This window comes from Fenollaria sp. (assembly GCF_057222035.1).
The window spans coordinates 1-57,671 of the sequence record NZ_JBXXYC010000004.1 but is presented as its reverse complement, the minus strand read 5'-3'; the positions used below and the strand labels follow the sequence as shown (position 1 = coordinate 57,671).

Here is a 57,671-nt window from a genome sequence, read left to right as displayed (position 1 = left end):
TATGAGATATAAAAGAAGCAGATGCATTAATGATGTGCATCTGCTTTTGTATTAAATCTAATTTATTTAATTCTAATCAATTTTTTGTTCTTTATCTCATATACTTTATCAGCAATTTTTTCTATGCTCTCATTATGAGAAACTAAAATTGCTGTTTTATCTTTTGTAAAATCTTTAATGCAGTCTATGACTAGTTCTGAATTATTTTTATCTACATAATTAAGCGGCTCATCAAAGATAAATACTTCTCCTATGCTTTGAAATGCTCTTTCAAGCTCTATAAGCTTCTTCTCTCCACCAGATAGATTGTTCATGCTTGAAGCAAGAACTGTATCTAAGCTAAGATTGTTTTTCCCTAAGGCTTTAATTATCTTAGTATCTTTATTTACACTTTTATTTGAAAACATATTGATATTTTCTTCTATATTTCCATAGAATATATCTGCTTTATCTGGAACTAGCCTTATAATTTTATTTAATATGTTTGATTCTTTATTCACTTCAAAGCCATTTAAAAATATTTCTCCACTATAGTCAGTCTCAAGACCTGATATAGCTCTAAGTAGGCTTGTCTTGCCTGAACCATTGCTTCCCTTTATCAGTATCTTCTCGCCTTTTTTTATCTCTAAATTAATCTTATCTAAAATAAGTTCATTGTATTCTATGGATAAATCTTTTAGCTCTAGGCTTTCAAAATCTTTTGCATCTTCATCTATAAATTTGCTTTCAAAATTAATTACACTATCCAATCTTTCTTTGTGCATTTCATACAAGGACTTCTCTCTTGGATATGACATGTAAAACTCTATTGGGTTCCAAAGCTTTGATACGTATTGACTGAATAAAATCAAAGTACCTATGCTGACTGAGCCTTTAAAAACTAAAAAGCCACCGAAGATATATATGATTAGGTCGAGTATATTTAAAAGGCCATTTGACATAAAATAATCATAAACTATATCAATCTTGAGTCTTTCAAAAACTTTTTCAAGATACTTATCCAAACCCGCTTCATTTTTTATAATTGTATCTTCACTCGAATTAAATGCTTTTATCGTATAATTATAATTATAAAACTCTTCGATATTGCCATTGAGCTTTTCGTTTGCTTCTTCTATATCCTTGTTAACTACAGCTTCTTTCTCGCTCATCTTATTTTGTATAAAATAAAATACTGGTAGTATTATGAGTATAGATGCGCTCAGATAAATATTTTCTCTAAGCATAAGTATTATAATTAAAACCAAATAAATGCCTTTAACAATTCTTTTGTATGGTATTTCAATTATAAAGCTTCTGATGCCTTCAAGATCTGAATTAAAAAGCTGTATGATAGATCCTAAAGATTTGCTCTTTAAATTGTTTAAACTTTCAAAACCAAGATAATTGTAAAACTTGCTTCTAAGCCTTCTTAATTCCTTCTCTTCATAATAAATCATGAAGTAATATGAAAGAGCTAATGTGCTTATAAAAGCTAATATCAAAATTGTAAATATTATAGCGTTAAACTTGAATAAAGCATAATTTTTATCGCTTACTGCATCGACTATCTTTTTAATAAAGATAGGTACTGCAAGTGATGTGAGCATATTTATGCTTTGAAATATGTAATATAAATACTTAATAAGTTTATTATTTTTCTTCATATAAATCACCTCTTACTGTGAATTAATTTAATTATATACCTTAGATGTAATTTTATCAAGATTTGCACAAAAAAGATAAGCTCTATTGAACTTATCTTATAATTTATCTTCCGCCATAGAATTTCATCTTTATTAATCTAGCTAGGCTTGTTGGGACGACTTTTTCGTCTGTACCAAGTATCATGCAAAGTGCGTGCTGATTTGCTATGCCATTTTTTGTAAACTGTATCGAGCAGCTCGCGCAATATGTTGTGACCATGCTATCATAATTTTTTAGTCTATCTAAAAATGCTTTCGCTATCTCAGGTTCGTCGCGGCTCGCAAGACCGCCTAGGCCACAGCAAAGAACGTCTTTGTAGTCGCTCTTGGCGTTTGGCATAAAATATTTTAAATCTTTAAACATCTCTTTATGAACTTTATCTGGGCATGGGTGGTATATGTGAAACTCATCTTCCAAAACCTTGCCTACGCCTAGCTCGTGAAGCTTTTCATATATCGTTATTACGTTTATGTCTGTGTAATCTTTAAAAAAATGATAGCAGTTTGGGCAGCATGTAACGACTCTCTTGACTTTTTTCTTAAGTAGAAGCATTTTGACGTGGTCTATGTTATTTTGCGCACGTTCCTTGTCACCGCTTTCAAAGACTGGCTTACCGCAGCAGTCGATTGAGTAATCGCATCCATCTTCTCTAAATATCTCTATCATCTTTTTAGTAGTTTCTGGAAAGGCTCTTGGAAAAGCGCAGCCAAGCCACAAGAGATCCTTAGTCTCTTTATTTGAATTATTTCTAAATTTATATAGGGACTTCTCAAACTTCATCATGCCGAAGCCCTCATTTTTCCTATGTATTAGTGAGATCTCTCTGCCATCTAAATCAACGGGACAGACCTCGTAGCATCTACCGCATAAAAAGCATGAGTAGGCTAAGTCGTTTCTATCTGCAAAATCTGCTAAATCAAGGCCATACTTCGTTAGAAAATCGCAGTTTTGTGTGCATAGCGAGCAGTCGAGGCAAGTCTCTTTGACATATTCTAAATAATTTTTATTATCATCTTTCATCTCTGTATCTCCTTGTGATCTCTTCAATCGGGTAGCCAAGCAAAAACATAAATTTTAGCTTCTTATGCAGAATTATTGTCTTAAGTATACCCATCTGTTCAAAGCGTCTTGCGTCTGTCGTAACGTATGAGTCTATAGCCTTTATCTTTGTTCCTTCTTTTTTGAGTCTTCTTGACATTTCGTAGTCTTCCATAAGTGGCAGCTCTTTAAACATGCCCATGTCTATGAATTTCTCGCGTCTAAAAGACATGGCTTGGTCGCCATAGGCAATATTATATAGCTTTAGTCTTAGATTTGATCTAAAGGCAACGACTTTCATTAAAAATCTTTTGCTAGTAAATTTTATCTTAATGGCTGCAGCGCTGTATTTATCAAGTGCCTTGTCCATCTTGACTATGGCGTCCTTATCTAAATAAGAGTCCGCGTGCAAAAACATTATCTTTTCTTCTGTAGTTTCTTTAAAGCCTGTATTCATCTGAATTGAGCGTGATTTTTCGCTGTGGACTATCTTAAATGGAAATTCCTTATTTAATTTTTCTAAAACTTCAAGAGTTTTGTCTCCGCCATCGGCATAAGCTATATAGACCTTAAACTCGCCATCTAAGCTATACAAATGCCTAATGAAGCGCTCTATGCTTTTTTCTTCCTTATATACTGGAACTACTATTGCTATCATTTTTCTTATTAACGTACTTTGTTAGTAAAATGGAAATAATTACAAGAGCAAGCATTATTAAAACTGCAATCAAAAACTCTTTTGATTTGTAATCTTTAATCTTGTCGCCTAGGTTTAAGTAAACAAGCGTTCCTGGCGCAATGCCTACGAATGAAACTATCAAATATTTCCAAAATCCTATATCTGTTAATGGATAGGCATAATTAAGTATATTGTATGGAATTATTGGTGTAAGTCTCACTAAGAATAGTCCTGATGCGATGTTCGCGTCTTTTGAAAAATATCTATCGTAAGTTTTTTTGCTCACATGTTTATGCACTAAGGCGCTAACAAAGTCTCTGCCAATGTATCTTGCGATGACAAACATAATGGACATATTTAAAATCGCTCCGACCATGGTCAAAAGGCTTCCCTTCACAAATCCAAATAGAGCAGCTGCTATAAGTGCAAGGACTGGCACTGGGAAGAAAAATACTGGAAGTATTGCAAAAGCTGCCACGTATAAAACTTCTGAAAGCTCTCTTCGCTCTTCGATAAAGGCCTTGAGCTTCTCCATGGGCACGTACTTTATAACTAGAACGGAGCCTATTATTATAATTAATAGGCTCAGTATCTTAATTGGATTTATTTGCTTTTTTCTTGTCATTATAAATTTTACCTATCATGTAAACTAAGGCACTTAGAGCAACTACACACACTATAGAAATAAATATAGTTTTTGTAGATCCAGCTAAGTTACCTAAGTATGAGTAAACGATAGTCGCTGGTAATTGTCCAAGACCTGTTGCGATGAAAAAGTCCCAGAACTTTATAGGTGTTAGGCCTGCTGCGTAACTAACTATGTCAAAGGAAACGAAAGGTAGTAGTCTACAGATAAGTATTGAGTTTTTGCCGTATCTTTCGAAAAATTCGTCAACTTTAGCAAGTCCTGTCTTAGTCGTAATCTTTTCAACAACGTCTCTACCAAGTGTTCTAGCGATATAGAAGCATAGTGCAGCTCCTACCATTGATGACCAGAATGATAGAAGTGCGCCCTTCCACCAGCCAAATACTGCTGCGTTTGAAAGCGTGATTAAAAGTGCTGGTATTGGTGATAAAATTGATTGAAGTATCATTAAAAAGAAGGATATGACTGCTGCGTAAGCACCGTAACCCCTGATTAACTCTATAACTGATTCAAGGTTCAAGCTGCCTAACTTTGATACGAAATTGTTCATAGTCGCATTAAAGCTTGGTATTGCAAAGTATAAGACTACTGTTAAAACAATGATTGCAATAAGCACTATCTTAGATATTGTTTTTTTCTTCATTATTATTCCTCCAATTGTTAATATTTATTAAGTCATGAAATATTTTCTCGTCTAGCCTAATTTTTTTGCCATCTAAAATAATCTCATCCTCACTTAAAAATTCTACATTTTTGCCAAAGTAATTATATAATAGATCCTCTTTAGTGTCAATATCATCGATGATTCTAAGGCACTTTATACGTGAACTATTAGAATTTTTTATAGTTTCATCAAGTATCATTGATTTATTTTTAAAATCTATATTAAGTTTGCCGTCAATATTTATCTTTGATGCGACTAGCGAATAGCCTCCATCTGATGATGGATTAAAAATTATATCGTTATCATCAAGTGCATCAAAGGCATTTTTTATATCTTTTGCGCTGATGTCATATATGTCTGAACCGATGATAGCGACCTTATCATAAGTCTTAAGAGCCGTATCGATGGCAATCTCCATCTTTTCAAATAGATTAGCATCAGCTTGTGCCTTGTATCTTTCATTTGGCAAAAATTCTTTAAGTATATTAACTTTTTCAAAAGGCGTCACATGCACTTCTAAGTCCCACTCATCTGAAATAACTTCAGAAAGAAGTCTTTTTATCAAGTTCTTGTGAAATAAAACTATATCCTTTTTAGATAAAAAGTCCTCTAGACGCGTCTTTGTGTGCCCTTCAATAGGCACTCTTGTGAATATAATAAGTAAATTTTTCAATTGATATCTCCTAAACAATAAAAAAGTGTAAAGATTTATTCTCTACACTTTTCTTATACCCAAATAGTATTTTTTACTTATCTTAATTCACTTATTAAATCAAGTGGCGTATTCAAAACAATATCCGCATCCTTCATGAGCATCTCTTTTGTGCCTACGCCGCATGTGACTCCAACAGCAAGCCCAGCTACTTTACCTAGTTCTAAATCTATTAGTGAGTCGCCTACAACGGCTACTTCTTTTCTACTTAGTCCAAAGTTTTTACAAAAAGCATCTAATGATGATGGATCTGGTTTATTTGGATAAAAATCAGCTGCTGCTAAAAAATCTATTTCATCATATACGCCAAGCATCTCAAAACTTAGTTTTGCTTGCTTAAAGCTATCAGCTGTTATGACAGCTACTTTGATATCAAGTTTCTTTAGCGCGTCAAAACATTTTTTAACATCACACGTCCCCACAATCAATTCTTGATGCTTAGCTAAGTAAGCTAAAAAGAAATCACTTATCTCTTTATCAAGAGCTTCTTTACTTTTGTTAACATATTTACTAAATACTTCTGCTAAATCAGCTATAGTGCCTGAGGCAAGTATAGAATTTTCTCTAATACTGCGGTCTTCATTCACTCCTACTACCTGTCTTATCTCTATCTTATCAGCTTCACTAAGCTCATAATAATCAAAGAGATCTTCTAAACTAAGTCTCCAAATGTCAGTAAATTTTAAAAGCGTTCCGTCTTTATCAAATATTACGCCTTTTATATTATTTTTCATTTGACATCTTCTCCATCAAATCGCCCCAGACTTTCATCTCGTGCTCCTTAGTCTTTCTATTGAAGAAAATGGGATTAGTGTATCCATAAAGATTGCCATCTTCGTCCCAAACATCTACTCTTATCCAGTGGTAAGCGCTGTCTATTTCAATACTGAACATCGACTCTTTAGCCTTTTCATCTTTAACGCACTCGCCATCGATTAGCCAAGATATATGGAGAGCTGATGAATGAAAATTGTTTTCGAGTAACTCCGCTCTTAGGCTTGCTCTTCCAGTGAAGTTTTCATTTTCTCTTGCTAAGCCATTAGCACTAAGCTTTATCTCTTTTGATCTAGTCACAGACACTTCTCCATCCAGCATCGCGTCTTTAAGCGCTTCGGCTGTGTTTTCTTTTGCGTAAACTATGGTTTTTGGATCTCCTAAAAGCGATGGATATGCTGAACCCTCATATTTTTCTTCTGGAAGTAAGTGTGAGTCGCTTCCGCCTATGGATATGACTCTGTAGCCGTCGTTCAATAAGTAGTTCCAGGCTTTTATGGCGTCTTTGATTGCCTTTTTAGATGTCATATACGTCGGGTCGTTGATCACTTCCATAAATGTGATTAAGTCAAGCGGAAATAATTTTGCATGAAAGTCCCACGGCGGCATACATGGATGGTTCACTGAAATCAGTGAGTAATCCTTTGCCTCTTTGATTATCTTTACAAGTGCTTCTTCGTCTTCAATCTCATATATTGCATGCTCTGCAAATGGCGTTTTTTCTGTAAATAATAAGTTGATGTGACCAAGGCTAGACGTTATCTCTATACCTGGGTAAACTTTTAAGCCCTCATGCTTTGGCCATGTGTAGTGATAGACATTGTGATCCGTAGGCACAAAGAAGTCTAGTCCTTGCTTTATCGCCACATCGTTATTGGCTTCTCTAGACATTTTACCGTCTGAATATATGGTGTGAGTGTGGAAGTCCGCCGCATAAGAAGTTTTCTTAGGTCCATCGTCCTTCATCTTTATGCTATCAAATAAATTTACTTCATTAAATCTTTTTTCTTTACTATCTAAATCTCCTTCATAAATTTCAAGACTGATATCATCTGCGTCACACATATTTAGAACGCCATATTCAAGACTCCAAACGCCCTTAGCTATATTAGGCTTAAAGCTTTGGCAGCAAGGCGAACAGCTAGATTGGATAGTAGCTATGTGCCTTTCGCCGCTATCTTTCGCAGCTATTACCTGTGCATAAAGCTTCTTATCTGGGCCGAAAACGTAGGCGCTAAAAAACTGTTTGTTATTGCTCCACTTAATTGTTAGTGCCTTGATATCTTTATCAATAGTGAAATTTACTACGTCATAAGCCTTATTTAACTTTATATTTAAAAATTTCTCTCTTTGCATATATACCTCTCATTAAAAAATAAGCGCCTCATATAGAGACGCCCAAATTATAATCTTACTTATTTAGTACTTCATCAAGTGCTTTTTGAGCTACTTTTTGTGCTTCGTCAAGTGCTTCCTTAGCTGGAACGTTTTGTAATTCAACTTTATCTGCAGCTATCTTTAAAGCGTCTATGATTTGTCCCTTAGTAGGGTCTACAAACACTGGTGTAGCTGTAAGTGCTTGTTCATATGGTACCTTTGCATATGGACTTTCTTCTATAAACTTCTTGTACTCTTCGATATCCATAGTACTCTTTCTAACAGGTATATAACCAATCTTCATTGACCACTTAGCAGATATTTCAGGACTTGTGAAATATGCTATCCATTCATAAGCAGCTTTCTTTTGTTCTTCTGATACAGCTTCTGGAACTAATAAGCTGTGTGCGCCTGCTTGAGCTTTACCATTTTTATCGTGTAATGATGGTTGAGGAATTGAGTCAATCTTTGTAAAATCAAGGTCGCCCTTATCTCCTGATGAGCCAGTATAGCTCATTGCAGTACCATTCATAACGTTATCGATAGTTCTGTACCAATATTCCCAGCCTTGTCCGCCTGATTCAATCTTAGTAGTTTTATCGTCAAAAATTTGCTTTCTAACAAAGTCCCAAGCCTCAACCCATTCAGGCGAGTTGATAGTTACTGTCTTACCATCTTCTGACAATACAGTACCGCCATTGCTATAAGCAATGTCTGATAGGTTATCTGGGCCCCACATAACTAGGTGACCCCAGTCAGCTATGCCTTTTTCTTGCATTGTCTTTGATGCTTCAAAAACTTTGTCCCAAGATGAATATACATCTTGAGGATCTAATCCAGCTTTTTCAAGTAAATCTTTTCTATAGTAAATAACTTGAGTTGTGCCATAAGCTGGGAAGGCATATACTTTGCCATCGATTTGATCTGGCTTCATGAATACATCTAGATAATCATCAAGAGGTGTTCTTTCGTCGATATATGGTGTTAAGTCAGCCAATAGACCCGCTTCACTCATTTCTTTAATCTTGCTACCTATGAAAACTGCTGGTGCTTGATTAGCTGCAATAGCTGCTTGAACCTTTTGATAAGTTTCGTCGTAGTCGGCTTGTTGGACGCCTGTTACCTTTACCTTGTCTTGTGAATTGTTAAAATCATTAATAATTTCTTCCATAGTTTCTCCAGCTACAGAACCTAATCCATACCAGAATTGAATTTCAACTGGCTTATCGCTAGCTGTTTCATCTTTCTTTTCTTCGCTCTTCGACTCATTTGCTTCAGCGCTTGTAGTCTTATCTCCTTCGTTCATAGCTTCCTTAGCAGCTGGTGAACATGCTGTAAATACTAGTGATAATACTAAAAGTATTACAGCTAAACTTCTTAATTTTTTCATTTTTTTCCTCCTATAATGATAATTTTAGCCTTTTATGCCGTTGTCACTGATGCCTTTGATAAACCACTTTTGTAATACTAAAAATAATATTAACAGCGGAAGTACCGCAATCGCATTAGCTGCCATGAGCATAGGTAGGTTTTGAGTGAAATTTCCTCTTGAATTAAAGAATATATTTAAGCCAACGCTTATTAGATAATTCTTTTTGCTGTTAGTTATAAGTGATGGCCACATGTAGTTATTATACATCGCCACGAACTGAATTAAAGCAGTTGTAAGTATTGTAGACTTTGCTACTGGTACCAAAACTCTCCAAAGAATCTGCCAGTTATTTGCTCCGTCCATCTCAGCCGCTTCGATAAGCTCCTTTGGTATGGATGAAAATGTTTGATAAATCATATATATGGCAAAGACGCTCGCCGCGTTTGATATTACAATGCCAGTTAGTGTATCTATTAAATTCATCTTAGCAAGTATTACATAGCTCGGTACATAAGTCGCCGCAGCTGGCAGCATATACGTTAATAGTATTGCCCCAAATAAAACTTTCTTTCCCTTGAACTTAAAGCGTGACAAGCCATATCCCATGAGTATAGAAGTTAGCATTTGAAGTACAACTATCGCGATGGATGTGATTATACTGTTAAAAATATATAGGTCAAATGGTGCTTGCTCTAAAACTCCTCTAAAATTTCTTAAGTCAAAGAATTCTGGAGCTAATTTCATCGGCTCTCTGATTATGCTTTCCGCACTCTTAAATGAGTTTGAGAACATCCATAAAAGTGGGAAGAAGGTAATGATACTTACTATTGTAACTATTATTATATTTACTGATTTAATTTGTTTTTTCATCTTTATCACCTATTTGCGAACTTCTTTTGCAAGATAAACATAAGTCCAGCGAGTATACCAGTAATGACGACCATAATCATGGTTACCGTTGTCGCCTTTCCCATGTTGAATTGCTCGAATGCCATTTGATAGAATAAATAAAGCAGTGTTCTTGTTGATCCTGCTGGACCGCCACGTGTTAGTACACTGATTTGGTCGTAGGCTTGTATTGAGTTAATTAGGCTTATAACCGCTAAGAACAGTGTTGTCTTTGCTGTCATCGGCATATAGATGTACTTTATCTTTTGCCAAACACTTGAGCCTTCAAGTTCATATGCTTCGAATAAATCCTTTGGTATCTTGCTGATAGCGTCCGCGTAATAAAGCATGCACCAGCCCGATGTCTTCCATACGGTTACTATCATTACAGCGATGAGCGCTGTGTTTGAGTCTGTTAACCAGTTTGGTCCACTTATTCCAAAAATAGCTAGCCCTCTATTAATAAGGCCGATATCTGGTCTAAACATCCAGCTCCATACTATAGACATAGCAACCATCGGTGTAATCCATGGTGCGAATAAAAAGCCTTGTATAAGCTCTTTGCCGCGTCTAAACTTATCTATGAGTATTGCCATCAAAAAACCAAAGATAAGTGTCGGAACTACTGTTCCTAGACCGAATAACAAAGTATTTTTAAGTGCTTGCCAAAAGGCATCGCTACTAAGTATGTCCTTGTAGTTTTGTGCGCCAACAACATTAAATGTCGGGCTGATATAGTCCCAATCTGTAAAACTTAGTAAGAATGACGCTATCATTGGGATGAACCAAAACACCAAAATCGGTATTAGTGGCAAAACTATATAGACAAGAAAGCCTGAAAAGCTTATACTTTTTATTCCACGAACTCTTTTTGCTTTGTTTTTATCTTTTGCTTTGCTTACTTCTCTACTTAGCTCCATCTATTGCCTCCCAGAAAATTCTGTTTTCTGTCTTAGCATCAAATAGCAAGATATTTTCTGTCACAAAAGCAATATGTATCTCGCTTTTTGACTCGATATCAAGCTTTGCATCTACTCTAAGAGTTATCTCATCTCCATCTAGCTCGCCATGTATATGGTAATCTGCTCCTAATAGCTCTACCATCTTAATCTTTAATGCTAAGTCATCTTCATTATCAGTAATTCTAATGTGCTCAGGCCTAATGCCCATGATTACATCTTTATTGTCAACTTTAGAATAATTTGCAAGAGCCCTTCCTTTGCTATTATAAAGTTTTCCGTATCTAATTTTTCCTTTGATAAAATTCATTGGCGGTGCTCCTAAAAAGCCCGCAACAAAGACATTGCTAGGGTCTTCATAAAGCTCCTTTGGAGTGCCAACTTGTTGAATCACGCCATCTTTTAAACAAACTATCCTTGTAGCCATAGTCATAGCCTCTGTTTGATCGTGAGTTACGTATATAACAGTTGAGCCCAGCTCCCTTTGTAGCTCAACAAGCTCTTCTCTCATGTGTATTCTAAGCTTAGCATCAAGGTTCGATAGCGGCTCATCCATTAAAAAGATTTCAGCGTCTCTAACTATGGCCCTGCCTAAAGCTACCCTTTGCTTTTGTCCGCCTGATAGCTCAAACGGCTTTCTCTTTAGATACTCAGTTAAACCAAGCTTTTCCGCAGTTTCTCTAATACTTTTATCTCTAGTATCTTTGTCAATGCCGCGAATCTTTAGCCCAAAACCAATATTGTCATAAACATTTAAGTGTGGGTATAGAGCATAATTTTGAAAGACCATTGCGGTGCCTCTGTCTTTTGGCGCTACCTCGTTCATTCTCTTGCCATCGATTAGTAGCTCACCCTCACTAATATCTTCAAGTCCAGCTATCATCCTAAGTGTTGTGGACTTGCCGCAGCCTGATGGTCCAACAAAGACTATGAACTCTTTGTCTTCTACTTCAAGATTAAAGTCTTTAACAGCGTTATCGATTCCATTCTCATACTTTTTATATACATGTCTTAAAGAAATCTTACTCATACATCCTCCTAAATAATTTTCATATCTCAATTACTTGTTTATAATACATGAGCTTTGTTAATGTTGTATGTGCAATATGTTAAGTGTGAGTAAAGTATTTGGTTTTTATTTAATATAGTTTTACAAAGAAATACCCTCCTTACTCATTCATCAAGTAAAGAGGGTAGATATCAATTATTCTTAGCTATATCTTTATTAAAAACTAATTGTTTAGTGCAAACTCAACTATCTTATCAATTGCGTATGCAAAATCAGCACGACTAACTTCTTTATCGTATCCAAGTTTGCCATCTTGATCTAATTCTAACAAGCCTTTTCTAACTACGTCTATAACTGCATCGCGGCTCCATGCTGGTAGATAGCTATATGCGCTATATTCAACGTCAACAGTATTAGGCATATTTATATTATATAGTTTAAGTAGTCCTTCAAGCATAACGGCTAATTCTTGTCTACTTACTTTTTTCATAGGCTTGAATGATCCGTCTGGGTATCCGGCTACAATACCATGTGTCATTGCCCACTTAACTGAATTGAAGTACCAGTCTTTCATCATTATATCTTTTGCGCTCATACTTGTGTTTATAAACTTATCTTTTGATATTCTCATGAAGACTGCAGCTACCATGGCTCTAGTAACTGTTGTGTTTGGCATGAACTTATCTTTTTTAATGCCTGCTAAAACGCCTCTTGAAGCAAGATTGATGATGGCATCTCTTCTTCTTTCATTGACTATGTCTGTAAAATTAACTGGCAAGACTTTATCAGCTACTTCTATTGGACTAAGTTTTGTTTTTTCTATAGGTTTTGTATTTGTTTCAATAGTCTTTGTTTCTTCTTTCTTTTCTTCTGTTTTGTCTGTTCTTGGTCTTCTTGGTATATAGCTATGCTCATCTCTATTATCAGGTTCATATGGCGGTATAATTATAGTATTATCGTTATCAGGATTTGGTTCTGGTTGTGGGTTTGGATTTGGATTTGGTTGTGGGTTTGGTTGAGGATCTGGATTTGGGTTTTGAGTTTTTTCTTTCTTAAGTGTTACTTCGTCAACTACTGTTCCATCACTTGTCCTATATGTTACTACTTTAAAAGTATTATCTGTAACAGTTATTTCTGAATAGTTAGGAACTCTTTCTTGGTTTTGTACTGCTGCATAGTCAAATTTTTCTTTTTGTATTCTATAGAATTTTGATCCTGAACCAGAGTTTGCTGTAATGTATAGCGCTCCCTTAGGGTTAATATACTCACTTGGTACCTGTCCTTCAACACCATCTTTCCACTCAACTAATGGATTCGTTCCGTCCATCAAATGTGATCTTACATATACGTGATCGTGACCCATAAGAACTGCATCTATACCATTATCTTTAACTAGCTTTGGAATATATTGTCTTCTATCCAATATATCATCATCCTTAGCATGTGATGCAACTGAGTATATTGCGTGGTGGAATGTCAATACTTTCCAATCTACTTTTCCTTCATATTTTTCTACTGTCTTTTTTACAAAATCGTTGTGTCTTGCAGCATTCCATCCATAAGTAGAGTCTAGCGAAATAAATAAGGTATTATTATATACATAAGCATAGTCTGCTCTGTCTTTTTCATTTAAATCTGGTAAAGCAAAGTGCTCGAAGTAACCGCTTCTCGCATTACCTTCTCCATCGTGGTTACCAATAACTGGTGCCAAGGTCATTCCTTTTAGTCCAGCTCTATGAATATATTGTTTGTATTGATCTTCATTATCGTCATAATCATTGATTTGGTCACCTGCACTTAGCAAGAAGGCAACGTTTTTATTAGGGTCTTGCATTTTTTCCGCCATGATGTTTAGTGTATCATCCCAACCTTGTGCATCGCTTGCTGTGTTGCCACTTGCACCTATTTGAGGGTCACCTACTAAGAAGAATGAGAAGTCTCCTTCTTTAGCTGTCTTGAAATTTACTGCTTCTGACTTAGTGCCATTCTCTCCATTCCAATATACTAGTTCATACTCTGTATCTGCTTTTAAACCTTTAATGTTTGCTTTGTAGTTTGCGTAGCCTTTTTTTCTATTGTCTTCGTGTGCATCGCACTCTATGCTTTGTACGCTTTCTGGATTTTTAACTTCTTTTACTTCTACATGTCCTTTATCATGTGATTCGCTATACCATGTGAAGTTTCTTTCGCTTTGATCCTTTCCAATAGTTAGAACTGGAGCATAAGCTTTTTCTTTTTTAAGTGTTACTTCATCAACTACTGATCCATCACTTGTTCTGTAGGTAACAACTTTAAATGTAGTATCTGTAACTGATATTTCTGAGTAGTTAGGAACTTTTTCTTGGTTTTTTACTGCTGCATAATCAAATTTTTCGTTTTGTATTCTATAGAATTTTGATCCCGAGCCAGAGTTTGCTGTAATGTATAGTGCTCCCTTAGGATTTATATACTCACTTGGTGCCTTACCTTCTACGCTATCTTTCCACTCTATTATTGGCTCTGTACCATCCATTAAGTGTGTTCTTACATATACGTGATCGTGTCCCATAAGAACTGCATCTATACCATTATCTTTAACTAGCTTTGGAATATATTGTCTTCTATCTAGTATGTCTTTATCAACTGCATGTGTTGCGACTGAATAGATTGCATGGTGGAATGTTAATACTTTCCAGTCTACTTTGTTTTTGTATTTTTCAACTGTCTTCTTTACAAAATCACTATGTTCAGCTTGATGCACTCCATAAGTAGAATCTAGCGAAATAAATAAGGTGTTATTATATACATAAGCATAATCTGCTCTACCTTCATTACCGAATTCTGGAAGTGTATAGTGTTCAAAAAATCCATTTCTAGTAGCATTTTCTCCATCGTGGTTACCAATAACTGGTGCCAACGTCATTCCCTTTAGTCCGTCTCTTTCGGTAAAGCCCACGTATTCATCCTCATTACTTGAGTAGCTATTAATTTGATCACCAGCACTTAGTAGGAAGGCAAAATTTGTTCCTTCATCAGTCATTCTTTTCTTCATGATGTTTAATGTTTTGTCCCAACCTTGTGCATCGCTTTCTTTGTTGCCGCCCGCACCAATTTGTGGGTCACCTACTAAGAAGAACGAGAAGTCTCCTTCTTTAGCTGTCTTGAAATTTACTGCTTCTGACTTAGTGCCATTCTCTCCATTCCAATATACTAGTTCATACTCTTTATCTGCTTTTAAACCTTTAATGTTTGCTTTGTAGTTAACAAAGCCTTTTTTACGATTGTTTTCGTTAGCTTCTGCTGTAAATATTTTGCCTTTGCTGTCTCCAAACTCTTTTACTTCTACATATCCAGTAGCATTAACTTTGTTGTACCATGTGAAATTTCTCTCACTTGGATTGCTTCCTATAGTCAATACTGGTGTAGCAAATTCATTCTCAGATGTGGCTTTTTGTGCTTCATCTTCAAATCTGATGTTTTGCATGTCAAAGTAGATGTCTGAACTCTTATCAGAGTATTGGTGCAATTCTACAGCTAGATAGTTTTCTCCACTTGTTAGCTTTTCTTGCCAGTCTGAAAACGCAATACTTACTTCTACTTTTTTGGGCTTACCTACCTTTTCTTTACATCCATATTCAACACTTTGTGTATATCCAGCATCAGGAACATTGGCTTTATATATAACATCTCTGTTTAAGTAAACGATGACTGCGTCATCATAAGCTAAGTCAAACTTTAAAGATTTATTCGATAATGACATTGTATCATCTACATTAAATTTCTTAACAAAAAAATATGTAGGAACTGTTTTTTTATCATCAAGATAGTGTCTTAATAAAGTCTTTGTTATAAATCCATCTTTAACGTACTCTTTTCCTTCTTTTGCTCCAAAAGGTGCTTGTCCAGTTTTGGCAGCAGCAGCATCTTTATTGTATTGACCAAATGCCCACGTATTATGTTCTGGATCTGATGATGGATCTACTCCATCTTCAAAATATGTCCAATTATCATTGAAAGAAACAGTATCATCCCTAGTCTCTTCACTTGATTCGTCCTCTTTTTCTTCTGATAGACTTTCATCTACTGGTGAATTTGCTTCTTCTTCATTTGTTTCATTTGAAAGCTTTTCTTCATTATCTTCTCTTATGACTTCTTCATTTGTGACAGCATCACTTGCTTTCAAATCGAATGAAAAAGTACTTAATAAGATTAGAAAAACTAATACTAAGCTTACAATTCTTTTTGTTTTCATTTTTTTCCTCCTTAAAACTTGATATGAATTTGAATAGAATTAATTTATTTTGTTAAAAATTTCCTTATCATGCTCTTATCTTCAATGTTGTATACTAGACTCGAAATGTATGCCGATATAGGTACCATCATAACTACAACACTTGTAGCAATCAAACCATTGGCAAGTTCCATGCTAAAGAAGTTACTGCTAATAAGCTGGTTGAATTGCACGCCGTATGACATCAGTGAAAGTACTGTTGTAAGAGAGCTACCTATAAAAGCAAATATAAGTGTATCCACCATGGTAGCGATTATGTCTTTACCTATATTCATTCCTGATTTAAACAAGTCTTTAGAGCCCATATTTTTGTTCAAAGTTTTTATTTCTAGCAAAGCTGAACTTATTGACACGGACACGTCTTTTGCTGCTCCATATGTCGATATTGTAATGCCTGCAAAGAAAAGATACTGTAATTGCATTCCAGTTTTTTCTACTATATAAAATAAGCCTTCAGCATTTGGGTCAACAAAGCCTGTTAGATGTGCCGTTATCGATACCAAATATGATAAAACTGCGACTATTATAAAAGATATAAATATCGAAATTATGTTAACCAAACCTATTAGCGAATAACCAAATATTATTACTGCTGAGTATATGCTTGCTAATAAGATAGTCACTAAGGTAACTAGTATTATTGGTCTTCCTATATATATAGAAGGAAGCATATAAAGTGCTATGATATATATACTAATAATCAGGGCTAATGCACTCTTTAGTCCATTTTTCTTGCCTACAGCATAAAGTAGGAGTATAAAAAGTCCTATGTATATGGCTATAGCAATGCTTCTGTCATAGTTATACACTGTATAATATGGTTCAACGCCTTCTGGTGAATCTATAAGTAATATAATTCTTGTTCCTTTTTTAGCAAGTATAGAGCTAGTGTTGAACAATGTGTTATCAATAATCTTCTCTTCTCCAGCTTCTTTTCCTTCTAGTATCTTAACTTTTAGTTTTTGACTTCCAACATTTAAGTAGTTATACTTTTTACTTAAATCTTCTTCTAAAACTTCTAGAACTTTAGCTTTAACGTAATGGACGTTTTTGTTATCCCACCTTACTTCTCCAAAATCGACTTTTCTGTAAAAAATATATATTGCTATTAATATAATTACAAGTACTGTGTTAATTAGTTTTTTCAATTTATCCTCCCTATTATTAGCAATATCAAAATATTTAACATTTTTATTTTGAAATTGCTACTTTTTCTACGCAATTCCTGTTCATGATACTATGAAAATATAATGGATACATCAGCTATTTGTAAATTACTTGTAAATAAATGCCTCATTACTATGTGTTCAATAAAGAAGGGCAGTATAACTTAATATATTTTAATTAATTATTTTCGCTATTTGCCTCACCGCTATCAAGTACGATAGCTTCATTATTACTTTCTGCTATGACTCCATTGAGTGGAGAGATAAACATAAGTATCGCCATAAGTAGCAATAATGTTCTTTTAAATAAATTCTTCATTTTTACCTCCAGTTAATAAATATTTTCTACGAGACCTATTCTATGAGATAAATATTATAGTAAGAATATATAGATGTAAAAATAATATAAATTTTCAGAAGATAAATGTGTTTTTACCATATTTATAAGTACAATTGAATTTTCATTTACTATTTACAAAGAGATACCCTCCTTACGCATTCATCAAGTAAAGAGGGCACATATAATAAAATCTTATTAATATTAATAAATTTTTGCATTAAAAAAGAGCGATCACTCGCTCTTTCTCATTTGATTTTAAATACTATTCAGTTACTAAATCGTATTCATAAGTCTTAACGCCGTCAGCGTTAACTACGTCTGTGTAACCTGCTGCTAGTAAAGCATCTTGAGCTTCTCCAGATTTTTTACCAGAGTTGCAATATAAAACGATCTTTTTGTCTTTGTCAGCGTCTAGAACTGATGGATCGTTTTTGATGTCATCTAGTGGAACGTTCTTTGCATCTTTGATGTGACCTGCAGCGTATTCGTCAGCGCTTCTTACGTCAACGATAACGTATTTGCCTTCTTGTTCAGCATCTGCTTGTAGTGCTACTACTTCATCACCTGTCATAGTTGCTTTTTCTCCTGTTTGAACGCTATCAGCTTGGTCTGCTGGAACGCTTTCAGTTGCATCAGCATTTTCTGCTGGTTTGTCTTCTGCTTTCTTACAAGCTACTAGTGAAAATGCTAGTACAAGTACTAAAGCTAATGATAATAATTTTTTCATGTGTATTACCCCCTTAAATTTTTACCATAGATATTATACCACTTTTAAGTATAATTGTAAAATTATTTAACATTATCTTAATTTTTTCTTAATAAATACTACTTTAGTAGTATAGTGCTTGCCATACAACTAACGCCTTCTTCTCTTCCTTCGAAGCCAAGTTTTTCTGTAGTTGTAGCCTTTACGCTCACTCTGTCAATGCTCAGTTCAAGGTCTTTTGCAATATTCGCTCTCATCTCATCTATGTGTGGTCTTAATTTTGGCCTTTGCATCATTATAGTCGCGTCTATATTTGAAATAGTGTATCCTTCTTTCTTGACCATGGCATAAACCCTTCTAAGAAGCACTCTTGAGTCGATATCAAGGTACTCATCGCTTGTGTCTGGAAAGTGATAGCCTATATCTTCCTTAGCCATAGCTCCTAAGATGGCGTCCATAATCGCGTGTATCAAGACATCTGCGTCGCTGTGACCAAGTAGACCTTTTTCGTGCTCTATCTTTACGCCGCCAAGTATTAAATCTCTGCCTTCGACAAGTTTATGAACGTCAAAGCCATTACCAATTCTTATATCCATTAGAACGCTCCTGTGCTCTTCAGCTTTTTCTTCCAATTAGTATTGAAGATCTCAGCTATAACTAAATCTTCTGGTGTAGTTATCTTGATGTTATCGTAGTGACCTTCAAGCATCTTTACCTCAACTCCAGCAAATTCAACGAGTGCTGAGTCATCTGTAGCTAAGATATTTTCTTTTATCGCGTGCTCGTAGCCTCTAAGCAAAATGTCTTTTTTAAAGCATTGCGGGCTTTGCGCTTGCCACAAAAGTGATCTCTTTGGTGTATGATGAACTGTATCGTCTTCGTTAACTGATTTTATCGTGTCCTTAACTCTAACTCCAACAACGCAGGCGTCACAATTTAGAACGGTTTCAACAGCCTTATCAATGGTCTCCGTCCTTATAAAAGGTCTTGCTCCATCGTGTGTCAAAACTATATCGGCATTAACGCTAATGGCTTTGATGCCGTTATAAACTGAATCCTGTCTTTCCTTACCGCCTTTAACAATGTTAACGACTTTAGTAAATTTATATCTATTAACAATTTCTTTTCTTGTGTAATCTATCTCGTCTTTTTTACAGACAATAATTATCTCGTCGATGTACTTTGATCTTTCAAACTTTTCTATGGTATGAGCAAGTATTGGCTTGTCATTTATGAACAGAAAAGCCTTGTTAATCTTAGAGCCCATCCTGTTACTCATGCCAGCAGCGGCAATTATAACCGAGACGAACTTATTCTCTATCATGAAATTTCCTCCAACTATTCTTTAATTTTCGCAAACATCATCTTACCAGCAGCTGTTTGAAGCACTGTTGTTATCTCAACTTTAAGCTTTTCGCCTATCCTCTTCTTAGCTTCTTCAACAACTATCATGGTTCCATCAGATAGATAAGCAAGGCCTTGGTTCTTTTCCTTACCTGCTCTAACTATCTCAACTTCAAGCTCTTCGCTTGGAAGTATCACTGGTTTAACTGCATTAGCAAGCTCGTTGATATTAAGCACCTCTATGCCTCTTACTTGAGCTACTTTATTTAAATTGTAGTCATTAGTAAGTACTTTTGCGTTCATCATAGATGCTAGTTCAAGTATCTTGTCATCAATCTCTTCTACATTATCTATCTTTTCACTAGAAACTTCTATATCAACTTTTGCTTCATTTTGCATTTGCTTAAGTATATCTAGACCACGTCTACCTCTTTTTCTTCTTTGATCATCCGCCGAATCAGCTATGTGCTGAAGCTCTTGCAAGACAAACTTTGGTATAACTAGTGTACCCTCGATGAAACCTGAGCTAGCAATGTCTTTAATCCTACCATCTATTATAACAGATGTATCAAGAATTTTATATAGTTCTGTGTCTTTTTTCTTTGATTTTTTTACAGTACTCTTTTGAGTAAATTTCTCACCAATATTTGAGATATCCTTTCTTCTAGTTGTAACTATAATCCCTATATATGGGAAAAGTATATAGAATATAACGGATAAAACCGGTCCAAGTACTGGTATGCCTATGTTCATAGCGAGCTGCGATAGCAAAAATGCTATAACAAGTCCAACTAATAAACCTACTAAACCTAAGATAAGGTCCAAGCTGGTGAACCTTCTTAGTTCAATCTCAACCCTGTCACCAACATTTATAATTTTGTCGAATACAGTATCTGACAATAAATAAAAAATAATTGCAAATAAAACAGATAAAAATACCGATACATAGATACTGTAATCATGAAATGCTGGGACAAGGCTTGTGGCTAATAAACTTACGCCATAACCTGCTGCTGCTCCTATGAGGAACATGACAGCTTTCATAATTTTTTTAAACATTTTTCCTCCTACTCTACTGCCTCGTAGATAATTTTGTCAATTTCTTCGTATGATTTGCCGGAAGAAAGTATCATTTCACTAATCAAAATGTTTTTTGTGTCATGAAGTATCTTTTTTTCTCCGGTGGAAAGATTCCTCTTATCATCTAAACTTTTTAAGTTACGGTAAACTTTAGCGACTTCGAAGATGTCTCCGCCCTTCAAAATCTCAGTATTATCCCTAACTCTCTTGTTCCAGTTAGTGCTCATCTTTGTCGGTTCTTCTTTTAATACTTCAATGACATCTTTTAACTTGTCTTTATCAATGATTGATCTTATCCCTCTTTTTTCTGCATTTTTTACAGGTATCATAACCTTCATAGCGCCAATAGGTAATTTCACAACAAAATAATCTTCTTTTTTGCCTAAGATTTCCTTTTTTTCTATGTCTACTATGATGCCTGCTCCATGCATTGGATAACAAACCATATCTCCTACTTCATACATACTTTTCGCCTCCCCTTCCTTTAGATGATAATTTCATACCTATAGTATATTATATCACAAGAGAGACAAAAAGTAAAGTTTTATAATATCATATTATATTATATTTGTCAAGCCTTAAATAGATATTTTTTTCAAATTTTTAGTGCATCTATTAAGGAAGAGCATTTAATTAAATCTAATTTTGTAAATTTTGTCGATAGTTTTGCTTCGCTGCTAATCACTGCTTTTTTATAGCCCATGCGTTCAGCTTCTTTAAGTCTTCTCTCAAGCTGAGGCACTTTCTTAAGCTCGCCTGTTAATGATATATCAGCTATATACACAGTATCCGAGCTTAATACTTTATTCACTAGCTGTGAATAAATTGCCGCGATTAACGCAAGGTTTGATGCGTCTTCTTTAAGCTTAAGTCCGCCCATTGACTTTATTACGACGTTTTTATCAAACATATCAACATTTAATCTCTTCTCCATGATTGAAAGAAGTGTATTTAGTTTTTCTCTAGACATATTCTCGCTTATACGCGATGGATATGGTGTATATGACTTAGTTACAAGTGCTTCTACCTCAAGTATGACTGGTCTAGTGCCTTCCATATTTACGGTGATGGCGCTGCCAGGGAAATTATTTTCTTTTCTCGCAGAAACAAAATACTCGCTTGGATTATCAATAGATACAAGGCCTTTTTCTTGCATATTCATAAAGCCCATCTCGCCTGTAGCTCCATAACGGTTTTTGCTCGCAACAATGGTCCTTAGTGAATCATTTTGATAAGTATCCATAATTAAAACGGTATCTACAAGGTGTTCTAGGGTTCTCACACCTCTTAGCTCATCATCTTTTGTCATTTGACCAACAATAAAGACTATACGAGGCCTTTGTATATTTTTTGCAAGATTAACTAATTCATAGGCGCACTCAACTGTTTGTGTTGGTGAAGCTGGTCTAGATGGCTTGTACTCATCAAGCTCGACAGTTTGTATCGAGTCAACAACTACCATGTCAGCGTCGACTCTAAGGACTTCTTCCTTAATATTGTCAAGGCTCATATCACTAATTATATATAAGTCATCCTCGATAGTATCAAGTATCCTGTCTGCCCTTTGCTTTATCTGGCTCTCAGACTCTTCGCCTGATGCGTATAAAACTTTAAGTCCTTTTTTACAAGCATCGTTCGCTATTTGCAAAAGAAGTGTACTTTTGCCGGCGCCCGGTTTTGCTGTAAGTATGGTAACTGAGTCTTTAACTATGCCTTCGCCCATAACTCTATTGAACTCTTCGAAACTTGTCTTGAGCCTATCTGAGTTTGACGAAGTTACAGTTTTTAGCTGCATTGCCTTGCTTTTTATGCTTTTTTCTTTTTTTACCGCTTTTTTCGTATCCTCCATGACTTCTTTTAGGCTGCCCCAAGAACCACACTCAGGACATTTACCTAAGTAGCCGCTAGATTCGTAGCCGCACTCGCTACACTTGTACAAGCTCTTCTTCTTTGCCATTTTTAAATTCCAATTCCTTGCCATTGTAGTAAATAGTGATGCTCTTGTCCTTAGAAACATTATTTTTCAAAATTTCTTCAGATAATCTATCTTCTATCATCTTCTTAAATGTTCTCTCTAAAGGTCTTGCTCCATATTCAAGGTCAAAGCCCTTCTTAGCGATCTCGTCTTCAACAGACTTGTCGATCTCGATAACTATGCCCATCTCCTTAAGTTTTGCCTTTAGGTCTTCCGCCATCAAATGAACAATTTTTTCTATATCATTTTCTTTTAATTGATTAAATACAACGATATCATCAACCCTATTTAAAAATTCTGGTCTAAATGTCTTTTTAAGCTCTTCGTTTGCAATTTCAGAAATTTTCTTCTTTTCGCTTTTTTCTTCACTAGATGCATCGCCAAAACCATAAGTATTTTGCTTTTTGAATCTATTTGCACCAACATTACTTGTCATGATTATGACTGCGTTTTTAAAATCTACAGTTCTTCCCTTTGAGTCAGTTAATCTACCATCGTCAAGTAATTGTAATAGAGCGTTAAAAACATCTGGATGTGCTTTTTCAATCTCATCAAATAATACTACTGAGAATGGTTTTTTTCTAATCGCTTCAGTTAACTGTCCGCCTTCATCGTAGCCAACATAGCCTGGTGGCGAGCCTATAAGCTTAGATACGCTGTACTTTTCCATGTACTCACTCATGTCTATACGTATCATGGCGTTTTCATCGTTAAATAAGCTCTCTGCAAGTGCTTTTGCAAGATAAGTTTTACCCACACCGGTTGGTCCAACGAAGATAAAGCTGCCTATAGGCTTGTTTTTGTCCTTAAGCCCAACTCTCGCTCTCTTAATTGAGTGACTAAGTACATCTATAGCCTCGTCTTGACCTATGACCCTTGCTTTTAAATTCTTATCAAGATTTAAAAGTTTTTCTTTTTCTTCTTCACTAAGTTTTTCAACAGGAATGCCAGTCCATTTTGAGACAACTCTTGCTATATCGTCAAAACCTATCTTCATGCTGTTTAGCTCTGATTTTTGCTTCCACTCAGTCCTGTCTAGGTCCATCTTGTCCTTAAGCTCGCGCTCCTTGTCCCTTAATTGAGCTGCTCTCTCGAAGTCTTGGGCTTGAATCGCTTGAATTTTTTCGGATGAAATTTCTTTAAGCTCGTCCTCTATCTCCTTAAGTGATAGTGGTCTAACATAATTTTTCATTCTAACAAGTGATTGAGCCTCGTCGATTAGGTCTATGGCCTTGTCTGGCAAATATCTATCTGAAATATATCTCTTTGATAATGTCACAGCCGCTTCGATGGCTTCGTTTGAGATTAAAACTCTGTGATGCGCTTCGTACTTGTCTTTAAGACCTTCTATGATCTTTATCGCGTCTTCTTCACTTGGCTCTTCAACTAAAATAGTTTGTAGTCTTCTTTCAAGAGCCGCATCTTTTTCGACATATTTTCTGTACTCATCAACAGTAGTTGCGCCAATTATTTGTATCTCGCCTCTTGTAAGATATGGTTTTAGTATGTTTGACGCGTCAAGCGAGCCTTCAGACGAGCCTGCTCCAACTATAGTATGAATTTCGTCAATAAATAAAATTACATCGTTTCTTTGTCTAAGCTCTTCAAGTAAATTCTTGATTCTGCTCTCAAACTCTCCCCTGTACTTAGATCCAGCAATTAGACTAGTTAAGTCAAGGGAGAATATCTTTTTATCTCTAATAATTTCAGGAACATTTCCCGAAACAATTCTTTGCGCAAGACCTTCAGCGATAGCTGTCTTGCCGACACCGGGCTCACCGATTAGAACTGGATTGTTCTTTGTCCTTCTCATAAGTATTTGAATAAGTCTTTCAATCTCAGATGCTCTGCCGATTACAGGATCTATCTTATCCTTAATCGCAAGCTCATTTAAGTCCAATGTATACTTTTGAAGCGCTTCGCCATCACCCTCTGTCTCCTCATCAAAGCCATCATCTTCTTGATAGCCGCCTTGATTAAAGCTTCTAAGGCTATTTAGATAACTTGATAATGATGATAAAACCTTATCTTTATCTACACCAAATCTATCTAGTATGATAGATACAGGCGCTTCGTTCATTTTTACAATTGAATATAAAATGTGCTCAGTCGTTACAATTGGCGCACCAGATTGATTTGCCATCTTGATGGACTCTTCTATCACATATTTTAAACTTGCTGAATAATATATGTCCTCTTGCTTTTTCACGTCAAGCACTGATAATTTTTCAACCATTTCTTTAAGAGCTTCCATCTCAAGACCATTTTGTCTTAAAATTTCGGAGGCCTTAGTAGTGTTTGCGCTTAAAATGCCGATTAACACATGAGAAGGATCAACTTCACTTTTAAACATCCTTCTAGCTTCTTCCTCGGCTATTTGAAATGAGAATCTTGCATTTCTAGTAAATCTTCCAAAAACTGCCATATTTATCTCCTTTCTTTATATAATTCTATAAATCTTTATTTTCTTCTTCATTAATATCCTTGTCAATAAATTTTGTCTTGCCAAGCTTTTTTCTAAGTATAGTCGCTCTTTTTTGGTCAATTTCAGACTTATCGCTAATAGAGTAAGTATACTCAATAGCTTCAGGCGTTATCATTAGATAAAGACTCGCATCAATGCTTGCTTCAGCTGGATTGAGAAGGTCCATGCTTCTTGCGAACATTAGATTTGATAAATAAATTAGTGCCTCGTCATAAGTGATAAGGCTCGCCACCTTAATCATCTCCAAAGCCTTCATAATTCTGTCTTTCATCAAGATGTAGTTTTGCTCAAGATATCTGCGTCTATTTTCATTCTCGTAGACAATGATGTTTTGGTCAGTCAGCATGGAAAGCTTTTTAAATGACTCGATATTAGTAAATTTATTGATGTTCGCGTCTAAGATGTAGATATCCTCTATCTTATAACCATCAGGTCCAATAAGCGGAGTAAGTCTGATTTTTTCCATGTCATCGCTTATTAGCTCATCCTTCTTAAACTCGTCTCTTCTGTATAGATGCACAATCTTAGCAATGTTTATACCGTTACCAATATTAACAGGGTCACTAGTCAAATAACCGTAGTCTTCATCAAATTGGAAGTCTATCGACTTATCAAGCTCACGCTCTATATCTATGGCGACGTCTACAAGCTCGTCAGCACTTGCTGTTCCAAGCACTCTAATCTCGATATGGTCGTTGTTATTTATAACTATAGCGATGGATTTGTCTTCATCAAGCAAAAGTTTAGTTCTAGTAATGTTCTCTTTTACTGACTCATCCATAAAACCCTTTGCTAAAAAATATTCAAATTTTTCCTTATCCATGTTTGACACTTCATAAAGCATAAAACTGTAGCTAGTGTTTTTTAACGCTTCTAAAACCATGTTCAAAATTTCGTTAAGCTTTGACCACATCAGCATGTCAGGGTACTTATAGCCCTTGATATTTCTCTTTAAGGAGACTATGGTGTTTAAGATGTATTTATTGTAAATCGTCATTGTTCTCGCCATCTTTCACTTTTTCATTCGAAGTCTTAGCCTTGATTTCATCTCTAAGCTCAGCCGCTCTTTCATAATTTTCTTCTTGAATTGCATTGTCTAACTCTTTCTTAAGAGCAAGTATCTCTGTATGCATTGGATTTGCATCGATATACCTCTTAGGTAATAGGCCTTCATAAGTTTTTTCGCCTCTTAATGAGTTCAAAATCGGTCTGATCTCGTAGGCAAATGTTTTGTAGCACTCCTCGCAGCCAAGCGTTCTATTCATTTTGAAATCACTAAACTTCATGTGACAGTTTGGACACTCTTTTTCTTCAAATTCTTCAGTTTCAAAAGTCCCAAAAAGCTTTTGCAAACCCTCAAAAAGACTTCTTATATCGCTTTCATTTATATTCATATTCGTATATTCTCCGTATTCTCCTTGATTCATTTCATTAAAATCTCTTAGTGCACATTCAGTGCATAAGTGCTTTTCAATAACTTCTCCATCTAAAATTAATTTTAAATTAATCATCGCTTCATTCTTGTGGCATTCATCGCATAACATTTTACTACCCCCTTTTAAGTAAAACTAGTAGGATGTTTTTTAATATATCACTTCTAAGTGCATTTCTCTTATCTATATCAATAGTTAGAGCCCTGTCATCAATAGACGCAAGAATTATTTCTTGCTCGTTTTTTGTAATGATTTCGTCATCACAAAGCTTTCTGATGATGTCATGAGCTTCTTTGATGGTGATGCTCTCGCCAATGGCGTCCATAAGTATCTCTTTGTACTCGTCTTCATCCTCTAAAAGATCAAGTTTCTCGATCTTGATATAGCCGCCCTCGCCCCTTCTTGACTGAATGTAGTAACCAAAGTGAGGCGCAAACCTTGTCGTTAAGACATAGTTGATTTGACTTGGCGAACAGTTAAATCTTATGGCAATGTCATTACGCTTTATAAGTATGCTGCCGCCTTCTTCTTCAAGTAAATTGTTTAAAAAATATTGAATTTCATCACTTAACATATTTCTCACCTTTGACCTTCTTTGACTATTATACCATAAGTACCCAAGATTTACAACGGATAAACAAAAATGTTAATGTTTTGTATAAATTTTCATTAGAATTGCGAATGGATTTGTTTGGATAAAAGAAAAACACACAAGTAAAACCTGTGTGTTTCCCTAAGAGAAAAAGAACCCGACCCTATCTCAACACTTCGTGTTGGATGGGTGCCCCGGAACCTTGCCATCGCCTTTAGCGATGTAAAACATGAAAATCTTACATAATTGTAATACATTGGATCCGCAAAATAAGAAAGACGTACCCTAATTAGTACGTCCTCCTTAAGAGAATAAATATGAAAAAATATATTTAATATTTGTATTTGTTAATCTTATGCTCTTCTTATTCATCATCGCCTCCGGCGATGTAAGAGAACAAATAGAAGAACCCGACCCTTGCTCAATGCTTCGCATTGGCAGGGAACCCCGGAACCTTGGCACTCCGTGCTTGAAAAAATATATTAAATATTGTATATTCTTATTAAATTTTCTTCTTGCTAGTACCGCCGCTTCTGGCAGCGGAAGAGAATAATTAGAAGAACCTCACCCAATGACGACGCTAAAGCGTTTATTGGGTCCCGGCCGTAAGATCAATCAAAGCTATCTTCGCTTCGCTCGATACCTTTGTGATCTCTGGCATAAGGCATGCATTGCCAATCGAACTTCGTTTCACTCGTTCTCTTGGTGCATGGACTTAACAACCTTGGCACTTCGTGCTTGAAAAAATATATTTAATATTGTATATTTTTATTAAATTTTCTTCTTGCTCATACCGCCGCCTCCGGCAGCGGAAGAGAAAAAGAACCCCGTCCTTGCGGACGTGAACCTTGCCATCGCTTTCAGCGATGTAAAATAGAAGAACCCGACCCTTGCTCAATGCTTCGCATTGGCAGGGAACCCCGGAACCTTGGCACTCCGTGCTTGAAAAAATATATTATTTATTTTTTTCTGCGTTGGCTGCTTCTATAATCTTATTTGCTTGGTCTTGTGGTACTTCTTCGTATCTAATAAAGCCCATTTGGAAGGAGCCTCTTGCTTGTGTCATCGCTCTTAGGTCTATTGCGTATCTAAACATTTCTGAATGAGGTACTTCTGCTGTAATTACTTGTGTACCGTCATCTTGTGAATCTATACCTAAGATTCTGCCTCTACGTTTGTTCATATCGCCCATAACGTCGCCTAGGTAGTTTTCTGGCACTTTTATTTCTGCCTTAACTATAGGCTCAAGCAAGATTGGTTTTGCTTCTTGCATACCCTTCTTAAATGCTAATTGTGCAGCGATCTTGAATGCCATTTCGTTTGAGTCAACATCGTGGTATGAACCATCGTATAATGTTGCCTTAACATGAACTACCGGATAGCCTGCTAAAACGCCATGTTCAAGTGATTCTCTAAGACCTTTTTCAACTGCTGGGAAGAAATTCTTTGGAACCGCTCCACCGAATACTTCTTCAGCAAATACAAAGTCGTCGCCATCGTTTGGCTCAAATCTTACCCAAACGTCACCGTATTGACCAGCGCCGCCTGATTGTTTCTTGTGCTTACCTTGAACTTCAGCCTTTTGTCTGATTGTTTCTCTGTAAGCAATCTTTGGATCGTTAAGTTCAATCTCAACGCCAAATGTGTTTTTCAATTTATCTTTAATAACTGTTAATTGCATATTACCTTGACCGCCGATTAGAAGCTCTTTAGTCTCATGATTTCTAAGCACTTCAAATGTTGGGTCTTCTGCAGTCATCTTGTTAAGTGAAACGCCTATCTTTTCGTCTTCGCCTTGTTTTACAGGTCTTACTGACATATATAGAGTTGGCTTTGGATAAACAATTCGCTCGAATATAACAGGACGAGCCTTGTCGCATAGCGTATCGCCAGTACGAGCGTGTTCAAGCTTACTTGTAGCACCTATGTCTCCCGCGATGATGGCGTCAGTATCAATTTGAGTTTTACCTCTTAAATAGAATAATCCGCCAAGTTTTTCTTCTACGTCTTGGCTTGCATTGTATAATGGTGTAGATTTTGTAATCTTACCAGAGATAACTTTGAATAAAGAAAGCTTTCCTACGAATGGGTCAACTATAGTCTTGAAAACAACTGCCGAGAATGGTTCGTTCTCATCAACTTTTCTCACTTCTTCTTTATCTTTCCATGTGCCTTTGTACTCGCCTACTTCGTTTGGAGCAGGGAAATATCTTTGAATCTTATGAAGAAGTAGCTCCATGCCTATGCCTTTTTCAACACTACCTACCATAAGTATAGTAAGTTCACCGTTTCTAACAGCTTGTTTTATACCTTCTTTAAATTCAGCGTCAGTAAACTTTTCCCCAGCAAAGAATTTTTCCATTAGTTCTTCAGATGTTTCGGCAACTACTTCATTTAATTCGCCTCTAAGCTTTTCAATGTAGCCATCCCACTCAGCTGGAACAGGAATTTCAGTTCTCTTTCTGTTTTCATAGCTATATGCCTTATCTTGAATTAAGTCAACCATGCCCTTAAAGCCTTCAGCTTCACCTATAGGCATAACTAGTGGAACTATGTGTCCACCAAGTTTTGTTTTTATCTCTTCCAAAACTTCGTCAAATTTAACATTTTCCTTATCCATCTTATTTAAGAAGATAAATCTTGGAGTGTGATATTTATTTAAGTTTTTCCACGCTTTTTCAGTACCTACTTCAACACCTGCTTGTGCGTCTATAACTAGAATAGAGCCTTCAGATGCTCTCTTTGCACCATACATCTCGCCAATAAAGTCAAAGTAACCAGGTGTATCAAGAAAATTGTATTTAACATCATTATATTCTACAGGAATAACCTTTGTATTAATAGAAACCTTTCTTTGTTTCTCTTCTATAGAGAAGTCTCCAACAGTATTTCCGTCTTCAACCTTGCCCATCCTAGAGATAGCGCCTGTTGCGTATAAAAGTGATTCAACTAACATAGTTTTACCACTGCTACTGTGTCCCAAAAGGGATACGTTTCTGATTTTGCTTGCATCGTAAGCCTTCATATTTTTTCCTCCTCATATATAATATAGTTATTTTATCAATTTACTTTGTAAAAGCGTTTTGAGTAAAAAAATTTAGTGTGAAGATAAAATTCCTCCACAAAAATATTATAACATATATAGATTTTTTTTGCAATGATTTTATTGTGCTGATATGCAAAAAGTTTAAAGAGATTAAAAAAGAAGAGCTCATCACTCTTCTTTCATCTCATCATATACAAGTCCTATAGCCTTGTAAAAATATTCAAGATCCTCTTCATCAAAATCAAACACATCGCTGTGATGAGGTCCTTTTAAATTTGTTCCCAGCATTAAATGCATGGCAGGAACATTCTTTTGCTTAAGTTTTTTTAGATAATAGGTTACATCCTCACTCGCTCCAAAACTTGGCATTCTATCAGTTTTTACGCTATTTTCATTAAGCTTTTTAATTGTTCTATCCACAAGATTAACATTTTCTTCCTTATATGCACTAGCCCTTGCGATTATATCAAGCTCATATTTCGCTCCCTTTGCATCAGATACACATTTTGCAATATTTTCCATCGCTTCAAGCATCTCATCCATCGCCTCGTCACTATCACTTCTAAGGTCCATGCCTAAGGTAATTTTATCCATGATCGCATTTCTTTGACCCCCGCCATTAATAATTCCGATGTTGATAAGTTTTTTATGATGAGCATCGACTGTAAGGTCCTTTATCATGTCTATAAAAGCCATGGCAATGGTTAAGGCGCATATACCTTCTTCTGGTGCATTCGCTGCGTGAGCTGACTTACCGAAAAAGCTCATATCAAGCTTTGTAGTCGCCATGAAATCAGTAGTACCCACACCGATATAGCCTTTTTTCTCGCCTAAACCAATGTGATAAGATAAAAATCCATCAACATCCTCTGTAATGAAGTCCGCCATGCGTCTTGCGCCGCCAACACCTTCCTCAGCCGGCTGAAATAAAACTCTAACAGAGTCACCAGATTCGCTAAAGCGCTCACATAAGCTAAGTGCCAAGGCTATGTGTCCGTCGTGGCCACAGGCGTGCATGTTATTATTAGTCGAAGCAAATCCAAAAAGGTTCGGTATATGAGTTACATCCTCCGTCTCTTTTATCTTAAGTGCATCAATGTCAGCTCTAAATAAAAAGTACGGGGCCTTGCCAAACTCAGCCATCACCCCAGTGAAGCCCTTGTCAATGTCATTTATATCACTTTCTGCACCATCTTCATAGATGGCTTTGCCATAATAAAGTTTACAGTTTAGATTTTTTAATATTTTAATAATTTCCTTAGTCGTCTTAACCTCTTCAAAGCCAAGCTCAGGAATTTTATGAAATAATCTTCTATATGAAATCAAATCCATAATCATCACCTACTTAGCTCAATCTTACAACAAGAGATAAATTTTGTCAAGCTTGACAAAAAGGCATATATGTAGTAATATATCTAATGTTGAGGTGAATTATGAAAAAGAAATTTATTTTATTTATGCTTATGCTACTTGCCATGCTAATGGCTTTGACTGCATGCTCAAAAAAACGCGTACAATTTACAAAGGACATGATAAAGGACTGGAACGTCAGTGAAGGCAAGGAACCGATGGACGAAGACATCGACGATGACTTCGTTAACGAGCTTAAACGCTTTATTAAAAAGAGTATTGAAGATAAAAATTACGAAGCATTCTCAGAAATGGTTTGTGATGAGTATTTAACAGCAGTTGATATCACAAGAGATGCCTACAGGGAGCATAACAAAGAGCTTTCTGAAGCTTTGAAAGATATAAAAGTTGATGTATCAGACGTTGAGGCAAAACAAGTTGACGAAGATGCAATAGAACTTAGATACACACTTAGCTACAACGATTCAAAAACAGTGCAATACATCTATATATACAAAGACAAAAACAATGTATTCAAGTTCTCGCCATCAATATACGAGCCACACGCTTGGGGCGATGAAAACTATAAAAAAGACTCCATCAACATAAAATTCATATCCGTAGGCAAAGTTACTAAGGGCATGGAAGTCAGAGCAAAGCTTATGAACACTGAGAAATGGGATAGATCGCTACTTAGCGCAACACTTTACACAGACAGAGGTAAATACGATGCAGCTAAGTTTAAGCTAAATATCGCAAGCGGCAAAACAGAACATGTATTATTTTACTTCGATCACGCAAAAGGCAAAGCAGAAAAGTTCGAGCTAATCTACAAAGGCGATGGCGGCGAAGAAAAGACGACTACATTTGAATTTAAATAATATTTTGAAATAGTAGGAAGAAATACTTCCTACTATTTTTTTAATTTTCTTAAGATTATAATGCATTTGAAATTTTATAATTTAAGGTATGAATTTTAATGAATTATTCATCTATTAAAACTATTAATAAGAGCACAAAAAAGAGAGCCTTTCAGCTCTCTTTAATAATATATCTAAATTATATTATTCGAAATTATTCGATAATTTCAGATACAACTCCGGCACCTACTGTTCTACCGCCTTCTCTGATAGCGAACTTAAGTCCTTTTTCAATAGCGATAGGTGTGATAAGTTCGATGTTAAATCTAGCGTTATCACCAGGCATTACCATTTCTACTCCGTCTTCTAGTGTGATGTTACCAGTAACGTCTGTAGTTCTGAAATAGAATTGTGGTCTGTAACCGTTGAAGAATGGAGTATGACGTCCACCTTCTTCTTTAGTTAGAACGTAAACTTCTGCTTTAAATTTAGTGTGTGGTTTGATTGTCTTAGGTGCAGCAAGTACTTGACCTCTTTCGATTTCGTCTCTTTGAACACCTCTTAGTAGTAGACCAACGTTATCTCCAGCTTCAGCAACGTCTAGTAGTTTGTGGAACATTTCAACGCCTGTTACTACTACGTCTCTGATTTCAGTAGTTAAACCAACTAGTTCAACTGTATCTCCAACCTTAACTGTACCTCTTTCTACTCTACCTGTAGCAACTGTACCTCTACCAGTGATTGAGAAGATATCTTCTACTGGCATTAGGAATGGTTGATCTGTAGCTCTTTCTGGTTGAGGAATGTATTCGTCAACTTCTTCCATAAGTTTCACGATCTTATCTCCCCAAGGTCCGTCTGGATCTTCAAGAGCTTTAAGAGCTGAACCTACAACGATTGGAGTGTTGTCTCCGTCGAAATCGTATTCGTTAAGAAGTTCTCTAACTTCCATTTCAACTAATTCGATAAGTTCTGGGTCGTCTACTTGGTCTTCTTTGTTTAGGAATACAACGATCTTTGGTACACCAACTTGTCTAGCAAGTAAGATGTGCTCTCTTGTTTGAGGCATTGGACCGTCTGCAGCAGATACTACTAGGATAGCGCCGTCCATTTGAGCAGCACCAGTGATCATGTTCTTAACGTAGTCGGCGTGGCCTGGGCAGTCAACGTGAGCATAGTGTCTATTAGGTGTTTCATACTCAACGTGAGAAGTATTAATTGTTATACCTCTTGCTCTTTCTTCTGGAGCCTTGTCGATATTTGCATAATCAACGAATTCTCCTGTACCGTTTCTCTTATTTAGTACTAATGTTATAGCTGCTGTTAATGTTGTTTTACCGTGGTCAACGTGACCGATTGTACCAATGTTAACATGTGGTTTTGTTCTTTCAAATTTTTGTTTAGCCATTTTTTACCTCCTATAAAAAATTATTTATTTCCAATGACTTTTTCTAATATGCTGTTTGGAACTGGATCGTAGTGATCGAATTGCATTGAGTAGTTAGCTCTACCTTGTGTGTTACTTCTAAGGCTTGTTGCATATCCAAACATTTCTGAAAGTGGAACGAATGCTCTAACGTGTTGTGCTCCGTTATCAAGTTCCATACCTTCAATTCTACCTCTTCTTGAGTTTAAGTCTCCGATTACATCTCCCATATATTCTTCAGGAGTTGTTACTTCAACTTTCATCATAGGTTCAAGAAGTGTAGGTGATGCTTTCTTAAGAGCATCTTTTATTGCCATAGAACCGGCAATCTTAAATGCCATTTCTGATGAGTCGACTTCGTGGTATGAACCATCGTATAAAGTAACTTTTACATCAAGTACTGGATAACCAGCTATGATACCTGATTGTAGTGCTTCTTGTATACCTTGATCAACTGGTCCAATGTATTCTTTTGGAATAGCTCCACCAACGATTGCGTTAACGAATTCGTAACCTTTTCCTGCTGGTTGAGGTTCGATTCTGATTCTAGCGTGACCGTATTGTCCACGACCACCTGATTGTTTAACGTATTTACCTTCGCCTTCTGCAGTTGACTTGATTGATTCTTTGTAAGCAACTTGTGGATTACCAACGTTTGCTTCTACTTTGAACTCTCTTAAAAGTCTATCTACAATGATTTCTAGGTGAAGTTCGCCCATGCCGGCGATGATTGTTTGACCTGTTTCTTCATCTGTATATGTCTTAAATGTTGGGTCTTCTTCAGCAAGCTTTAATAAAGCTTGAGTCATCTTATCTTGTGAAGCTTTTGTCTTTGGTTCTATCGCTACTGAGATAACTGGTTCTGGGAATTCCATGTTTTCTAGTATGATTGGTTTGTCTTCAGCACATAGTGTATCCCCTGTACCTGTAACTTTTAAACCTACTATAGCAACGATTGATCCTGCGTAAGCTTCTTCAATTTCTTCTCTCTTATCAGCATGCATTAATACGATACGTCCGATTCTTTCTCTCTTACCCTTTGATGAGTTAAATACATAAGAACCGCTCTTTAGAACACCTGAGTAAATTCTTGCATAAGCAAGTTTACCAACGAATGGGTCTGTAACGATCTTAAATGCTAATGCTGCTAATGGAGCATCATCTGCTGATTCTCTTTCAATTATTTCTCCATCTCTATCTGTACCTGTAACTGGTGGTATATCGATAGGTGATGGTAAATAATCAATTATAGCATCTAGAAGGAATTGTACACCCTTGTTCTTGTATGCACTACCGCATAGAACTGGTGTTACTTGGTTAGCAACACATTCTCTTCTTAATACTTTTTTAATCATATCGTTAGGAACGTCTTCACCGCCTAGGTATAGTTCCATAACTTCTTCGTCGAAATCAGCGATTTCTTCGATCATTTCTTCTCTATATTTTTGAGCTGTTTCTAAAAGATCTTCTGGAATATCTGATTCTTGAATGATAGTTCCTAGATCATCTTCGTATAATTCAGCTTTCATTGAGATTAAGTCTATGATACCCTTAAATGTATCTTCTTTGCCTATTGGCAATTGAACAGCTATTGGATGAGCGTTTAATCTTTCTCTCATCATCTTTAGTGTTCTATCAAAGTTTGCACCTACAACGTCCATTTTATTAACAAATGCAAGTCTAGGTACACCGTATTTATCAGCTTGACGCCATACAGTCTCGCTTTGAGGTTCAACTCCCCCCTTAGCGTCATATAAAGCAACCGCACCGTCTAGAACTCTTAGGGAACGTTCAACTTCTACTGTAAAGTCAACGTGGCCCGGTGTATCTATGATATTGATTCTATGATTCTTCCAGTAACATGTTGTTGCTGCTGAACCGATAGTGATACCTCTTTCTTGCTCTTGAACCATGAAGTCCATGGTAGCAGCGCCTTCGTGAGTTTCTCCTATCTTATGAATCTTTCCTGTATAATAAAGAATTCTTTCTGTAGTGGTTGTTTTACCTGCGTCAATGTGCGCCATAATACCGATGTTTCTGACATCTTTTAGTGCAATTTCTCTTGGCACAAGTTTTCCCCCTTATTATTAATATCTATAATGTGCAAATGCTTTATTTGCTTCAGCCATTCTATGAACTTCTTCTCTCTTCTTAACAGAAGCACCTTGTCCATTGGCTGCATCCATCAACTCTTTAGCTAATCTTTCGACCATAGTCTTTTCTCCTCTTGCTCTGGAGTATTGTACTAACCATCTAATTGCTAAAGTTTGTCTTCTTTCAGGTCTTACTTCCAACGGAACTTGGTAGTTAGCACCACCAATACGTCTTGCTTTAACTTCTAGTACTGGCATGATGTTATTCATAGCCTTGTAGAATTGTTCAAGAGCGTCTTCACCTGTCTTTTCTGCAACTATATCAAATGCCCCGTAAACTATGCTTTGAGCTAAGCCTTTTTTGCCGTCAAGCATGATTGAGTTTATTAATTTTGTAACTACAACATCATTGTATCTTGCATCGGGCATTACTTCACGTTTAGGCACGTGTCCTTTTCTTGGCACTTTTTCTTCCCTCCTTAACTATCTTAGTAGATTCATTGGTACTCGGCAAATCTCTAAAAGCCGTCTAGCGCCAAAATGCTCATCATCTATTTAATGCTTTGCATTTCAACGACTAAATAATTTTTTTACTTCTTTTCTTCTTTAGGTTTCTTAGAACCGTATTTAGACCTACTTTGTTTTCTGTTTTCAACTCCGGCAGTATCTAATGTTCCTCTAATTATGTGGTAACGTACGCCGGGAAGGTCTTTTACTCTTCCACCTCTTATAAGAACAACACTGTGTTCTTGTAAGTTGTGACCAATTCCTGGGATGTAAGCTGAAACTTCATATCCGTTAACTAGTCTAACTTTAGCAACTTTTCTTAAGGCAGAGTTTGGCTTCTTAGGTGTAACTGTCTTTACAGCAACACATACTCCTCTTTTTTGTGGAGCATTTACTAAAGATTGTCTCTTCTTAAGTGAGTTATAAGTTGTATCTAAAGCTGGTGATTTAGATTTGTAAACTACTTTTGATCTTCCTTTTCTGATCAATTGATTAATCGTTGGCATCAAAGCACCTCCTTACATAAAAATTATTTTAATAAAGCAGCGGCAGCTGCATTTATTTCAATACCACAGAGCTTTCCTAACTCTTCTTTTGTGTTTATATAAACAACATCTACAGATTTTTTATCTGCCTCTTCTTCGATAAGTGTTTTAATATGCTTATCTGCATCAAGAGCGATAAAAACTTGTTTAAATAAATTAGATTTTAGCCCTCTTATTACCTGTTTAAACCCAACTACACTGCTAGGCCCCAAGGTGTCGGTATCCATTAAGCATCCTCCTTTAGCTCTATTAATAGCGTGAACTTTCACGCATAACTGAATTGTACCACGCATTACGAAAAAAGTCAAGATATTTTTGTGCGTTTTAACAAAATATCTTGACTTTCTTAACATTATTTAATCATTTAATTATTAATTGTCTTTAGAAGACTTTTTTTCTTTTTCTTCGTTTAGTAAATCTTTAATGATTTTATCTAGTTCGATAGTATCAGATGCATCTGTGCTTTCTTCACCAGTTTCTTCTGTCTTCTTAGATTTCTTTTCTCTTTCATCTTCATCAAAATCTTTAAACAAGTTTGTGTCGTCTATCTCTCTTCTCTTTCTCTTAAGTTCTTCTTCCATTTGTTTTTTCAAAACTGTTTCGTCTTCTTTAACTTTGATGTTTCTATACTTAAGCATGCCTGTACCTGCTGGTATGATCTTACCTATGATAACGTTTTCCTTAAGTCCTACTAACTCATCTTTCTTGCCTCTAATAGCTGCTTCTGTTAAAACTCTTGTTGTTTCTTGGAATGAAGCTGCTGATAAGAATGAATCTGTCGCTAGTGATGACTTAGATATACCAAGAAGTATTCTTTTACCTTCAGCTGGTATTTTACCTTCTTCTTTAAGTTTTTTGTTTTCGTGAATGAAGTCATATATATTTACAAGTGCTCCTGGCAAGAATGAAGAATCATTTTGTGCTTCTATCCTAACTTTCTTAAGCATTTGTTTACAGATGATTTCAATGTGTTTGTCATTGATATCGATACCTGTCATTCTATATACTCTTTGAACTTCTTTTATTATATAGTCTTCAACGCCTTCTGCGCCAAGAACTTTCATAATTTCTTGAGGTGATGCGTTACCTTCTGTGATTTCTTTACCTTTTTCGATGTAGTCGCCTTCATGAACTTTAAGTCTTGCTGCATAATTAACAGGATGTTCAACTGCTGTGCCTTCTTTGTCATCTGTTATGACAACGATTCTTTGTTGTGGATCGTCTTCATTTATTGATACAATACCTGAAATTTGAGCGATTTGTGCTTGTCCTTTTGGTTTTCTGGCTTCGAAAAGCTCTTCAACTCTTGGAAGACCTTGAGTGATGTCGTCTGCATTGGCAACCCCACCTGAGTGGAAGTTTCTCATTGTAAGCTGTGTACCTGGCTCACCTATTGATTGAGCGGCGATGATACCAACTGATTCACCAATATTAACATTGTTTCCTGTAGCAAGGTTTCTTCCATAGCACTTAGCGCAAACACCGTGCTTAGTTTGACAAGTAAGAACGCTTCTTACCTTAACTTCTTCTATGCCAATTTCTTGGATGAAGTGAGCTGTATCTTCATCAATAAGCTCGTCTTTCTTAACTATGATTGAGCCGTCTTTAGGGTTTATTACATCTTCAAAAGCGTATCTACCGATAAGTCTTTCTTCTAGCTCTTCAAGAATTTCTTTGCCATCTCTTATAGTTCTAACAGTATGTCCTTCATCAGTATGGCAATCGTCTTCAGTAACTATAACATCTTGTGATACGTCAACTAATCTTCTTGTTAGGTAACCGGAGTCCGCTGTCTTTAAGGCGATATCTGATAGACCCTTTCTAGAACCGTGTGATGATAGGAAGAACTCTAGTACTGATAGTCCCTCTCTAAAGTTTGACTTGATAGGGATTTCTACTGTCTTACCAGTTGATGATGCCATCAGACCACGCATACCGCCTAATTGACGAATTTGGTTCTTACTACCTCTGGCTCCAGAGTCCGCCATGATGAAAATATTGTTTAGTGGGTCTAGTGATTTCATAAGCGCATCAGTAACTTCATCAGTGATACCGTTCCAAATATTGATAACGCCTTCGTATCTTTCTTCTTCAGTCATGAAACCGTCTCTATAAGCCTTTTCGTATTTTTCAACTTCTTTTTGAGCCTTTTCAATTAGAGCAGTCTTTTCCTTAGGAACTACAACGTCCGCCATGGATATAGATACTGCTGAAAGTGTTGAGTGCTTATAACCAGTTGATTTAATATGGTCTAAAAGCTTGCTAGTAACGATGTTACCGTGCTTTTGATAGCACTTATCAAGTATAGTTCCTAAAGTCTTCTTTGAAACAACTCTATCAATTTCAAGTGAATATGGATCTTCTTCTCTATTTACAAAGCCAAGGTCTTGAGGTATCTTCTTATTAAGAATAAATCTACCAACTGTTGATTCAACAAGTTTACCTCTGTCTTCTTCATTAAGTTTTACTCTAACCTTAACTTTTGCGTGTAAATCTATTAGTCCTAATTGATAAGCTTTTATCATCTCGTCATAGTCTTGGAAAACGTGGCCTGAGCCTTTGCTTCCTTCTATGTCAAGTGTCATGTAATAGCATCCTAGTACCATGTCTTGTGATGGTATTGAAATTGGTTTACCATCTTTTGGTGCTAATATATTGTTAATTGAAAGCATTAAAAGTCTTGCTTCAGCTTGTGCTTCGATTGATAATGGTAGATGGACAGCCATTTGGTCACCGTCGAAGTCGGCGTTATATGCTGAACATACTAGTGGGTGTAATTTTATTGCCTTACCTTCAACTAAAACTGGTTCAAAGGCTTGAATACCAAGTCTGTGAAGAGTCGGTGCTCTGTTTAATAGCACTGGATGATCTTTGATAACGTATTCAAGTACGTCCCAAATATCTGATTTAGCTCTTTCGACCATTCTCTTAGCGCTCTTGATGTTATGTGCCTTGCCTGTTTCAACAAGTCTTCTCATAACAAATGGCTTGAATAGTTCTAGTGCCATCATCTTAGGAAGACCGCATTGGTAGAACTTTAGTTTTGGTCCTACAACAATTACAGATCTACCTGAGTAGTCAACTCTCTTGCCTAGTAGGTTTTGTCTAAATCTACCTTGTTTACCCTTTATCATATCGGATAGAGACTTAAGTGGTCTGTTGCCAGGACCAGTTACTGCTCTTCCGCGTCTACCGTTATCGATTAGTGCGTCAACAGCTTCTTGAAGCATTCTCTTTTCGTTTCTTGTGATGATTTCTGGTGCTGATAGCTCAAGAAGTCTTCTAAGTCTGTTGTTTCTGTTGATAACTCTTCTATATAAATCGTTTAAATCGCTTGTAGCAAATCTACCGCCATCTAGTTGAACCATAGGTCTTAAATCTGGTGGTATAACTGGAAGTGCTTCTATAACCATCCACTCAGGTCTATTGCCTGATTGTCTGAATGATTCGATAGTTTCAAGCTTTCTTAAAACTTTAATCTTCTTTTGTGTGGATGCTCCTTCAAGTTCTTCTGTTAATTCTTCTGCTTCTTTATCTAGGTCTATAGCCTTAAGAAGTTCAAGAACTGCTTCTGCGCCCATCCTTGCATCAAATGAACCATAGCCAAACATTTCTATAGCTTCTGAATATTCTTGTTCATTTAAGATTTGTTTGTATTTTAAGCCAGTTTTGCCTGGATCCATAACTATATATGAAGCAAAATATACAACGTGCTCAAGCTCTTTTGGTGAAACGTCAAGTACTATGGCTATCCTTGAAGGTGTTCCCTTAAGGTACCAAATATGTGTACATGGGCTAGCTAATTCAATGTGGCCCATCCTTTCACGTCTTACCTTTGCTCTTGTAATCTCAACGCCGCACTTATCGCATATCATGCCTTTATATCTAATCTTGTTGTATTTACCGCAGTGACAAGTCCAGTCTTTTACAGGTCCAAATATCTTTTCACAGAACAAGCCTTCTGCTTCTGGCTTTAATGTTCTGTAATTTATTGTTTCTGGTTTTTTAACTTCTCCCTTAGACCACTCTCTGATGTCTTGGCTTGATGCAAGGCCTATTTGAATACTGTTAAATTTATTTAATTCGAACAAATTACCTTCCTCCTTGTCTTTCTACAAAGAACTATCGTCATCTAGATCTAGGTCTTCATCAATCTCGTCAATGTCGCTACCTATGTCTAGATCGTCGTCGATGTTCAAATCCTCTTCATCTATATCGTCTATTTCATCTAAATTTTCTTCTATATCTTCTTCAAGGTCTTCATCTGTTTCATCATCAAAATCTTCTTCGTCATCATCGTCATTTAAGCCCTTTGATGATTCTTCATCGAAGAAGTTAACAAATTCCTCATCATCCTTGTAATCAGTATCCATGCTCTTGAAGTCGCCTGCAATGATTTCTCTTTCGTTCATGAAATCATCTTCATCATCAAGTTCCATCTCGTTATCGTCTTGGTCAAGTACCTTAACGTCAAGAAGTAAACTTTGAAGTTCTTTTACTAATACCTTGAATGATTCAGGTATACCTGGTTCTGGAATATTCTTTCCTTTAACTATGGCTTCATATGTCTTAACACGGCCGTTGATATCGTCGGACTTAACAGTTAGTATTTCTTGAAGAACATGGCTTGCACCATAACCTTCAAGAGCCCAAACTTCCATTTCCCCGAATCTTTGTCCACCAAATTGTGCTTTACCGCCTAGTGGTTGTTGAGTAACTAGTGAGTATGGTCCAATGCTTCTTGCGTGGATCTTTTCGTCAACCAAGTGGTGAAGCTTTAGCATATACATGTAACCAACTGTAACTGGATTGTCAAATAATTTTCCTGTTCTACCGTCTCTTAGATAAATCTTACCGCTCTTTGGATATCCTGCTTTGTCAAGTGCTTCAAGTATATCGTTTTCGTTTGCACCGTCAAATACAGGTGTTGAAACGTACATACCAAGCTTTTTAGCTGCCATACCCAAGTGAACTTCAAGTACTTGTCCAAGGTTCATACGAGATGGTACACCCATTGGGTTTAGTAGGATTTGTAGTGGTGTGCCGTCTGGTAAGTATGGCATATCCTCTTCAGGAAGTATTCTTGAAATAACGCCCTTGTTACCGTGTCTACCGCACATCTTGTCCCCAACGGATATCTTTCTCTTAGTAGCGATATATACTCTAACCATTCTATTTACGCCAGGAGCAAGCTCGTCAGCATTTTCCCTTGTAAATTCCTTAACGTCAACTACTATGCCCGCTTCTCCGTGAGGCACCTTAAGAGATGTATCTCTTACTTCTCTTGATTTTTCTCCGAATATAGCTCTTAGTAGTCTTTCTTCTGCAGGTAAATCCTTTTCTCCCTTTGGAGTAACCTTACCAACTAAGATGTCTCCAGCCTTAACTTCAGCACCAATTCTTATGATACCGTCTTTGTCAAGGTTCTTTAGAAGTTCATCACTAGTGTTTGGTATATCTCTAGTTATCTCTTCAGGTCCAAGCTTTGTGTCTCTTGATTCTGATTCGTATTCTTCTATGTGAATAGATGTCAATACGTCTTCATAAACAAGTCTTTCGTTAATTAATATCGCGTCTTCGTAATTGTAGCCTTCCCAAGTCATAAACGCTACTAAGATGTTCTTGCCTAGTGACATTTCACCAAGGTTAGTGCTTGGTCCGTCAGCAATAACATCGCCTTTCTTAACCTTTTCTCCCGCTTGAACTATAGGTCTTTGGTTAATAGTAGTGCCTTGGTTGGAGCTTGTAAATTTGATTAATTTATATGAATCAATATTTTTGTCTTTATTTTCTATAACTATGCTCTTCGCATCAACTTTTTTAACGATACCGTCATTTTTAGCAACAACACATACACCTGAGTCCTTAGCAGCCTTGTACTCAATACCAGTTGCAACGATTGGTGCTTCTGTCATAAGTAGTGGAACTGCTTGTCTTTGCATGTTTGAACCCATTAGCGCACGGTTCGCGTCGTCGTTTTCCAAGAAAGGTATCATCGCTGTACCAACTGAAACTATTTGTCTAGGTGAAACGTCCATGTAATCGATTTCTTCTTTTCTGAACATGTCCATCAAAGTATCGTTTTCAGCCTTACTTCTAGCAACTATGATATCGTTTTTGAAATATCCTTTATCATCGATTGGTTCGTTTGCTTGAGCTATGATGCACTCATCTTCAACATCTGCGCTTATATATTCAATCTCATCAGTAACTCTTCCTGTGCCTTTTTCTACCTTTCTATAAGGAGCTTCGATAAAACCATATTCATTGATCCTTGCAAATGATGCGAGTGATGTGATAAGACCGATGTTTGGTCCTTCTGGTGTCTCGATTGGGCACATTCTAGCGTATTGCGAGTTATGAATATCTCTTACTTCAAATCCTGCTCTGTCCCTTGAAAGTCCTCCAGGTCCTAAAGCAGACATTCTTCTCTTGTGAGTTAACTCGCTAAGAGGGTTAGTTTGGTCCATGAATTGTGAAAGTTGTGATGAACCGAAGAATTCCTTAAGAGATGCAACTACTGGTCTTATATTGATAAGACTTTGTGGAGTAGCAGCTTCAGGATCTTGTGTAGTCATTCTTTCACGAATAACTCTCTCCATTCTGGAAAGACCGATTCTGAATTGGTTTTGTAAAAGTTCACCAACGCTTCTTACACGTCTGTTACCTAAGTGGTCGATGTTGTCAAATTGACCAACGCCGCGCATTAAGTTGAATTGGTAGTTGATAGCACTTATTATGTCGTCAATTTCAATTCTCTTTGGAGATATTTCTTTTATATTTTCTATAATTAAGTTTTTAAGCTCTTCATCATCCTTAGCTTCGTCCATAAGTTCATGCATTAATGGTGCATAAACTTTATCTTTAAGTCCAAGCTCTTCAAAATTAACTTTTGTATCAAAAGCTTCTGGCTTAACAAAGTTATTACCTACGACTCTGATCTCTTCACCATTGTCCAAAACTATGTCGATGGTATTGACAAAATTGTCTTCAATCTTTTGCGCCATAGGTCTATCAAGAAGAGTACCCTTTTCATAAATTAATTCGCCTGTGATAGGGTTAACTGCATCTACTGCAAGCTTGTGATTTTCAATCCTTCTTGCTATAGATAACTTCTTGTTGAACTTATATCTTCCGACTTTTGCTAGGTCGTATCTCTTAGGGTCGAAGAATAGATTATTAAGTAGTGATTTAGCACTATCTACAGCTTCTGGTTCGCCTGGTCTTAATCTCTTGTAGATTTCAATCAAAGCCTCATCTTGAGTCTTTGCAGTATCTTTTTCAAGAGTTGTCAATAAATCATTAGTTTCGCCTAATGTTTCAACAATTTCAAGATCAGAAACAATTCCTAAAGCTCTAAGAAGTGATGTGATGATAACTTTTCTGTTCTTATCAATCTTTACATATAAAGCGCCACTTGCATCAGTTTCAAACTCAAGCCAAGCACCACGGTTTGGTATGATAGTTGCACTGTAATCAAGCTCGCCGTTCTTATTGATTTCCTTCTTATAGTAGCAGCCTGGTGAACGAACGACTTGCGAAACAACAACCCTTTCTCCACCATTGATTATGAAAGTACCCTTGTCAGTCATGATAGGTATATCTCCCATAAATACTTCTTGCTCTTTAACCTCTCCAGTGTCTTTATTAATTAGTCTAACCTTTGCTCTAAGAGGAGCACTGTAGTTTGTATCCTTTATTCTAGACTCTTCTTCAGTATATTTTAATTCTTTACCTATACTGTAGTTAACAAACTCCAATACTAAGCTACCACCATTGTCATCAATAGGTGATATGTCATCAAAAGCTTCCTTTAAACCATCTTTTAAGAACCAGTCAAACGATGCAGTTTGTACCTCAATAAAATTTGGCATCTCGCAAGCTTCTTTTATTCTAGAATAACTCATTCTAGTTCTTTTTCCGTTTTCAACAGGATGTAGCATCCAAATATTCACCCCTTATAAAAATAACCTACTATATGTCGTACCCTAAACTAAGATTTTGAGAATAAAAACCCATTTTAAATCCTAATTATGCAATTTATAATTATATAATAAGTCAAGACAAATGTCAAGCATTTTTTTATAAATATTTAAAATTTTTTTATATTTTTGCTAAATCGTTTTGTCTTGATTATAATTTTGCAAAAATCAATGTTGGCCTAAAACGATTGGCGCGATATACATATCGCTCGTCATACGCCATCCAGCCTTTTTCAAAATAAAAAAGAACTATAAGCACTCCACTCATAGTTCTTTCTTATCATATATAAAATATAAAAAATATCTGCTAAGCAAATCGCCTAGCAGATATTTTCTAAAATCTATTTACTTTTACTCTTAGTAATTTTTTTCTTTACAAATAATAGTCCGGCTAGAACAACTAGTGCTAAGACTATAGATAAAGTTCCTTCTTCAACACCAGTCTTTGGTATTATGTGTTTTTCATTTTCTGTGTTTTTATCTTTTGGCTTTTCATCTTTGTCTTTCGACTTCTCATCTTTTTCTTTTGGTATCTCTTCACTATTTACTATGTTGAAGCCAGCGTCCATACTTCCTTCATAAGTAACAGTAAATTTTCTTTCCCCAATATTGTATTGACCAAAAGTTTCGCCTATTTCTTTAACTGTGTATATGTGTCGGATACGACTTGCGTCTTCTGTCTCAAGTTCAGTAAATACTCCGCTCCAACCATTATCCTCGCTAAGAGTTATAACTTTACCTGTAGCAGCTCCGTCCATATATAATTCTACTTGAACTGCTTCTGTCTTTGAGCTTGTTCTCCATGTCTTACTTACTCTAATCTCCATCTTTTTCTTAGGTGGAATATTTTCTTTGTTTGTGATTACAAATGAATAATTCATATCTCCTTCGTAGCTGACTTCGTATTTAGTGCCTAAGATGTTGATTTTGTGCGATGCTTCGCCAACTTCTTTTACGCTGTACTCGTATTTAACGCCTTCTGCATCATAAGCAAGTAGGTCTTCGAAGTGTCCCATCCAGCCGTTGGCCTCGCTAAGCGTGATCACATTTCCTGTTGCTCTTCCGTCTTTGTATAGCTCAACTTGAATTTCATCAACTGGTAGTTCATTTGTAACGTCCCACACTTTACTAACTCTTATATCTCTTCTTTGAGGCTTCTTTGGCTCTTCTCTATTGATTATAGTGAAGCCACTATCCATATTGCCTCTGTATATAACTTCGTAGTATTCGCCAGATATTTCTACAGTGTAAAACTTTTCGCCAATTTCTTTTACACTATACTTATAGATGTGTCCGCCATCAGATGCTTTCTCTAAGTTCTTGAAGCTTCCGCTCCAGCCATTCGCTTCGCTTAAGACTAGAGTATTTCCTGTAGCTTCGCCATCTCTATATAGCTCTACTTCGATATGGCTAATAGGCTTCATGCCTCTTATATCCCAAGCTTTTTCTACGGAGATGTCTCTGTATTCTTTCTCTGGTTCTTCTGGTGGATAGTAGCTATTTGTGATTGTGTAGCCATCAGCTTCTGAACCTGTTATTTTAGAACTATATCCAGTAACAACTTCTTCTTTTACAGTGTAATTTATTGGTTTTCCATCGTTAATTGTAGGTAAATCTTTAAAACTATGTTCCCACTTATTATCTTTGTTTAATACAACTGAATCAACTTTATATTCTTGTCCACCATAAATAGCAATTAAGTTTACGGTAATAGTTTCAGGACGATTTTGCTTTTCATCATCGTTGTCGTTCCATTTCTTTTCAACAGAAACTTCAGTAGTAGGAGCCTCTGTCCCAAATTTTATTGTACCGTTACTTCCAATACCAGCTCCTCTTGTAGCTGAATAATTTCCTTCAATGATTACCTTTCCTAAGGCTTGTGTAAGCTCATTGGCTTTATCGTTTGAATTTAATGCTAATTCAGAATTTTCTGGCAATGTCGCTTCTAGTTCATTATCTGGCAAAGGAATTATTTCAGAGCCTATTACTTTTTTCCAATCGTATGGTGCTCCACCTAACATCCTCTTATCAAGTTTGTATTCCGCTTGTCCACTATGAGACATATAAAACTTACTTGATAATAAATAAACTGTCTCTCCTTTATCCCTATGATAATATGTTATATTTTTTCCTTTATATTTTATTGTATGACTTTCTTTTAAGACTCTATTACCATATATAGCGACGCCATTATTTACAAAAAAATCTGTTTTTGATATAGGACAACCAGCAAATCCAGCTCCTTCCCAATCCGACATATTATTTCTTATTATTGCATTTGTTAAATATAACTCACCATTTTCCCCATAATAATGATTGCCTTCATAGTCCCATGAAGCAGGGAAGCCATTAACGTAAATGCCGCCTCCGCCAAAAGCCATCTCTGTTTTTCCGGTCCCGCTCATTTTGTTATTAGTTATTCTACCAGATGAAATATAAGCAACAGATTTACCACTGTTAAATAGCCTGCATTGTATAAATATTCCTCCGCCAGAAGCTCCAGCAATATTTCCATCAATAAGTCCGCCTGTCATGTAAAGCTTATTTTGTTCTTCAACTTGTCTTGTTCCTAAACTTATTCCTCCACCGACTTCATCGGCAGAGTTATTTAAAACTTTTGCATCTCCAGAGAAGTTTATCGTGCTTGCACCACTAGCTATGATGCCCCCACCTGCTGAATAAATTGCCCCGCCATACGCAGAGTCAATAACTCTTTTAGCTTCATTATTTTGAACAACGCCACCAGAAAAATTCATTGTAGTTTTATATAAATAAATACCTCCACCATAAGTAGCTTGATTTTTTTCTACAGAACCACCAATCATATTTATAGTCGCATCTGTCGCATTTACTGCTCCGCCTCTTGTAGCAGTATTTTCTATAGCTTTTATTTTATTATTTTTTAAAATAGCCCCATCATTTATATTAAGTGTTGCATCTGATTTTACTTCAATTAATGACTTTCCAATGTTTTTGTTTACATCAGAATTACCATCTATGATAATATTTTTTAAGCTTGCTTCAGTGCCTTCAGCTACTCTAAATAGAAAATCATTAAACTTTTCTCCTCTAATTACTTTTTGATTTGCTCCTTCAAGAGAAATATCACCAAAGATATCTGTTGTGCCAATAACTATAATATTTTTGTCTGTGCCAGCTAATTCTTTAGCCTTTTTAAATGTCTTTACAGCATTTTCTTCTTTGCTTCCGTCCTTTGTATCATCGCCGCTTGTTCCATTTAGGTAAACTTCTGTGGCATCAGGATTGCCCACTGCTTCATTAACTTTTTCTTCGCTTATTTCTAATGCTTCTTCAAAATTACTTTCCTTTACTCTTAGTGAATCTTCTTTTTCGCCTATTCTTGGTAATTCTAATACAGTTTTTTCTGAGTTTGTTTCTAAATACAAATCAAAATTTTCAGATTTCTCGTCAAAACTTGATCCGTCTTCTTTGCTATAGTACTTTACTTCTAGTTCATTGCTTAGCGCTTCAATGCCTTCGAATTTTAAATCTCCCACAAAATCAGCTTTTTCTACTGAATAAGTGATTATCTTTTCCATAGTCTTTTCAGTTTCGCCTTTTATGTGAAGTGTGTATGTGATATTTAGGTCCTTTACTTCTTCTGCCTTTTCTTTCGCAGAGCCTTCGCCTCCGCCTGATGGCAATACTATTGCCTCGTCTTCATCTGCTTGATTCGATTCATCTCCAGCAAGTCCTTCGTCTACCGGCTTTGCTTCGTCTATCGGTTTTGATTCTTCTGTTGGTTTTGCTTCGTCTACTGGCTTTGTTTCTTCAGATGAATTTTCTTCAGTTTTTTCTTCAGCTTCTTCTTCTTGGCTTAAATCAACAACTGTCTCGTTATCTTTATTTGCATCTGCTTTGCCAGCGGTCTCTTTATCACTAGCCTTTTCACTTTGACCCTCAGCCTCATCATGCTTTTGATAAATTTCGTTCAATGCACTCGCATCTCTTTCAAGCTCGAAGCTTAATTTGTACTTTGTTTCTGTTCCTTCTTCTGCTCGTACTAGTAAATTTGATGGTACTTGGCTTAGCACCATGACTATTAATACTAAACAGGCTAGTAATTTCCTTCCTTTTTTCATATTTCTCCTTCTTTCTTAGAAATAAATCTTACGATTTCTAAAATATATTATTACGAAAATCGTGATAATAACTATGTTTTAATAATTATTTGCCATTATATAACTTATGAAATCATCTGTCAAGTAAAATTATCACAAATTAAGAAAATAATTTGATTTATCACAATACCATAAAATTTTATGGTTAAAAATATAAGTATATAAGTATAATATAAAGAATAAAAAAATTTTGTGTTCTTTATAAAAAAAATTGTTAAATATTTTCTATCTTTACTATTTGCAAAATTTTAAATTATTTTTATATTTTATATATTCTTTACCTTTATATATATATGCTATAATACTCGAAAGGGTGGTGGACTTATGAATACATTAATTATATTAGCAAGATTATTGATTGCGGCTCTCTTAGGCTCGCTCATCGGTATTGAACGTGAGAGAAAACATAGAGCGGCTGGTCTTAGGACTCACATCATAGTTTCTGTCGCTTCTTGCCTTATCATGCTTATATCTGTCGATGGATTTAAAGCTTTTTATGGCGATAGTTCTTGGGACGCAACGAGATTTGCAGGTCAAGTCATAAGTGGCATAGGTTTTTTAGGCGCAGGCACTATACTACAAAAGAAGGATGTTGTCAAGGGCTTAACTACTGCTGCGACTCTTTGGCTTTGCGCTGCCAATGGTCTTGCTGTCGGCATAGGTTATTACAAAGGAGCGATTTTTGCAACAATCATCGGTCTTGTCACTTTAATTAATCTAAGGGGTTTAAATGATTTTTTAAATAAGAGAGAATCTTGTAGATTTTATATGCTTTTTGATAGCGAAAATTTTCAAAATAAAGAGTTTAAAGAGATCTGTACTAAAGAAGGTATAGAAATTTGTTCACTTGATGTGCTTGATGAGGCAAATGAAAATAAATCTGCCATCGATTGTACTCTTCCCTTCCCTAACAATTACAATGTTGATGCCTTCATTGACACGCTTAGAAAGACTCTTAATTTAAGATACTCGCACGAAAAACATTAAAATTAATATTAACGCAAAAAAGAACTATGAGCAATTACTCATAGTTCTCTTCTTATTATATATATAATATTTTTTAATTATTTATATTCTTTTAGAAGTTTTTTTATTTCATCAACTTTTTCTAATCTTTCCCAAGGAAGATCTATGTCGTCACGTCCGAAGTGGCCGTAGTTACTAATCTTGTGGAAGATTGGTCTTCTTAAATCGTAGTAGTCGATGATAAAGGCTGGACGAAGGTCAAATACTTTTTCTACTATCTCTAATATTTTTGCTTCTTCGATTTTGCCTGTGCCAAAGGTATCTACGTTTATGGATATTGGCTTAGCTACACCTATTGCGTATGAAACTTGAATTTCGCATTTATCGCAAAGACCTGCTGCTACTAAATTTTTAGCAACGTGTCTAACTGCGTATGATGCTGATCTATCAACCTTTGTAGCGTCTTTTCCTGAGAAGGCTCCTCCGCCATGTCTACAGTATCCGCCGTATGTGTCAACGATAATCTTTCTACCTGTTAAACCTGTGTCACCTTTTGGTCCACCAATAACGAATCTGCCTGTTGGGTTCACGTAGATGATTGTTTCGTCATCGATAAGTTTTGGATCAACAACTGGTTTTATAACGTTCTCGATGATATCTTTTCTTATCTTTTCAAGACTAACGCCTTCTTTGTGCTGTGTTGATACAACTATAGTATGAACTCTCTTTGGCTTGCCATTGTCATATTCAACAGTTACTTGTGTTTTTCCATCTGGTCTTAAATAATTTAGCGTGCCATCTTTACGAACTTCTGCTAATTTTCTAGCTAATTTATGTGATAAGTAAATTGCAAGTGGCATATAAACTTCTGTCTCGTTACAAGCGTAGCCAAACATCATACCTTGGTCGCCTGCACCAATTAAATCATATTTATCTTTTGAGTGCTCTTTAGTCTCAAGCGCCTTGTCAACGCCTAGTGCTATATCCTTAGATTGTTCTTCGATTGATACAAGTACAGCGCAATTTTCTGCATCAAAACCGAATTTTCCTCTAGTATAACCTATGTCTGCTATAACTTTTCTAGCTACTGATTGTATATCAACATAGCAATTTGTTGTTATTTGTCCAGATACTAAAATATATCCAGTTGATGCTGTTGTTTCGATCGCGCATCTTGCTTCTGGGTCTTTTTCTAGTATCGCATCTAGTATCGCATCTGATATTTGGTCACAGACTTTGTCAGGATGTCCTTCTGTTACCGATTCAGATGTAAATAGTTTTTTATACATAATCTTCCTCCCTTTAATATTTTCTAATATAAAGCTGCTTAAAATATTTATCTCGCGGCGCATCTTATAAAATAAAAAAACCTTCATAGCTGAAGGTTACATCTTCTCATCTTTCAGCTGCGCTGTAGGATTTGGCACCTTGCTAGCAGGTTGCCGGACTTCACAGGGCCTATTCCCTCCGTCACTCTTTATGAGACTTATTAAGTTCATTTCCTATTATATATATAAAATTAATCTTTGTCAAGGACTTTTTCAAAATATATTAAAAGCTTAAAATATTTTGTCTAATCGAAATAAAAGGCAGCTATAAAACTGCCTAAAATTAACTCATCTTTAATATTTTTTCTTTTGCTTTTTTCCTTACTATTTTATATGTAAAGAAATAAGCGATTATGGTTATAGTCCACGATACAGGATATGAGATATATAAAACCCATTGCTCGTGAAAACGCTCGAATATTGTGTATATCCAAAAAACTCTGAATGCGCATACAAAGAACATCGATACGAGCATCGGCGTAAATGAAAATCCCATGCCGCGTATAACACCTGAGTAAACGTCCATGATGCCGCACAAGAAATATGATGTGCTTATAACCAAAAGTCTAAGCATGGCGATGTCTATAACTTCTTGATTTGGTGTATATAATCTTAATAAAATTTCTCCAAGTAAATATGCGCCCACACCAAAGAATAAACCGACGCCGCTCACTACAAGCAAGGACTTTTTCAAAACATCGTCAACTCTATCAAGTTTTTTCGCGCCCATATTTTGTGAGGCAAAGGCAAGAGCTGTTTGATAGATGGAGTTCATCGCGTTATACACAAAGCCTTCCAAGTTAGATGCCGCAGTGTTCGCAGCCATTACAAGCTTGCCAAAAGAGTTTATTGATGATTGTATAAGCATGTTTGATACGCTAAAAACTATCCCTGTAAAACCTGATGGTATACCTATCTTAAGCATCTCTATAAATTTTTTGCCGTCTATTTTAAGCTTTCTCAAACTTAAATTTAAATAGCCATCGCTTCTCATTAAACAGATAACTATAAGTATGGCAGATATTGCTTCGGAAATAATTGTAGCGTAGGCAACGCCATCTACACTCATTTTTAAAACTATTACAAAATATAAATTTAAAATGACATTAACTATGCCAGAAACAAATAGATAGTATAACGGTCTTTTTGTGTCGCCAGCTGCTCTAAGTATCGCCGCACCGAAATTGTATAGCATAAAGCCCGGCATACCCATAAAATATATCTTCATGTAAAGTGATGAAAGCTCAATGACATCATCTGGTGTTTGCATTAGTTCAAGCATAGGTCTTGAAACAACTTGACCCACAAATATCATGATGATGCCGCCTATAAGACCAGTTAGCATCGCTGTATGTAGCGAGTCTTGTGCATCGTTGTAGTCCCTTGCTCCAATTGCTTGTCCCATAAGTACGCTCGCGCCTATCGATATACCTATGAATAAATTTATTAGTAAATTTATCAAAGCGCCAGTCGATCCAACTGCGGCTAAGGCCTCATCACCTGCATATCTACCGACAACTATAACATCAGCAGCGTTAAAAAACAGTTGAAGCATGCCCGAGAGCATCAAAGGTATTGAAAATTTTATTATTTTAGGAAGTATATTTCCTTCAGTCATATTTATTTGATACGATTTTGACATATTATCCTCTTTTCTATGTGTATATCAATTAATTGTACTACAATCGAAATATTTTTTCAAGACTTTTTTAAATTTTTTTACATAATCCTTTATTTTTTCTTTCAAATGTGTTATAGTATATGAATATAATATGGAAGGTGATTTAATGAATAAAAAAGTTTACGTCTCAGGCCATAAGGTTCCTGATACGGATTCAATTGCAAGTGCCATCTCCTATGCCTACCTTGTCAATAGCCTTGCTAAATATGATGCAAGACCAGTTAGGCTTGGAGATTTAAATAAAGAAACAAAATTCGTTTTAAAATATTTTGGCGTAGACGAGCCAAAACTATTAACAACGATGAAAATAAAATTAAAAGATGTTGATCTTGATGATGCCGTGCTTATAGCTGAGGATGCCTCCCTATACGAAGCGATAAATTTACTTCGTGAGAAAAACGCTTATGTACTCATAGTCGTTGATAAATGTGGCAAGATGAGTGGCATCATCGGTTTAAAAGATATTACAGAAATTTACACAAACATCTTTGACGACACAGTTTTAAGCAAGGCTGATACACCATTTAAAAATGTTGTTGAAGTTTTAAAAGGAACTGTAATTAACGATGGTTACAGAAAACCTCTTGGCCGCATGGCTATCTACGCTATGGATCCAAAGATGATTGAAGATAGGATTGAAGAAGACGATGTAGTTATACTCGGAGACAGAGAGGACGCTCAAGAGGACGCTATCAAGAGAAATGTTTCTTGCATGATAGTGACTGGCGGTTTCAAAATAAGCGAGAAAATATTAAATATGGCGAAGGAAAAAGGCATCAGCATCATATCAACAGAGTATGATTCTTTCATGGCATCGAGAGTGCTTCCACTAAGCGTGCCTGTATCGTATGCGATGACAAAGGGCGGCATCAAAACCTTCCACATACAAGATTTTGTTTCAGACGTTAAAGCAGAGATGAATAAAAACAGATTCCGCTGTTATCCAGTTTTGGACAACGACGGCAAAGTTATAAACACAGTTAGCCGCTATCACTTATTAAGCGACAAGAGAAAAAATATAATTTTAGTCGATCATAACGAAAGAACTCAATCAGTCGATGACATAGAAGAAGCTGAAATACTTGAAATCATCGATCATCACAGAGTTGCCAACGTTGAGACAAAACTTCCACTATACTTTAGGAACGAACCATTAGGCTCAACAGCAACCATAATTACAAAGATGTTTATTGAGAATGGTATTGCAATTCCTAAGCACATAGCTGGTCTTTTAATCTCAGCTATCATCTCAGACACACTTTTATTAAAATCGCCGACAAGCACAAAAACAGACGCGAAAATGATAGAGCTTCTTGCTCCGATAGCCGGAATAGATCCAGACATTTACGCCATAGAGATGTTTACTGAAGCGGCAAGCATCAAGGACGTGGCGAGTGAAGATTTGCTTAAGATGGACGTGAAATCATTTAATATCGCTAAGAAAAAAATTCGTGTAGCACAAGTCATGACCATGGATATGGATGAAGTGAAAAAGAGAAAAGATGATTTATTAAATTTAATGAGAGAAACAATTGATAAAAATCAAGAAGATACTTTTGTTTTGATGATAACTGATATACTTAAAGAGTATTCACTAGTTTTAGTGCAAGGCTCATACAAAGAAAATATCGCCGCAGCATTTGACAAGGAGCTTGTAGATAACGAGTTTACAGTTGACGGACTTCTTTCAAGAAAAAAACAAATGATACCTGCTATATCAAAAAAGATAGAGACTTTATAGTCCCTATCTTTTTTAGTTTATGCGTAAAATTATATATAAAATCCGCCGTTCACACGAAGTACTTCGCCTGTAATGAATTTTGCGTCCTGTGATGCAAGAAAAACTGCCGCCTTCGCTGCATCTTCTGCGCTTCCAATCATCTCAAGCGGCGTTTCATCACGAAGCATATCAATTTCAGCCTCTGAATACACTTTCATCATGTCAGTTGCTATGCAGCCTAGACTTATTGCGTTCACCCTAACACCCGATGGTGCTACCTCTTTTGCGACCGCCTTAGTAAAAGCGATTACAGCTCCCTTCGATGCGCTATAAACAGTCTCCATCGCGGCTCCTGTCTCGCCCCACATGCTCGTTACGTTAATTATGACCCCTGTGCCCTCATGTATCATCGGCTTGATAAAAGCCTTGGTCATGTTGAATACGCCCTTCATATTCGTGTTAAATACATAATCATACTCATCTTCGCTCGTTTCTTGCACAAGCTTAGTCAGAGCCACGCCTGCATTATTCACAAGCACATCAATTTTTTTATATCTTTTAAAAATTTCTTCCTTTAATTTAGATACTTCATCATAATTTGAAACGTCTGCCCCATAAACAAAGCCGTTCGAATATTTTTTAACTTCTTCTAAAATTTCCATCGCTTCATCGCCATGTTCATGATAATTGATACAGACATCGTAACCTTTTTTGGCAAACTCAATCGCTATGGCCCTACCAATGCCTCGAGATGCGCCACTTACAAGAGCTAACATAATTATACCTCCTCATATATAAATATTATATCACAAACTTGCAATTTTAGCCATCATATGCTAAACTTATCTTGGTGATAAAATGAGAATGAGAAAAAAATGGTGGGCGCTGCCTGAACTAAAAGAGAGCCCCATCTTTAGATATAGGCCCATGGAGAACAAGGGCAAGTGGCGTGAAGATTTTGGCAATGACAATCCAATTTATTTAGAGCTTGGCTCAGGCATGGGCAGCTTTATTAATTATCTGAAAAATACTTTTAAAGATAAAAATTTCGTCGGCATCGATATGGAAGAGGGCTGCCTAGTTTATGCAAAGCGCATGCTTGAAGAAGAGGATGCATCAAACGTAAGACTAGTCCTTGCTGACATCAGAAACGTGGACGAGTACTTCCAAGAGAACGAGGTCGAGGAAATTTATATAAATTTTCCCAATCCTTGGCCAAAAAACAAACAGCACAAAAGAAGATTAACTTATCCAGATCAATTAAAGATGTATAAAAAAATTCTGAAGAGTGATGGAACGATTAGGCTCAAGACTGATGATCAAGGACTTTATGAGTCATCGCTAAAATATTTTGAAAGCGAAGGCTTCGAGATAATTTTCAAAACAGATGATTTGGCTGTAGATGAGTTCCAAGATGACTTCATCAGCGAGTACGAGACTAAGTGGCGTTCACAAGATGTGAAGATCAAGGCAATACTCGTAAGGAATGTGAAATAAGATGAAAAAGAAAATTTTAATGAGCTTAGTTTTTATTATGGCTTTGGCTGTGCTTATAGCGTGTAAATCAAAAACTAAAGAAAACTCAGTAAATAATTCAAAAATATCTGATGAAACAAAAAGCATAGACGAGAAAAAACAAGCTGAAGAGAAAAAAGTGCTAGAAAAAACAAAAGAAGAAGAAATATTAGAAAATATGTCACTTGATGAAAAGATTGGACAAATGTTTATCGCGCGCTGCCCAGATAAAAATGCGGCTGCACTTGCGAAAAAATATAATTTAGGCGGATATATTTTATTTGGAAGGGATTTTAAGGGCAAAACAAAAAATTCTGTAATAAAAAATATTCAAGAGTGCCAAAACGCTTCTAAGCTCGCTATGTTCATTGCTGTGGACGAAGAAGGCGGCACAGTCAATCGTGTGAGCACGAATAAAAATTTCAGAAAATATCCATTCGCCTCGCCGCAGTATCTGTATAAACATGGCAGCATGGATAGAATTAAGAAAGATACTAAAGAAAAATCAAATTTATTAAAAAGCATAGGAATAAATCTAAATTTTGCGCCAGTCGCAGACATTTCCACGAATAAAAATGATTTTATATACAAAAGAAGCTTTGCGAAGAGCCCAGCAGAAACCGCAGAATATGTAAAAAGCGTTGTAAACGTGATGAACGAAGTGCACATTGGCAGCGTCCTAAAACATTTTCCAGGCTATGGCAATAACAAAGATACCCACACAAATCTTGTTCGTGACAAAAGACCGATGGCAAAATTTGAAAAAGAAGATTTTATTCCATTCAAGGCAGGAATCGAGGCAAAAGCGCCTATGGTACTTGTCTCACACAACATAGTAGAGGCGATGGATAAGAATGCGCCGGCATCCATATCCCCAGCAGTTCATAAAATTTTAAGAGAAAAACTTGGTTTTGATGGCGTCATCATCACAGATGATTTGGCAATGCAAGGCGTGAAAAAATTTGTTGGCAAGAAGAATGCCGCAGTACTTGCGATTAAATCAGGCGCCGACATGCTTTGCGGGGCAGATTTTATTAATGACATCGCCGCCGTAAAAAAAGCTGTGGCAAATGGCGAGATAAATGAAAATGACTTGGACGAACACGTTTTGCGCGTATTAAGAGCAAAAATAAATTTAGAAATAATTAAATAAGCATATAAAAACGGACTGATTTTGATGTGTACCCAGAAAACTGGACACATTAATATTTAGTTTACACTATGGATGCTAACCTATACAAAGTAGGTGGCATCCATTTTGTTTTCTTCTGAATTCTTTCGTTATTATAGTAGTATATATATTCATCAATAGCTT

The 57,671-nt window shown here is 36.1% G+C and carries 44 protein-coding genes and 1 riboswitch; of the genes, 5 read left to right on the top strand and 39 right to left on the bottom strand.

The genetic code is table 11. The features are described 5' to 3' along the window. Positions 1–62: 62 nt before the first annotated feature. The 27 genes from AC2UOP_RS04450 to AC2UOP_RS04320 all read right to left on the bottom strand — a co-directional run bounded on the left by AC2UOP_RS04450 (position 63) and on the right by AC2UOP_RS04320 (position 31,573). Positions 63–1,646 (bottom strand): ATP-binding cassette domain-containing protein, encoded by a 1,584-nt coding sequence (locus tag AC2UOP_RS04450; protein ID WP_484832775.1) that lies wholly within the window; start codon positions 1,644–1,646, stop codon positions 63–65. Between the two features lie 103 nt (positions 1,647–1,749). Further along, a complete protein-coding gene (locus AC2UOP_RS04445) occupies positions 1,750–2,706 on the bottom strand; it encodes a heterodisulfide reductase-related iron-sulfur binding cluster (RefSeq protein WP_484832774.1) in 957 nt (318 codons plus the stop codon). Continuing rightward, the gene (locus AC2UOP_RS04440; protein WP_484832773.1) at positions 2,696–3,382 is read right to left on the bottom strand and encodes a TIGR04283 family arsenosugar biosynthesis glycosyltransferase; all 687 of its coding nucleotides are present in this window, start codon (positions 3,380–3,382) and stop codon (positions 2,696–2,698) included. The genes AC2UOP_RS04445 and AC2UOP_RS04440 overlap by 11 nt, the downstream gene beginning before the upstream one ends. Continuing rightward, entirely contained in the window at positions 3,354–4,028 is a 675-nt protein-coding gene (locus tag AC2UOP_RS04435; RefSeq protein ID WP_484832772.1) for a TVP38/TMEM64 family protein, read from the bottom strand. Before AC2UOP_RS04435 ends, AC2UOP_RS04440 begins: the two co-directional genes overlap by 29 nt. After that, a complete protein-coding gene (locus tag AC2UOP_RS04430; RefSeq protein WP_106018542.1) occupies positions 3,997–4,692 on the bottom strand; it encodes a TVP38/TMEM64 family protein in 696 nt (231 codons plus the stop codon). Before AC2UOP_RS04430 ends, AC2UOP_RS04435 begins: the two co-directional genes overlap by 32 nt. Continuing rightward, positions 4,670–5,386 (bottom strand): TIGR04282 family arsenosugar biosynthesis glycosyltransferase, encoded by a 717-nt coding sequence (locus AC2UOP_RS04425; RefSeq protein ID WP_484832771.1) that lies wholly within the window; start codon positions 5,384–5,386, stop codon positions 4,670–4,672. The genes AC2UOP_RS04430 and AC2UOP_RS04425 overlap by 23 nt, the downstream gene beginning before the upstream one ends. A gap of 77 nt (positions 5,387–5,463) precedes the next feature. Then, positions 5,464–6,159: an HAD family hydrolase gene (locus tag AC2UOP_RS04420; protein ID WP_484832770.1), complete on the bottom strand. Its 696-nt coding sequence runs from the start codon at positions 6,157–6,159 to the stop codon at positions 5,464–5,466. Continuing rightward, positions 6,149–7,555 (bottom strand): CehA/McbA family metallohydrolase, encoded by a 1,407-nt coding sequence (locus AC2UOP_RS04415; protein ID WP_484832769.1) that lies wholly within the window; start codon positions 7,553–7,555, stop codon positions 6,149–6,151. The genes AC2UOP_RS04420 and AC2UOP_RS04415 overlap by 11 nt, the downstream gene beginning before the upstream one ends. Before the next feature lie 55 nt (positions 7,556–7,610). Next, the gene (locus AC2UOP_RS04410) at positions 7,611–8,966 is read right to left on the bottom strand and encodes an ABC transporter substrate-binding protein (RefSeq protein ID WP_484832768.1); all 1,356 of its coding nucleotides are present in this window, start codon (positions 8,964–8,966) and stop codon (positions 7,611–7,613) included. A gap of 24 nt (positions 8,967–8,990) precedes the next feature. Then, entirely contained in the window at positions 8,991–9,818 is an 828-nt protein-coding gene (locus AC2UOP_RS04405) for a carbohydrate ABC transporter permease (protein ID WP_019214085.1), read from the bottom strand. Positions 9,819–9,823: 5 nt separating this feature from the next. After that, a complete protein-coding gene (locus tag AC2UOP_RS04400; protein WP_484832767.1) occupies positions 9,824–10,756 on the bottom strand; it encodes a carbohydrate ABC transporter permease in 933 nt (310 codons plus the stop codon). Beyond that, positions 10,743–11,855, bottom strand: a complete 1,113-nt coding sequence (locus AC2UOP_RS04395) for an ABC transporter ATP-binding protein (protein ID WP_484832766.1) — start codon at positions 11,853–11,855, stop codon at positions 10,743–10,745. The genes AC2UOP_RS04400 and AC2UOP_RS04395 overlap by 14 nt, the downstream gene beginning before the upstream one ends. Before the next feature lie 172 nt (positions 11,856–12,027). Continuing rightward, complete coding sequence (locus AC2UOP_RS04390) at positions 12,028–16,035, bottom strand: metallophosphoesterase (protein WP_484832765.1); 4,008 nt, start codon at positions 16,033–16,035, stop codon at positions 12,028–12,030. 44 nt (positions 16,036–16,079) lie between these two features. Beyond that, positions 16,080–17,222 carry a YibE/F family protein gene (locus AC2UOP_RS04385; protein WP_106018534.1) on the bottom strand — a complete coding sequence of 381 codons (1,143 nt, stop codon included), beginning with the start codon at positions 17,220–17,222 and terminating at the stop codon, positions 16,080–16,082. Between the two features lie 196 nt (positions 17,223–17,418). Continuing rightward, a complete protein-coding gene (locus tag AC2UOP_RS04380; protein WP_019214090.1) occupies positions 17,419–17,559 on the bottom strand; it encodes a hypothetical protein in 141 nt (46 codons plus the stop codon). Between the two features lie 283 nt (positions 17,560–17,842). Next, on the bottom strand, positions 17,843–18,307 hold the full coding sequence (locus AC2UOP_RS04375; protein ID WP_085839612.1) for a rhodanese-like domain-containing protein: 465 nt from the start codon (positions 18,305–18,307) through the stop codon (positions 17,843–17,845). 98 nt (positions 18,308–18,405) lie between these two features. Next, positions 18,406–18,882: a 2-C-methyl-D-erythritol 2,4-cyclodiphosphate synthase gene (gene ispF / locus AC2UOP_RS04370; protein WP_085839613.1), complete on the bottom strand. Its 477-nt coding sequence runs from the start codon at positions 18,880–18,882 to the stop codon at positions 18,406–18,408. Then, the gene (gene ispD / locus AC2UOP_RS04365; RefSeq protein ID WP_085839614.1) at positions 18,882–19,610 is read right to left on the bottom strand and encodes a 2-C-methyl-D-erythritol 4-phosphate cytidylyltransferase; all 729 of its coding nucleotides are present in this window, start codon (positions 19,608–19,610) and stop codon (positions 18,882–18,884) included. Before ispD ends, ispF begins: the two co-directional genes overlap by 1 nt. A gap of 14 nt (positions 19,611–19,624) precedes the next feature. Next, positions 19,625–20,689: a PIN/TRAM domain-containing protein gene (locus tag AC2UOP_RS04360; protein ID WP_019214094.1), complete on the bottom strand. Its 1,065-nt coding sequence runs from the start codon at positions 20,687–20,689 to the stop codon at positions 19,625–19,627. Between the two features lie 8 nt (positions 20,690–20,697). Beyond that, positions 20,698–21,174, bottom strand: a complete 477-nt coding sequence (locus AC2UOP_RS04355; RefSeq protein WP_019214095.1) for a CarD family transcriptional regulator — start codon at positions 21,172–21,174, stop codon at positions 20,698–20,700. A gap of 131 nt (positions 21,175–21,305) precedes the next feature. Beyond that, a complete protein-coding gene (radA, locus tag AC2UOP_RS04350) occupies positions 21,306–22,667 on the bottom strand; it encodes a DNA repair protein RadA (protein WP_484832764.1) in 1,362 nt (453 codons plus the stop codon). Continuing rightward, complete coding sequence (locus AC2UOP_RS04345) at positions 22,636–25,110, bottom strand: ATP-dependent Clp protease ATP-binding subunit (protein ID WP_484832763.1); 2,475 nt, start codon at positions 25,108–25,110, stop codon at positions 22,636–22,638. Before AC2UOP_RS04345 ends, radA begins: the two co-directional genes overlap by 32 nt. Positions 25,111–25,135: 25 nt before the next feature. Continuing rightward, positions 25,136–26,179 (bottom strand): hypothetical protein, encoded by a 1,044-nt coding sequence (locus AC2UOP_RS04340; RefSeq protein ID WP_484832762.1) that lies wholly within the window; start codon positions 26,177–26,179, stop codon positions 25,136–25,138. Next, entirely contained in the window at positions 26,151–26,714 is a 564-nt protein-coding gene (locus AC2UOP_RS04335) for a UvrB/UvrC motif-containing protein (RefSeq protein WP_085839618.1), read from the bottom strand. Before AC2UOP_RS04335 ends, AC2UOP_RS04340 begins: the two co-directional genes overlap by 29 nt. A 4-nt stretch (positions 26,715–26,718) precedes the next feature. Further along, positions 26,719–27,177 carry a CtsR family transcriptional regulator gene (locus AC2UOP_RS04330; RefSeq protein WP_484832761.1) on the bottom strand — a complete coding sequence of 153 codons (459 nt, stop codon included), beginning with the start codon at positions 27,175–27,177 and terminating at the stop codon, positions 26,719–26,721. A 973-nt stretch (positions 27,178–28,150) separates the two neighbouring features. Continuing rightward, positions 28,151–30,220, bottom strand: coding sequence for an elongation factor G (gene fusA, locus AC2UOP_RS04325; protein WP_484832760.1), 2,070 nt, complete (start codon positions 30,218–30,220; stop codon positions 28,151–28,153). A 189-nt stretch (positions 30,221–30,409) separates the two neighbouring features. Beyond that, entirely contained in the window at positions 30,410–31,573 is a 1,164-nt protein-coding gene (locus tag AC2UOP_RS04320; protein ID WP_484832759.1) for an amidohydrolase, read from the bottom strand. A 101-nt stretch (positions 31,574–31,674) separates the two neighbouring features. Between AC2UOP_RS04320 and AC2UOP_RS04315 the strand changes: the two genes are divergently transcribed. After that, a complete protein-coding gene (locus AC2UOP_RS04315; RefSeq protein WP_484832758.1) occupies positions 31,675–32,472 on the top strand; it encodes a hypothetical protein in 798 nt (265 codons plus the stop codon). Positions 32,473–32,665: 193 nt separating this feature from the next. Here the strand turns inward: AC2UOP_RS04315 and tuf are convergent, their stop codons facing one another. The 8 genes from tuf to AC2UOP_RS04275 form a co-directional block, all read right to left on the bottom strand. Then, entirely contained in the window at positions 32,666–33,859 is a 1,194-nt protein-coding gene (tuf, locus tag AC2UOP_RS04310; RefSeq protein ID WP_484832757.1) for an elongation factor Tu, read from the bottom strand. A 20-nt stretch (positions 33,860–33,879) separates the two neighbouring features. Further along, positions 33,880–35,946, bottom strand: a complete 2,067-nt coding sequence (gene fusA, locus AC2UOP_RS04305; RefSeq protein ID WP_085839623.1) for an elongation factor G — start codon at positions 35,944–35,946, stop codon at positions 33,880–33,882. A gap of 18 nt (positions 35,947–35,964) precedes the next feature. Next, the gene (gene rpsG, locus AC2UOP_RS04300; protein ID WP_019214109.1) at positions 35,965–36,435 is read right to left on the bottom strand and encodes a 30S ribosomal protein S7; all 471 of its coding nucleotides are present in this window, start codon (positions 36,433–36,435) and stop codon (positions 35,965–35,967) included. A 125-nt stretch (positions 36,436–36,560) separates the two neighbouring features. Next, entirely contained in the window at positions 36,561–36,983 is a 423-nt protein-coding gene (rpsL, locus tag AC2UOP_RS04295; RefSeq protein WP_019214110.1) for a 30S ribosomal protein S12, read from the bottom strand. A 23-nt stretch (positions 36,984–37,006) separates the two neighbouring features. Continuing rightward, complete coding sequence (locus tag AC2UOP_RS04290; RefSeq protein ID WP_019214111.1) at positions 37,007–37,249, bottom strand: ribosomal L7Ae/L30e/S12e/Gadd45 family protein; 243 nt, start codon at positions 37,247–37,249, stop codon at positions 37,007–37,009. Between the two features lie 144 nt (positions 37,250–37,393). Next, positions 37,394–41,113: a DNA-directed RNA polymerase subunit beta' gene (rpoC, locus tag AC2UOP_RS04285; RefSeq protein WP_484832756.1), complete on the bottom strand. Its 3,720-nt coding sequence runs from the start codon at positions 41,111–41,113 to the stop codon at positions 37,394–37,396. 21 nt (positions 41,114–41,134) lie between these two features. Beyond that, on the bottom strand, positions 41,135–44,965 hold the full coding sequence (gene rpoB, locus AC2UOP_RS04280; protein WP_484832755.1) for a DNA-directed RNA polymerase subunit beta: 3,831 nt from the start codon (positions 44,963–44,965) through the stop codon (positions 41,135–41,137). A 380-nt stretch (positions 44,966–45,345) separates the two neighbouring features. Next, complete coding sequence (locus tag AC2UOP_RS04275; RefSeq protein ID WP_484832754.1) at positions 45,346–49,107, bottom strand: Cna B-type domain-containing protein; 3,762 nt, start codon at positions 49,105–49,107, stop codon at positions 45,346–45,348. A 363-nt stretch (positions 49,108–49,470) separates the two neighbouring features. On the opposite strand from AC2UOP_RS04275, the gene AC2UOP_RS04270 reads away from it, so the two are divergent. Continuing rightward, positions 49,471–50,133, top strand: coding sequence for an MgtC/SapB family protein (locus tag AC2UOP_RS04270; RefSeq protein ID WP_484832753.1), 663 nt, complete (start codon positions 49,471–49,473; stop codon positions 50,131–50,133). A gap of 77 nt (positions 50,134–50,210) precedes the next feature. On the opposite strand, the gene metK is transcribed toward AC2UOP_RS04270, so the two are convergent. Together metK and AC2UOP_RS04260 are read right to left on the bottom strand one after the other, a co-directional pair. Then, a complete protein-coding gene (metK, locus tag AC2UOP_RS04265) occupies positions 50,211–51,401 on the bottom strand; it encodes a methionine adenosyltransferase (protein WP_070598822.1) in 1,191 nt (396 codons plus the stop codon). 103 nt (positions 51,402–51,504) lie between these two features. After that, positions 51,505–51,598, bottom strand: a riboswitch (SAM riboswitch). A gap of 125 nt (positions 51,599–51,723) precedes the next feature. Further along, on the bottom strand, positions 51,724–53,082 hold the full coding sequence (locus tag AC2UOP_RS04260) for an MATE family efflux transporter (protein ID WP_480019070.1): 1,359 nt from the start codon (positions 53,080–53,082) through the stop codon (positions 51,724–51,726). A 145-nt stretch (positions 53,083–53,227) separates the two neighbouring features. On the opposite strand from AC2UOP_RS04260, the gene AC2UOP_RS04255 reads away from it, so the two are divergent. Beyond that, positions 53,228–54,862, top strand: coding sequence for a putative manganese-dependent inorganic diphosphatase (locus tag AC2UOP_RS04255; RefSeq protein ID WP_484832752.1), 1,635 nt, complete (start codon positions 53,228–53,230; stop codon positions 54,860–54,862). Positions 54,863–54,891: 29 nt separating this feature from the next. Here the strand turns inward: AC2UOP_RS04255 and ymfI are convergent, their stop codons facing one another. Continuing rightward, positions 54,892–55,617 (bottom strand): elongation factor P 5-aminopentanone reductase, encoded by a 726-nt coding sequence (gene ymfI, locus AC2UOP_RS04250; RefSeq protein ID WP_484832751.1) that lies wholly within the window; start codon positions 55,615–55,617, stop codon positions 54,892–54,894. Positions 55,618–55,705: 88 nt separating this feature from the next. Here ymfI and trmB point away from each other — a divergent pair, with 88 nt between their 5' ends. Both trmB and AC2UOP_RS04240 read left to right on the top strand, forming a co-directional pair. Then, a complete protein-coding gene (trmB, locus tag AC2UOP_RS04245; protein WP_484832750.1) occupies positions 55,706–56,338 on the top strand; it encodes a tRNA (guanosine(46)-N7)-methyltransferase TrmB in 633 nt (210 codons plus the stop codon). A gap of 1 nt (position 56,339) precedes the next feature. Then, complete coding sequence (locus tag AC2UOP_RS04240) at positions 56,340–57,509, top strand: glycoside hydrolase family 3 N-terminal domain-containing protein (RefSeq protein WP_484832749.1); 1,170 nt, start codon at positions 56,340–56,342, stop codon at positions 57,507–57,509. Between the two features lie 61 nt (positions 57,510–57,570). Here AC2UOP_RS04240 and AC2UOP_RS04235 read toward each other — a convergent pair whose 3' ends face one another. Then, a complete protein-coding gene (locus AC2UOP_RS04235; RefSeq protein ID WP_484832815.1) occupies positions 57,571–57,666 on the bottom strand; it encodes an IS3 family transposase in 96 nt (31 codons plus the stop codon). Between the last annotated feature and the right edge of the window lie 5 nt (positions 57,667–57,671).

What these genes read in the sequence shown, in the direction of transcription:
- AC2UOP_RS04400 (WP_484832767.1), bottom strand. Translation starts at nt 10,756, where the DNA reads ATGGAGCTAAGTAGAGAAGTAAGCAAAGCAAAAGATAAAAACAAAGCA.
- AC2UOP_RS04335 (WP_085839618.1), bottom strand. Translation starts at nt 26,714, where the DNA reads ATGTTATGCGATGAATGCCACAAGAATGAAGCGATGATTAATTTAAAA.
- AC2UOP_RS04390 (WP_484832765.1), bottom strand. Translation starts at nt 16,035, where the DNA reads ATGAAAACAAAAAGAATTGTAAGCTTAGTATTAGTTTTTCTAATCTTA.
- AC2UOP_RS04340 (WP_484832762.1), bottom strand. Translation starts at nt 26,179, where the DNA reads ATGGCGAGAACAATGACGATTTACAATAAATACATCTTAAACACCATA.
- AC2UOP_RS04320 (WP_484832759.1), bottom strand. Translation starts at nt 31,573, where the DNA reads ATGGATTTGATTTCATATAGAAGATTATTTCATAAAATTCCTGAGCTT.
- tuf (WP_484832757.1), bottom strand. Translation starts at nt 33,859, where the DNA reads ATGGCTAAACAAAAATTTGAAAGAACAAAACCACATGTTAACATTGGT.
- AC2UOP_RS04415 (WP_484832769.1), bottom strand. Translation starts at nt 7,555, where the DNA reads ATGCAAAGAGAGAAATTTTTAAATATAAAGTTAAATAAGGCTTATGAC.
- AC2UOP_RS04240 (WP_484832749.1), top strand. Translation starts at nt 56,340, where the DNA reads ATGAAAAAGAAAATTTTAATGAGCTTAGTTTTTATTATGGCTTTGGCT.
- radA (WP_484832764.1), bottom strand. Translation starts at nt 22,667, where the DNA reads ATGGCAAAGAAGAAGAGCTTGTACAAGTGTAGCGAGTGCGGCTACGAA.
- AC2UOP_RS04260 (WP_480019070.1), bottom strand. Translation starts at nt 53,082, where the DNA reads ATGTCAAAATCGTATCAAATAAATATGACTGAAGGAAATATACTTCCT.
- rpsL (WP_019214110.1), bottom strand. Translation starts at nt 36,983, where the DNA reads ATGCCAACGATTAATCAATTGATCAGAAAAGGAAGATCAAAAGTAGTT.
- AC2UOP_RS04275 (WP_484832754.1), bottom strand. Translation starts at nt 49,107, where the DNA reads ATGAAAAAAGGAAGGAAATTACTAGCCTGTTTAGTATTAATAGTCATG.
- AC2UOP_RS04405 (WP_019214085.1), bottom strand. Translation starts at nt 9,818, where the DNA reads ATGAAAAAACAAATTAAATCAGTAAATATAATAATAGTTACAATAGTA.
- AC2UOP_RS04450 (WP_484832775.1), bottom strand. Translation starts at nt 1,646, where the DNA reads ATGAAGAAAAATAATAAACTTATTAAGTATTTATATTACATATTTCAA.
- AC2UOP_RS04270 (WP_484832753.1), top strand. Translation starts at nt 49,471, where the DNA reads ATGAATACATTAATTATATTAGCAAGATTATTGATTGCGGCTCTCTTA.
- AC2UOP_RS04355 (WP_019214095.1), bottom strand. Translation starts at nt 21,174, where the DNA reads ATGTATGAAGTAGGAGATATGGTTTGTTATCCAATGCATGGAGCAGGC.
- trmB (WP_484832750.1), top strand. Translation starts at nt 55,706, where the DNA reads ATGAGAAAAAAATGGTGGGCGCTGCCTGAACTAAAAGAGAGCCCCATC.
- AC2UOP_RS04420 (WP_484832770.1), bottom strand. Translation starts at nt 6,159, where the DNA reads ATGAAAAATAATATAAAAGGCGTAATATTTGATAAAGACGGAACGCTT.
- ispD (WP_085839614.1), bottom strand. Translation starts at nt 19,610, where the DNA reads ATGATAGAGAATAAGTTCGTCTCGGTTATAATTGCCGCTGCTGGCATG.
- AC2UOP_RS04410 (WP_484832768.1), bottom strand. Translation starts at nt 8,966, where the DNA reads ATGAAAAAATTAAGAAGTTTAGCTGTAATACTTTTAGTATTATCACTA.
- AC2UOP_RS04255 (WP_484832752.1), top strand. Translation starts at nt 53,228, where the DNA reads ATGAATAAAAAAGTTTACGTCTCAGGCCATAAGGTTCCTGATACGGAT.
- AC2UOP_RS04440 (WP_484832773.1), bottom strand. Translation starts at nt 3,382, where the DNA reads ATGATAGCAATAGTAGTTCCAGTATATAAGGAAGAAAAAAGCATAGAG.
- fusA (WP_484832760.1), bottom strand. Translation starts at nt 30,220, where the DNA reads ATGAAGGCTTACGATGCAAGCAAAATCAGAAACGTATCCCTTTTGGGA.
- AC2UOP_RS04290 (WP_019214111.1), bottom strand. Translation starts at nt 37,249, where the DNA reads ATGGATACCGACACCTTGGGGCCTAGCAGTGTAGTTGGGTTTAAACAG.
- AC2UOP_RS04360 (WP_019214094.1), bottom strand. Translation starts at nt 20,689, where the DNA reads ATGTTTAAAAAAATTATGAAAGCTGTCATGTTCCTCATAGGAGCAGCA.
- metK (WP_070598822.1), bottom strand. Translation starts at nt 51,401, where the DNA reads ATGTATAAAAAACTATTTACATCTGAATCGGTAACAGAAGGACATCCT.
- AC2UOP_RS04375 (WP_085839612.1), bottom strand. Translation starts at nt 18,307, where the DNA reads ATGAAAAAATTATTATCATTAGCTTTAGTACTTGTACTAGCATTTTCA.
- AC2UOP_RS04445 (WP_484832774.1), bottom strand. Translation starts at nt 2,706, where the DNA reads ATGAAAGATGATAATAAAAATTATTTAGAATATGTCAAAGAGACTTGC.
- rpoB (WP_484832755.1), bottom strand. Translation starts at nt 44,965, where the DNA reads ATGCTACATCCTGTTGAAAACGGAAAAAGAACTAGAATGAGTTATTCT.
- ymfI (WP_484832751.1), bottom strand. Translation starts at nt 55,617, where the DNA reads ATGTTAGCTCTTGTAAGTGGCGCATCTCGAGGCATTGGTAGGGCCATA.
- AC2UOP_RS04315 (WP_484832758.1), top strand. Translation starts at nt 31,675, where the DNA reads ATGAAAAAGAAATTTATTTTATTTATGCTTATGCTACTTGCCATGCTA.
- ispF (WP_085839613.1), bottom strand. Translation starts at nt 18,882, where the DNA reads ATGGATATAAGAATTGGTAATGGCTTTGACGTTCATAAACTTGTCGAA.
- AC2UOP_RS04330 (WP_484832761.1), bottom strand. Translation starts at nt 27,177, where the DNA reads ATGTTAAGTGATGAAATTCAATATTTTTTAAACAATTTACTTGAAGAA.
- AC2UOP_RS04435 (WP_484832772.1), bottom strand. Translation starts at nt 4,028, where the DNA reads ATGACAAGAAAAAAGCAAATAAATCCAATTAAGATACTGAGCCTATTA.
- AC2UOP_RS04430 (WP_106018542.1), bottom strand. Translation starts at nt 4,692, where the DNA reads ATGAAGAAAAAAACAATATCTAAGATAGTGCTTATTGCAATCATTGTT.
- AC2UOP_RS04345 (WP_484832763.1), bottom strand. Translation starts at nt 25,110, where the DNA reads ATGGCAGTTTTTGGAAGATTTACTAGAAATGCAAGATTCTCATTTCAA.
- AC2UOP_RS04380 (WP_019214090.1), bottom strand. Translation starts at nt 17,559, where the DNA reads ATGAAGAATTTATTTAAAAGAACATTATTGCTACTTATGGCGATACTT.